Below are 57,671 nucleotides of genomic sequence, written 5' to 3'. Positions count from 1 at the left end.
TCATCCTGAACTGCTGTCATTGCTCGATAATGTTGAAATCCATTAAATAACATAAATATGCTTACAAATATTAAAGCAAAAATGACAGGCTTTCTTTTATTAAAAACAACAGTACAAACAACCCCTAAACATAAGGGGATCGTTACAAAGGGATCTATAATGGAAACAATATCCCAACTTACTCGGGTTGTAGAAAAAGGCCAAAATAAGACGGTTCCATAATTGGTACATGCATCGAGCAAACCATGGGTTGCATAACCAATCAATGCAGCTAAAAAAGTAAGTTTCCAATTGGTTCGGAAGCGTTTAAAAACTAACAACGCTAAGGTAACAATCAAAGCACCTAGGGGAATAAAAAGCAAAGAGTGTGAGAAGTGACGATGATAAAGAAAAAAGAGCATAGGGTTGTCTGATTGCTGAATTAATACGTCTAAATCAGGTGCCATTGCTGCCAGACCACCAACAATCCAGGCATTATTTTTGTCTTTCTTGTATAAAATTGACTGAGAACAGGCAGCTCCCAAAACCGCGTGCGTGACTGGATCCATTTTTTATCCCGGTGATATTTTGTTGCTCATATTTTAATCCAGTTTACAGTGAATCAAAGAGAGCATCATAGATTGTATAATAATCCTTAAAATAAAGAGAGCTCTCTTTGTTATTTTTTTTGAAACTGCCCCTCCTAAAAAGTGGGCGGGGTTGTGCGAAATTTAATATTCAACGCTCCTCTTTAAATTTTGGGGCACATGCCAACTCAGTGAAAGAATGGAGGTATTGAAGTATTCATGATTGTTCCATGAGATGACTCATATTGAGTCATAAGAAGTTCTTTGATTTTCTCGGGTGTCGGTCTATTCTCAGGACTTGGCGATATCATAGGTAAAAGATGATGAGTGATGGTATCTTTTTCTACTTCATCAAGAAAAATAAGATCGTTATCAAATGTACCTTTCTGATTTAAATGGTATATTTCTTTTAATCCCCATCTCGGGGGAGGTGTGATTCTTTGTCCTCCAAAAAGTTCTCCAAGAATATGTCCCAAAGCAAATACATCACTTGCTGTGCTGGTGCCTTCTCCTACAAATCGTTCCGGAGCCATATATAAAGGAGTACCTCTTATATTTGGACCTGCATCATTTTTATATATTTTCTTAGCAAATGCATAATCAATAAATGTGACAATTGGTTTCTTGGGGTTAGAAACATCAATCATTATATTTTTAAGTGAAATATCATTATGTACCAATTCCCTGTTTTCCACTTGTTCTATATAAGCGTCAAGAATGGCAATAGAGATTGTTTTACGAGTTGCGTTATCGAGTTCTATTTTAGAGTTGCCATATAAAATATCATGTAGTGTGGTGCCCGGAGCTTTTCTAATGAATATATAGGCACAAAGTTTTTCCGAGTTGTCTCTAAAAAACACAGGTTTTCTTACATTTAAATGTCCTGCTTGCTTTGTTCGTTTGTATTCTTTTTCAATACTCTCACGCCATTGTGCTTCTTCTTTATCTTGTTTAAAGAACATGAATTTCCTCACCCGCTCTTTGTGAGGTTTTATATGGGCAGGTACAAACTCAAGTGCTTCACTAAAAGAAATTAACTTTCCTTCGATGTTGTCTACTGTAGCGTATTTTCCGATACCTGCGCGGCTATTTTTCATCACCTCAAAACAATCACTGATATCATCTTTCCCTAGACGCCAATTCAACTCATGCGTTAATTTAAAATGCACTTCTTTATGTATATAAATATTATCCGGTAAAAATACTTCGGGTTGATTATCCCCCTCTAAGAATTCTTTTAGGAATATGCTCTGTTCTTTAGTTAAGGCTGTCGGGTTAATAAGTGTAATTGATTCGTTAGCATCGTCTGTCGAAATTTTAGTCATTGAAAATATTTAAAATAGTAAAATGAACACAATTGTACATTTTAATTATTAACGGAACATTATATAGAAAAATTGGAAAGACAAGCGGTTTTGATCGGATGCTTTTCTTGGACGAGAGTTAAGGTAAAAGAACATTTCCAGAATCAGAAGATGTTTATAATATTTTAAATGACCAAGAAATGCCCTATAATGTCAAATTAAGATCTCATAGAGGTAATTTATGACACTTGAGAATACTGTTGATTCACAAATTGATCAATCAATTAAGGTTGATACAGAAAGTGAATTTTTTATAGCTATTGCGAAACACGATGTTCATAGCTTTATAATGTTAGGTGTCGTGGTGGATGGCAAACCTAAGCTCTTAGCGAAGGTAGGCAAGGGAAATATTATTGATAAAAGCTTTGGAACTAGCTGTGTTCAGCATTGCACCTTGTTTGGAAAAATGCTTGGAAGTCATTCAGATGCTGTATTACTTGATGAGGGGCTTGAGAGTACTATCTATTTTTCAGAAATTAGTTATCAAGCTTATGCGATTTCCTTTAATCAATATTTGGAATTTTTAGAGATAACACGAGATATTCATAAGGAGCAATTGGAATTCTATAAACATAGAGCAGATCCAGTTGGGGATTATAAAAATCTGTCCTTTCCAGAACGGGGAGTGTACAAACTCAGAAAGGGGATACATTGTTATATTCCTGAGGAAGAAAAGGCTCCTGGAGCAATCACATTCAATTATCAAGAGATTGGGACTTATAAAAAGGAAAGTACTCACGATGATAAGCGAGTTCGCCAAAATATAATTGATGAGTCAAAGGAAATTCATAGCTCTAATACCTGTCGTACAACAGCACGTTCTCTCCTTAATTATACCTTGCATTATCCTGCCAATGTTTCTAGATTATTTACCATTGGATTGGATTACAAAACAATACTATTAAATGGAAACACCTTAAGCCCAAATACATTTTATATTTTGCCCAAGCCACCAAATTGTTTTCAGGTCAATTCTACTCAAACGAAAGTACTAGATGAATTATATAAAAAGCTTGAAGATCTACCTAAAAAAGAGCCTGAATCAGACGTAACACGCCGAAAATTTAAGAAATTGAAAAAATTATATCTAGAGGTAAGCGGTGGGCCTGAATTATCTTTGAACCAACTCTTAGGGAAAATTATGGTTCATCGTGCAAAAAATACAAAATTATTCGATACGCGCAGAGGTCAAAGTATGTTTAGCAGTTTGGCTGAAATGCTTGGGTTTAAATTTAAAACAGGAACTCAGCAAGCCTATGACCGAATGGAGCAGACCCTAAATAAAGAAATCGAACGAGCAAAAAAGATTGAGGCTGAAGGTGAAGAAGTTGAAGATGATCAAGTCTGCCGACTGAGTACAAATTATCCTGGATCTTGATAGTTCGTATAATTAATCTTTAAGTCCATTTCCATTTGTAAAAGCTCAATACACGGGGTTAGAAAACCCCGCTGATCTTTGTCTTACCTGGGAGGTGCAGCAATCCCTATGAATACCACCATCCCATCACCACCAGGATTAAAGTAATTATTACTATAAGGAAGAGGTTTCCAATTATTTGCAGCCCAAATGTTTCCTGCTTGATCTGAAATTGCATGGGTAAGACGCATTAAAGGATTAAAACTGGGAGGTCCGCCCGCGCCATTAAGCGGGGTCCCGTCTGCCAGCAATACTTGGCTCCCGGCACTAGGTAAGGTATATCCAGTAGAGGGAGATATTGCGTCCCCTGTATTTAGACCCACCGGACACTTGGCTGTGTTAACACCGCAAAGCTTAGAAATTGAATATTTTGGAGGTAAGCCATTGCCCTCAAAATTAGCGACCCAAATATTATTATCACCATCAACAGTAACTCCCCATGGGCCAGATATACCTCCTCGATTATTATAGGCAACAACATTTTTATTCGGAGCAATTTTATAGATTGTGGAGTCTCCTGTAGAGGCCACCCATGCATTACCGTGTGAGTCCAGAGAAATTTCTCGTGTCGAGCTACCAGCCGGTAACTCAACTTCCAATGTTTTGATGAGTTTTGTTCCAGAAATCACATATTTATTAATTATGGAACCTGTATGGCCAGTTGTGGTTTTACTGTTACTCACCCACGCAGATCCATCTTTAGCAATGGCTATATCAAAAGGTCCACTATTTGCAGGTTCTTGATAATAAATTGCAGAATTTGGATCTCCGTTTAAGTAAACGACAATCCTATCATTGCCATAACTGGCCATCCAAATATTGTTATCTGGATCGGAAATGGTACCTTGAGTCCTATATAAAGATGAAATGTAGCCAAGAGGACCTGAAATCGGAATTCCCGTTGGCGAAAACTGAGAAACACTACCTTCACCTCCTGGAGGCAAACATGTATCGCAACTTCCCCATCCAAAATTTCCTGTCCATATCGATCCTCTAGTATCAATAGTAATCCCAAAAGCATTACCTAAAAGACCGCCGCCAAATAGGGGAGATGTTGGGGTGCCATTCGCTCCATCCGCAGGTTGACCATTCGGCTTTAAAACGATAAGCCAATTCGATGAGTTGGGAGTACCTTGAATCACATTATTAGTGATCCAAGCATAACCGTTCTTATCAAAAACGGTTTTAGCGGGTCCACCAAAAAGAGCGGTTAAACTGCCTGAATTATTAAACTTTACAGCTAAAGTCCAAGCATCGGGTTTATTTTTTAGAGAAGGCTGATAAAGCGAAAATTTATTCGATTGGATGTAAATACCTAAGACATTATTCGCTGGATTATGCGCGATATTTAACAACGCATCCAAGGTATTAGTGGGTGCAAAACCATTGATTGTTGTTAATGTAAAAAGAGAAGTACAAGCACCTTGGGAATTGCGTACACAAGAGGCAATTAAATTAGATAAATTATTAAGGGACCGCATTGTATTCGTTTGATTCGCATTTGGTGATGTTGTAATCACATTTGATAAGGTACCTTGAACTGGTGAAACTAAATTATCATTCATGCCTGAAGCAATTTTTAAACCTAATGACGTACCCTTAATTTGTCCATTGTAAAAAAACTGCGCCATCGAAAAAGCTGCACCTACGGTCGTCAATTCGTTAATCGTAATCACTGGAAGAAGCCGTTCGCCTATTATTGTCACAAGTTTTGTATTGTTTCCCTGGCGCGCGACTGCATAAAATGAGGCTGCTTTAGGTATTTGTTCAGGAGGAATGTACATATAAAATTGTCCAGAATTATTGGTTGTTGCGTTACCAATAGGTATGGAGGAGGTCGAGTTAGCTCTGTATATTGTAACACTTGCATTCACGAGGGGCGTTGCAGAAACATTGCCAGATTGCACTACACCTTTTACTGTAGGTTTTAATGCCTTTACATTCAAGGGTTCATTTGTTCCCGCACAGGCTGGAACATTTGGACTACAAACAAAAAGATGATGATGAGGATCCGGATCCTGTGGATTAACAGCCCCAGAAACAGTAAGTTCTAATGTGCAGCTAGCACCGGGTAATAAAGTAAATTTTGCGCCACATAAATCAGGATAATTTGCATCCGCTGGTACTTGGCTCACGTTAGGTGGCAAATATTTAACAAATCCAGCGGGAAGAGTACGGCGAGTATTATTAGTTACTGTGTACAATGCTGTTGCTGTAGTTCCTAAAACCAGTTGAGTAGGTAATATAGTACCCGCTTTGGGTACGACATTATAGGCAACTCCATAGCTCATAGTGCTTAACGAAGTGGCACTAATAAATAGAAATAAAGAGGACATCCATTTGTTTTTTTTCATGTTCCTAGTTCCTAAATTAAATAGCTTATTTGTACTATACCCTCTTGCATATAAAGATGGGGTAGCGTTAAAGTCTGAGTGAACGTCATCCCATCAAGTATTCCATCACCCAAGTTCGCTTCACCTAAGCCGACATAACGATACCCCAGTCCTAAGCGCCAGTTTTTACATAGGTCTAAATCGATGCCTAGGCCAAGACTATAAGCAAAGTTCGTTGTTTTATGATCCTCAAATTCTGGGGTGAAGGTTAAAAAAGGTGGGACACTTGTTTGATAATTTGAAGTCTTATTGAAAGCCGCTCCAAGGCCTAGAGATACATAGGGATGAAAAATATTTTTAACAGAGCGCAGTAACTTCCCTTCAAAAAAAAGTTGACTGCTTTTTATTTTATAATGATATGTGAACTCATCAGCTGATTGCTCATCAACACCTTGTATTAAGATACCGCTGCCTGAAAAATTATTAGGTCTATAAAAGCTTATACCAAGCTGCAAAGCCCATTGTGGATCAACAAGAACCTCACTTCCAATTGTTCCCCCCCATAACATCCTATTTGAATGTGAATGTCTAGACGTATATTGGTATGTTGTGAAATCACCGTCCCTATTTATGGTTTGAGAATGTCCTGTCTTGGCTTCGGCTACGCCACCTGAGAGGGTTAAAAAGGGATGAAACCCATTTGAGTATTGTTGCTTCGCTTGGTGACTTATTGCAGCAGATTCTGTATGGCCTGCATTCGAAGTTATCATCACTGAACTAAAAATTATAAAAAAAGAACGTATGGAAAAAAATGGTGAAAAAAAATCCGTAATTTTTTGTTTAAGCATAAATATTCCCTCCTCGCTCCCCATAAATGGGGTATTGAAATCCTTTGCAAATGAGTCAACTAAGTTATCACTTTCAAATTTAGGTTTCTGTGTGACAGTAGATTCATTTCTATTATTTGTTCACCAAGATAGCTGATTCTGTTTTTTTTCACAATGAACATCGAATGCTTATGAATCTATTGGAAATTTTAAATGAAGATAAGCCATAAGAAACTGATCTAGTGTTGCAGACAAAAAAGGTCAGAAGCTCCTGAAATGAAAAAAATTAAAAATTATCTCGTCAAGACTGTTTTTAAATTATTTTTTTAGATATGATAGTCGACCATCTTTCTAGATGTATCTCAATGTTTCCCTTGTGGATATCTTTCAACCTACTCACTTTATACGCTACCTATAGCAGGTGTAATTTTTGAATGATCCTTATCTAATAAGACTTCTAGGGTTTATATTGTTTCATTGCTCAATAACTTATCCCCATTTTCTGTGGATAAGTCTGTGCATACCCACTGGAATTCATTAAAATCCAGCAGTAGCTAAGGTAATTGTTTCGAGTGGGCATTCAACGTAAGTTTTTTAATCATCGTAGGCTTCGGAGCTCTGTCATGACTATTATTCCGGATCCTGAAGGGGATTGTTAAGCGGATATTTTGGCCAAGTAAAATAAAACGTTGTCCCTTTTCCAAGGGTTGATTGCACCACAATCGTTCCTCTTTGTGATTCCACAATTTTTTTTACGATACTCAAACCAATTCCGGACGATTCTAATTCATTGTTTGATTTTAACGTTTGAAACATCTGAAAAATTTTATCAAAATAAATGGACTCTATACCAGGGCCATCATCTGCAACGTAAAATTTATAAAAATGAAGTTCAGTTTCTTGCACACCTATTTCTATATTTCCTGTCGCCTGATTATGATGTTTTATGCTGTTACTAATTAAATTGGATAAAACCTGGCTTAGAGAAAGACGGGGAGTATAAAAAGTAGGGAAATCGCCATTTAAAATGATTTTAAATTGATTATCTGGCTGAAGACTATCGAGGATTTCTTCCAATAAAATTTTAGTATCAACTAAACTGGTAGATAGGTCGGTGTGACCCGTTCGTGAATAGAGCAATATGCCATCAATTAGATTTTTCATACGTGCAATACGTTTTCGCAATAAAGCAAAATTTAGTTTTGACTGGGCATCGAATTTACGATTATTGTCTTCCTCAATCCAAATTGAAAGTTTTTCAATCGCTCGTAATGGTGCTTTTAAGTCATGAGAAGCAATGTAGGCAAAGGATTCCAGTTCCTGATTTTTTTTTTTAACTCATCTTCCCTACGTTCCAATTGACGAATGCGAGCACTCAGTTGTTTATTGATTTTTTTCTGTGAGGCTAATGCTTCCCGCAAGCTCTGATAGTTATTGTCCATTTCCCATATTTAAAGATCCTATTTCTTTAATTATAGACGTAAATAAACGGGTTTTCTTTCTCAACCCGGAAAAGTTCATTTTTTTGTAAAAAAAACATTTTGTTACTATATTTATCATATTATCTCTTAAATGGAATTAAGAATGTCGCGGCAAAAAGAAAGGCAAGAAGTTGAGATGAATGAACGACCGTTCGATCTTCCCAAAAGTAAGACCTTAATGGAGAGTCGATTGCGCGATATTCTCGAGGCGATTGAGTCTGTGAGACGAGGTGATTTGTCCAAGCGACTAAAAAAAGATCAATATGATATTTTTGGGGAAATAGCTGATTCTTATAATAGTATGATGGAAGGATTAAGTAGCTTTACTTCAGAAGTGACTCGTGTTGCCCGTGAAGTCGGTACCGAGGGCAAATTAGGTGGTCAAGCGCAGGTTCCTGGTGTTACAGGTACCTGGAAAGAATTAACCGATAACGTCAATGCGATGGCTGCAAATTTAACCAGCCAAGTGCGTAATATCGCACAAGTAACTACTGCGGTTGCCAGCGGGGACCTCAATCAAAAGATCACGGTTGAAGTAAAAGGCGAAGTGTTGGAGTTGAAAAATACGATCAACAAAATGGTCGATAATTTGAGATCATTCTCTGGTGAAGTAACTCGGGTTGCGAAAGAGGTGGGTACTGAAGGTAAATTAGGTGGTCAAGCACAGGTTCCTGGTCTTACAGGCACCTGGAAAGAGTTAACCGATAATGTCAACGCGATGGCTGCTAATTTAACGAACCAAGTGCGCAATATTGCCCAGGTTGCGACTGCTGTTGCGAAAGGTGATCTTAATCAAAAGATAACGGTGGAAGTTCAAGGAGAAATGCTGCAGCTTAAAGAAACACTTAATAAAATGGTGGATAGTCTAACCATCTTTGCTTCAGAAGTAACACGGGTGGCGAAGGAAGTGGGTACGGAAGGAAAACTTGGTGGTCAAGCACAAGTGCCAGGTGTTACAGGTACCTGGAAAGAATTAACGGATAACGTTAATGCGATGGCGGCTAATTTAACAAGTCAAGTACGTAATATTGCCCAAGTTGCTACAGCAGTTGCAAAAGGTGATTTGAATCAGAAGATTACTGTAGAAGTCCAAGGAGAGGTATTGCAGCTCAAAGAAACCATTAACAAGATGGTCGATAGCTTAACGATATTTGCCTCAGAAGTAACCCGTGTTGCAAAAGAAGTAGGTACCGAAGGAAAATTAGGTGGTCAGGCGCAAGTGCCTAATGTGACAGGTACATGGAAAGAATTAACCGATAATGTGAATGCAATGGCTGCAAATTTAACGAGCCAAGTGCGCAATATTGCCCAAGTTACGACAGCTGTAGCAAGCGGCAATCTTAATCAAAAAATTACCGTTGAAGTAAAAGGTGAAGTATCAGAGTTAAAAAATACCATTAACGACATGGTGGATAACTTACGATCCTTTTCAGGCGAGGTGACACGAGTCGCGAAAGAAGTGGGTACTGAAGGTAAATTAGGTGGACAGGCACAGGTTCCGGGGGTGACTGGAACATGGAAAGAATTAACCGATAACGTGAATGCAATGGCAGCAAATTTAACAAGCCAAGTGCGTAATATTGCTCAAGTCGCAACGGCAGTTGCTGATGGAGATCTTAATCAAAAAATCACTGTTGAGGTAAGCGGCGAAATTCTTCAGCTTAAAGAAACACTGAACAAGATGGTTGATAACTTAAATCTTTTTGCCGCTGAAGTAACCCGAGTTGCTAAAGAAGTGGGTACCGAAGGAAAATTAGGTGGTCAGGCATCAGTTCCAGAAGTAGGGGGAACGTGGAAAGAGTTAACCGCGAACGTTAATGCGATGGCATCTAACCTAACTGATCAAGTGCGTAATATTTCAAAAGTTGCTATTGCAATTAGCGCAGGGGATTTGACGCAAAAAATTACTGTTGAAGCCAAAGGGGAAGTATTACTTCTAAAAGAAACCATTAATAAAATGGTGGATGACCTCAATCGCTTAGCAAGCGAAGTATCTCGTGTTGCTCAAGTAGCGGGTAAAGAAGGCCGATTAAATGAGCGCGCGAATGTTGAGGGTGTGGGAGGCAGTTGGAAAGATATCGTAGATAAATTAAATAACCTTCTTAATTCAATTGCTACACCGGTGCAAGAGGTTATTCGTCTTGCGGTGGCACTTTCCATGGGAGATGTGTCGCAACGAGTCAGTATTGAAACTCAAGGTGATATTAGAACCTTATCCGATGCACTGAATAAGTCTTTTGATGATTTAGGTGCGTTGATTCGTTTTGCTATGGACAGCTCTACCAAAGTTTCAAGCGCGTCAGTACAGTTAGCGGATATTTCCAAGCAAGTCAGTACGACTTTACAACAAGCGGCGAGCACCACACAACAAATAGCTGTTGGGGCGAAAGAACAGGCGAAAAAACTAGAATCGAGTACGCGAATCGTAACGGAACTTTCTAAATCCATTCAACAAGGGGCTACCAATTCACGTACTGCAGCGGAAGTAACCCAAGAAGCAGCAAAACTTGCAAGCAGGGGAACCGATGCAGGAAAACAGGCGGCTACAAGGCTGAAGTCCATTGATGATATTGTGAAATCGAATACCGATACGGTAAAAGATCTAGATAAACGTGCCAAAGAAATTGGGGTTATCGTCGGTACGACAAAAGGTATTGCCGATCAAACGAACCTTCTCGCATTAAATGCGGCAATAGAAGCGGCGCGTGCAGGGGAAGCGGGTCGAGGATTTGCTGTTGTGGCTGATGAAATTAGAAAACTTGCGGAAGGTACTAAAAAAGCTGCGGTCCAAATTGAGGGAATGGTTAATACCATTCTTGAATCAACGACACAGGTGGTTGAAGGCATGACCACTGGTACACAAAAAGTTACGGAATCAATCGATATCGTCAATGAAGCATTAAGGATTCTTAGCCAAATCAGTTCAGGTACTCAAGAAATCACAGTTAAAGCGCAAGAAATTTCTACGGCTACATCAGAACAGGCCAAGGCAGCCCTAGCGGTTGCAAAAACAACAGAAGAAATATCGGCAACTTCAGAACAAGCTGCAGTTGGTGCAGAGCAGATGTCCTCGTCAATTCAGCAACAAACAGCCAGTATGCAACAAATGTCTGTGTCCGCTTCGAATTTATCAGTTCTTTCTGATGAGTTAAGAACAGCTTTGAAACGATTCAAAGTAGCATATATGGCTTCTGAAGCACTACTCAGGAGTGAATAATGCCGAATAAATCACCATTAATACTTCAATCAAAAGAACAGCAGGTAGTGCAACTTATAGTATTCCGAGCCGGGAATGAAGAATTTTGTATACCAATCAGTGACGCACAAGAAATTATTAAGGTGGTCCCTATCACTCCTCTTCCTGACTCTCCTTATTTTATGCGCGGTTTGATCAATGTACGTGGTGATATTGTCGCTATTATTGATATTAAAACACTTTTTTCTCTTCCCAGTCTCAATAACGAAAATCCGAAGCATATTATTATAACAAAACAAAAAAGTGGAATTTTTGGTCTCATTGTTGATGAAGTGGTAGAGGTTTTGCGGGTAAATAGTGCAGATATTAATCAAAATCCATCCAGTATTGTAAATATTCATGAAAAATATGTGGGTGGAATTGTTGTTTATGAAAATCGTTTAATCATTTTATTAAATTTATCTGGCATTTTAGCTCAAGAGGAACTTGTAAAGTTATCAGTCATAGAACGTGGTTAAAAGAATGGTTTCCCGGAAACTAAGAACGAGATGGGTAGATCTCTGTTGAGGAGAAAATAATGGGGAAGATGGTGATGATTGTAGATGATTCCAATTTCATGCGAATAATTTTAAAAGATATTTTAAATGGTAATTTCACTGACCTCGAAATCATAGAGGCTGATGGCAAACAAGCCGCTTTACTTCATCTCAAACAAAAATCCCCCGACCTCGTGTTATTAGACATAGTTATGAATGCAAGTGAAATAGAAGGAATAAAACTCTTAGAAAGTATCCATCATAAATATCCCCATTTGAACGTATTAATGATTACATCAGTTGGTCACGCATCGATTAAGGAGCAGTGTAAAACCTTAGGAGCAAAAGGATATATTCAAAAACCTTTTGAGATTGAACAAATTAAAAATGAACTTAAGAAATATTTATAACTCTCTATAGGTGTTGTAAATGAATGAAGACATAAATAAATATATGGAAGCTTTTCTTAGTGAAGCAAATGCTCATATTAAAAATATGAATTTGGCTCTTATTAATTGGGAAAAACATCCAGACAATAAGAAAAATCTACAAGATATTTTTCGCAATGCTCATACATTCAAAAGTATTTCTGCCACAATGGGATTTCAAAAAATAGCAAATTTAAATCATGCTATTGAAGATTTGTTAGATGCGATTCGCACGAAAAAAATTCCACTTAAAAAGTGTATTAATCTTTTATTTAATTGCTTTGATTTTTTAAAAGAAAACCTGAAAGAAATCTCTGGGGGACAGCCAGAGCTTGATACAGAAACAATAATTAAAAAAATTAGTTTGGTATTAACGAATAATGAGAAGCAAGCAGCGGATCTCTCTGCGATCGAATCATTTAGTAGTATGGAATCAATCACCAGCATCGAAGTGAACGTTGACCGTCTCGATAAATTGCTCAATTTAACGAAAGAATTACTTATTAACAAAATGAGGTTGGAAAGTTTAAGCGAAACCATTCAATCCTCTGAATTAACTGCCACCGTGGGTATTCTGAATCAAACACTCAATGAGTTACAGTATTACGTCATGCAAATACGACTAGTCCCTATAGGATTTGTTTTCGATCGATTTTCTCGTATGGTCAGAGATCTCGCTAAACAACAAAAAAAACAGGTGGCGTTTCACACGGAAGGCAGAGAAATCGAGGTGGACCGTTCATTAATCGACGGGATAAGTGAATCTCTTGCCCACTTAATCAAAAATGCGATTGATCATGGCTTAGAAGCTACCGATATTAGAAAGACGAAAAAAAAATCGGAAGAGGGAATTATCACGTTAAGAGCTAAACGCCAGAAAGAATCAGTAGTAATTGAAGTAAGTGATGATGGGGCTGGACTTGATCTGGAAGCGATTAAAAATATTGCTGTCCGCCACAATTTATTATCCACAACAGCTGCAAAAGCAGAAGTCACCAATGCAATCTTTTATGGGATTTCCACTGCGGAAAAAGTGACAGATATTTCAGGTAGAGGGCTAGGCTTATCTATTGTTAAGCAGACAATCGAATCCATTAATGGGTCGATAGAAGTTGCGACCGAAAAGGGAAAGGGGACTCAATTTTCGATAAAAATTCCTTTAACCTTAACAGTTATTCTTGTTTTATTGGTACGGCAAGGCAATCAGACTTATGCACTCCCCTTAAATGGTATAGAACGTTTAATAACGATACCATTTCATGAGACAGCACGTCTTTTGCACCAAGAAGCTTTTGTGTATGATGAAATGAATATTCCTCTTTTACGTTTGTCTGTTCTTTTTAAGGAAAAAAGAGCAGTAGAAGAAGAACGGCAATTTATAATTGTTTTAAGAAAAGAAGAAGAACTATTGGGTTTAATTGTAGATACACTGCTGACCACGGAAGAAATTATTACCCAACCCATCAATCCAAGTATTCGAGGTAGTAAATTATTTTCTGGCACAGCATTATTAGGCTCAGGTGAGACGATTTTAATTATAGATGTCGACGAACTTTTTCTAAGTTTAAAATCTAAACATGCGGGATGAACTATTATGAAGATAGGGAAACGATTTAATGAATTAATGAGCTTTGCAGCCTCAGAAGCAACCTTTGCACTTTCAGGGTTATTAGATCAACAGATGACGCTAGCTCATGTGGATGTGAGCGTTAAAGTATGTGAGGTGCAGAGCAGTATAAAAGATAATATCAAAGAAGAGGTAGCTCAAATTAATCCTAAAATGGGAGGCGCGATTATTATGACTACTCCCTTGATCGGTACTTTAGAGGGCATTGGTTCATTTATTTTACCAGTAACATCCGCTTTAAGATTATGTGATGTTCTTTTGCGGAGGAAGCTTGGATCGACAACGCAACTGGGAAGTCTTGAAGAATCTGCATTATTAGAGTCGGGAAACATAATTGTCAGCTGTTTTTTAAATGCATTAGGTTATATATCAGTACTTGATAACATTTTGCATAAAAAAATGACCCTTGTGGTTAGCACTAATAGTATGACTCCTGATTTAAGTTATATCGGTTCTCGTGGTGAATATATAGTTCGTACTAGTTTTTATATGAAACATATTGTTCAGGATGAGGATCAGCGTATAGATATTGATGGAATTTGTGTTTTCTTCTTTGAAAGTGCAAAAGTTACTGCATTGCTAAATATGCCCCATAATCCCGAAAAAAGCTGTTGAAAAGGTAGTAGTTTCAATAGTTTTTTCGAGATTTCGAGTTTCGTTAATTGATTAATCAACACCAACAATGCCTCATCTATTGTTCTTGTAAAATATTCGCTATCTTTTCTGCGATCAAATATGCCGTCGCCATAGTAGTACCATCTATTGGAACAGGAACAATTGAATTATCCGCTACAATAAGATTTTGTACTCCGTACACATGCCCGGTACCGTCAACAACACCTCCTTGGTTTAAGGGGGCCATTCGGCAATGACTTTGGAAAACCATGTTACTTCCCAATCCTTGCTTTATAAAATCTGTTAATTGAGGAACATCGTCAAGCACCGAGGGGTCGGGGTAAATCATTTGATAGGTAGGATCAATAATTTGTAATTGTGTATTGATATTTTTAATGTAATTTTGAAATGCATTAATATAAAGAGTGAGATCCGATTGTGCTTGAAACTCGCCTAAGTCCATGCTGGGCTCTACAAAAGGATTACTGCTGTTAATCACAATTGAACCGCGGCTTGCTGGTTGCACCAGATCCAATAAGACCACTGTGATGCCTGGAATCGGATTTATTGAGGCAAATCGTATAGAACGTACTCCAGGATTAGTTCCATTCGGATTCGGCAACATTGCAATTTGCGAAAATACACCATTGGGTGCATTTACCCGAGAGCCAATATATTTAATAAATTGTTGTCCAATAGGTGTATTTGCTAAAGCAGACATAATGTTGCCCGCAATCTGAAGCACTAGTGATGAAGGGGTGTCATTAGGATTAGAAGTATAGATCAGTATGACATGAGGTTGATCCGCCAATCCTTTTCCTACGTTGGGGTTATCATAGACTACAGGAATCTTAAGCGACCGTAATACAGCGGCTGGTCCTACTCCAGAGCGCATTAAAAACGAGCTGCTCTTAATTCCAGCACTTACAATAACTCCTTTTGCGGCATATAGTTTTTTGGGTGTGCCATTATGATAATAAGTCACTCCTACAGCCTTGTTGCCACTCCAAATCACATTATTTGCAGTAGCATGAAATAATACACGCAATTGACGTCCATTAACGCCATTGCCATCCTTATCCATTACCGTATTGTTTAAAAAAACCCGCGAACTACTGGCTCGTAACGCGCCATCTGTCCCCATTTGTGTGTATTGAAATTGAGATGAAGCTCCAATAGGGGTCATGGGATCATTATAATCAAGAACAAAACCTACATGAGTAGCATTCATGATTGCTTTCGTAAATTTAGTAGATACTAAAGTAGGGGTTTTTTCTTGTCTAATTGGGAGTGGACCGTTAAATCCTCGGCTGGCAGGATTTGTAGTTTTGCCCATGTATTTTTCTAATTCAACATAGGTATTCTGAATATTTGCCAAAGACCAGTTCGGTCCTGCTACTGCTTCCCATTGAGCGTAAACTTGATTTGTACCGCGACACCAAGCCCCCACATTTATCGATGATGCTCCACCCAGAGGTACTGCATAGACCCAGTTTAACATTCGATTTGCATCTAATTGTTGTGGAATCGTATTAGTGAGCACATATAACGGAGGACCAACTAATCCTGATAATAACGTAATCAGGGCATTTTTTGAGAGACTGATCAGGGGATCGTGATCCAAATTCGATCCGTTATGCAAGGCAATAACTGAAGTATTAAAGTCGTCGCTTAATTTTTTAGCGAGAAGAGCACCTGCGGTACCTGCACCAATAATAATGTAATCAGGAACTTTAATTTGAATAATGGCAGGTGAGGAGTTACTCACTGAAAACATACAAAATCCATTGCTTAAGGGAGTGCAACCTGCTGCTATTGAATAATAAGGAGAGTTAATCTTGATTCCAGCGAAGGGATAGGTATGGTTTGGCACAGTAGTTAGTAAGCTTAAATTGACAGTGGAAACATTATAATCTTGACAGCTCGCAGGTCCTTTTGCATTGGGACATAAGGTAACGTTAATATCCACAGGAGCTCCGTTACCTGTAATTTTAAAAATACGTCCAGGGGCTGCCCAAACCGCTTGATGGATGACAACAAGAAAAACAACGCCCCATATCTTTTTCGTCATTAGGCTTTTAATCATATAGAGTCCTGATTGAGTCAATTAGTTATATAGTTACCGCGCACACAAGTGCATTAGCATAGGTGTCACCAGTAGTTAAGTTATCAATGTATTGATCATTTACCCTATTTAAATGCCCTTTTCCTAAATAGAAGAAACGATAGCCACATTCAAATGGTATTGGGGCAATAATATTGTTTAAACGGATTCCTGCCCCGACCGTCGCAGTAAAAGTTGTTGTGGAAGTTCCTTTAAATGCATTATCAGGTATAGCAAAGTCAACTAATGGCATTTCATGATAGCCAGAGGTCCTCATAAAATTAGGACCTATTCCTGCATCGACAGTAATATTGTAAATGGGGTTATTTGTGTATATAAGCGCTTTAGCTGCCGCATAGAGGGGTACATTTTGAATGCTGTATTTATATGAAAGATTGGTGAATATATCCTCCTGAATAATGTCTCCTTGCACTTTAGTTTGACCTAAATAAAAGACATCAACCCCATAGGACAGCTGAAACCAATTATAAGAAGGACCGTTAAAATATAAGCCCGCACCAACAAGCCCACTAATTTGGGAATTGTTGTCCACGGTATATTGGTTACCTATTAAACTCTCAATATCAACATGCTGACTTTTACCTTGAGAGGCTCCAAAAAAGCCTCCTTGAATCGGGACAGACCAGATCTTAGAAGGATTTACATTACCCATCGTTCCTGCGGAACAAACAAGCGGTAATATAAGACCAGTAAAGAGTATTTTAGGTGAGCGCATAATTATCCTTAACTGTCCAATCGATTACATCATGTAACAAGCATACGCTATTATAAATCAATACAAACGTCAATTAATCCAAACCCTGCTTGGGATCACGGCGCTTTCCAGTAAAAGGAGTACTATTTAATAAATATCCAACTGTTTTATGAAAAGGCGGCTATCTCGTCTGAGACGGCCGCTATTTTTTACGAAGAATTATGCTACAAATTTAGGCTCAATTTAAATAATTAAAACTTTAGTCCCGGGGTTGGCTTTTACCCAATTAGCCACATACTCGATATAGTTATTTTTGCCAACTGCAATGCATCCACGGGTTGAACCAGGTAAGTTGCTGAACCAACTAAGCCGAGTAGATGACTGAGTTGGTCCATGGATTCCGACATCTCTCCCTGTATATCCTGCTGCTGCTTGCTTTGAAGTGGGATAGAGAATTGGGATAAAGACTTTAAATTGACTGGATTTTCTTGGATGTGCTAACCCATACAAACCAATTGGAGTTTTATTATCTCCTGCGTGTTTTTTACCCACGCCTTTATATCCAAGAGCTACTTTAAAGGTCTTAATTACAGTGCCGTGTTTACAAATATTTAAAGTTCGCTTTTTGGTATGAACATTGATCCCATTTGCTAAAGGACAAGTCCCAGTACTCGCGAATAAAGCGACAGGAAAAAAGATAGACGCCATTAAAATAAGTGCTTTTAATTTCATATAAGTATACTAATATTGTTGAGGTTGGCCAATAATTATTCCATAGTATTTCATTTATTCATAGGGGGGGCAGGTTAAATCGTTTACCTACTTTCATAGTGAGAATCTCTAATTGGAGCTAACTTTTTGATTTAAAAAGGCTCTCTAAGGAGCTCGTTTTACTTGATACCTCAGCTTGAAGACAGTGATATTTAGAGATATGCCAAAGTAAAGTCCTATAGGAGATGTTGTGCCATTAACTGAATTCATAATTTCTTTATCTGAACCTACCCCGGAGGAAATTGTTCGAACAGAAAACCCCACATTTAACAGGACGAGATGGGCTTCACCCCCGTAAGTGTGGGTGCCTTGGCTTGACCTAAAATGCGGTTGCCTCATCGCTTTCGATCTGTTTATAAATTACACATGCTATAATTATCAATGAGACATATACGCACGATATATTCTTACTAATTTTTCTTGTTAATAGAGTGCCGACCCATGACTCATATGTTGTTAATGAGCTTTGATGATAGTAATTTCATAACCCTAAATCGTACCCTCAATCGATTTATGGAGTATGCGTTCGGTTTAATTAAAAAGTCGGATATTCATTTTTGTTATATTGGCACTGCTGGTAACGATAGATTGATCGAACGCGTTTTCTTTTCTCGATTTGTACGTGCAAAATTTGGAAAAAGTGTCATTACCTCAGAATTAGTCCTAACAAAATCCCAGTCAACAAAGGAACAGCTTGAAAACTATCTTACGCAACAAGATATACTTTTTATTGGTGGTGGCAATACAGAAAAAATGTTGGAAATATGGGAAAAATCGGGATTTAGTTTTGTCTTAAATAAATTGAAATCCGAAAATCGATTACCGCTTTTAGCAGGTGTCAGTGCTGGTGGAATGTATCCCTTTCATTCAGGATTAAGTGATTCTATACCAGGACAATATAATGCAATGTCCTGCTTAGGTTGGTTTAAAGAAAGTTTTTGCCCTCATGCTAATTCGAAAAGAAAGTCCCTTTGTGTTTATAGTAATAATCAATATTTGGAGCGTATGGATGCTTACATCAACGCAGTGAGACAGGGATTATTACCATCGGGTTTTGCTGTGCCAGATGATTGTATGCTCCATTTCGAGAATTTCAATTTAGTGCATGTTATTTCATCATTAAAAGAGAATAAATGTTACTATGTCACTCATGCAACAGTTACTGATTTAGAAACAGTTTGCACAGTGAATGCGAGTGATCCAAATATTCGTCTAGAATGTTGGAGTACGTTATTCAAGTATATCGATTATTTCAAACAATACGCAGCAAAATTACAAATGAAGAATCAATAATCAAAACATCATTTCTTCGCAATGTCATATTGAACATGAGGCAAGTATTTCTAATAAATTGGAACCAATAACACCGCGAAATTCAGATCGTAAATTACCCGATATTATGAGATATGATTTACCATGGGCATCTCGATCAAACCAAATATTGAGTACATTTTTTTCAACCAGCTTATCACCGTGGTACGCTTTAACTGGCTTTTGCCTAAACCCAAACAATTTTGTTTCCGAGTTATCATAAATAAAATGATTCATGATGTTGATATTAACAAAAAAACTATGTTTTTTGCGTGCCAAAAATACTCGGCCAAACATCAGTAAAATTTTATAATTTAATTTATATTTATAAAAAATACGGGCATATATTTGAGCGAAAAGTTTTATAAAAAAGTTGCTCAGTTTTTTATTTTTCCAATCTTTTTGCAAAAGAAAAGCAAGTTTTATTATAGCGGGACATGATTGATAGTAAAAACTTTCAATTCGTGAATTCTGTACTTGCTTTGCTAATTTGAGTAACGTAGACGGTTGATTTAAGTCAATTTTAATCACATCATTTCGAACAAAAAGTCCTACCGCATTATCATACGTATCACTTTCACGAATGGATTTAACAAAATTAATGACCGCTATTTTGTTTTTTTCATTTAGGTATGGAGCCAAAATACAGCCAATTGCTGCTATCAAAGTATCTCCAATACCGATTCGATGTGTTTGGCAAAAGCGATGTAAGCCGTCCAAGGTTTTATTGGGGATCTCAAAATATGTAGTACATGACGAAGTAATGCTATTTAAAATTTGATTTTGGGGAAAAACCAATAAGGGAATATTTTTTAAATAATTATCCCAGAAATCGATTTTTTTTGATAAGTTTTTACAAAGATCTCTTTGTTCATGTTGAATGTAATCGAAAAAAACTAATTCTTGTTTTTTCCTGAAGGGCTCAGGCTGAACATATGCATTAGAGAGCTCATTCAGCACAATTTCCGCAGATAATTCATCACTGATAAAATGAGATAATGCGATTTGTATTTCACAAGAATTATTTCCGAGTCGAAATAATTTAAACGTGATCAATGGTAATCTATTTTTCCATCTTTGATTTTCTAATTCATCTAACGATACATGTAATTCGTGTTCTTGTTCTTCCAATTTCAAATCGCTAAGGTCCTTTTCAATTACTTTGAGTTGACGAATATTTTTTTGTGGACATTGCAAAGGCGAGAATCTTGCGATGCTGTAGCATAATATCGGATGATTTATACATAATAATTCAAAGACAGTGTCTAATTTTTTTTTATCCAAATTTCCTGTGATTCGTTTTCTAGTCACGATATTGGATATGTTCGACTTAGGATAAAATAATCTCATCAACCAGAATAAAAATTGCAATTCATTTAATGGCATTGCTTTTAAAAGCTGAGGATGCTCATTTCCATCTTCTTCATCTTCGGAAATATAGGCAGTATTATTGATAACATCAGCAAGGTGAGCAATCGTTTCTGTATTATAAATATCCTGTAATAAAATATTTTTATGAGTGATGTGTCGAATCTTGGTGAGCAATCGCGCTGCTGATAATGAATTTCCACCTAAATCAAAAAAATTATCTTCAATACTAATGTGTTTTAAATTTAATATTTCTAACCAAATTTTTTTCAGTATGATTTCAGTTTCGTTTCGTGGTTTTATAACTTGGTTCAATTCTTTAGTTTGCGGTTCAGGCAATTTGTGGAAATCTAATTTGCCACTTGCGGACAGGGGGAGCTCATCTATAATCACAAAAAATGCGGGTACCATGTAATTGGGCAATTGATTTTTTAGATAATCGCGCAATTCATTTATATCTAATTTTACGGATTGTTTTGGAATACAATAGGCAACCAATTGTTTCTCTTCAAGTGTCCCAGGTTCTGCTCTTGCTCGAATAATAACATTTTGAATACCCGTATATGATGTTAAACATTTCTCAATTTCACCAATTTCAACTCGAAAGCCTCTAATTTTAATTTGATGATCGGTTCTTTCGACAAAATCAATAGTCCCATCTTCTAAATAACGACATAAATCTCCGGTTCGATACAATCTACCTGAACTAAAAGGATTTTTAATAAATTTCTCCTCAGTTAATTTTTTTTTATTTAAGTATCCCTTAGCAATACCATCACCACCAATATATAATTCTCCCAAAACGCCAACAGAAACGGGGTGCATATTTTTATCTAATATAAACAACTTCGTATTTAAAGCGGGTTTTCCTATTGGAATTCGATGTGTATATTGATGGATATTATTTTTATCAATGATTATCCACGATGACGCAACGGTGGCTTCCGTGGGACCATATTCACAAAAGAGTTTGTGATTTGGAAATTTTTTTAACCAATCCTTAATATCTCCTGCTAACAAAGTTTCACCACCAAAGACAATGTATTTCAAATCCAGCATTTTATTCTCGTCCAATACAATGCCATTGATTTGTCTGAAGTGACTAGGTGTGATTTTAATAATAGAAACACGGGTATCTTGCAAATGCTTTAAATATAAATAGGGATCTCTTTTATCCTTTTCAGGACAAATTGCTATTTGTATTCCTTTTAATAAGGGGAATAAAGTACATGACACTGAAAAATCGAATGAGATAGAAGATGAAAAATCAAAAATATCTGCCGATGAAACTGAAATGGCTTTACCAAACCAATGCACAAAATGATTAACGTTACGATGGGTTATCATTACGCCTTTAGGTGTTCCTGTGGAGCCGGAAGAGTAGATTATATAAGCTAGGTCATTCGTTTTGTTAATATGTTTAGGATTGGTGGTAGGATAGGTGGCTAGCTTTGATTCGATTGAGTCCCAACAGATCACTTGCGATGTTGTCATTTCTTCAAATTGATGCGCTAGTTGCGAATGAGTTATTAGAATTTTTGCACATGAATCAAATAATATAGTTTTTTGGCGTTCAGCAGGGTTATTGGGATCCAATGGAATATAAGCACCTCCCGATTTTAAAATTCCCAAGATACCGATTAATAATTCAAAACATGGCTCCATGCAAATTGCGACCAAGGTATTTTGTTTAATTCCTATTTCTCTTAAATAATGGGCCAATTGATTGGCTCGATTATTAAAATCCCTGTAAGTAAGTGTATTTGATTGATAGATCAATCCTACCTGATCGAATATCTGCTCGATTTTTCCTTCGAACAATTCGGGTATGATTTTCTCATAAGGATATTTAGAGTTAGTTTGATTCCATTCTTCTAAAATTTTATGTTGTTCCTCAAAGCTCATATCCGTTGATGATGAGGTCATGCATAAGCTCCATAGTGATAGCTAATGTCTTAATTGTTAATTTTAGCACAAGAGTATGGCTCACTTGGAATAGGGAAAACATGTACTAAAAGACGGCCGCTCTGCATATGCGTCTCGGGGTAAACTTATTAAAAATCGTTGTATTCCAATATTCCGTAACTGAAAATTCAAATATATGTGCCTTTTTGATCAAGTATTGGCCTGGATTTGCTGGAATTAGATAAAAATAATACACATCCGGCTTATTTTAAGGTATTTTTATTTCAATAAAATATTTATTATTCGGTACTAATCAATGATCATCTATTTTTTGTTTGGGAAAACTGGTTCAGGAAAAAGTTATATAGGGAAGCTGCTCGAGAAGTTAAATATCATCCATATCGATGGCGATAAACACATTACCCCGAGGATGCTAGATTGTTTAATCGAAGATGAACAAATGACTCCCGAGATGATTGATGAATATGTTAATGTTTTGATTGATGTAATCAAAACTCAAAAAGAAAAAAATCCAGAGCAGGGATTTGTTGTCTCACAAGCGATGTATCTGGACAAATACCGACTTAAGTTATTACATGCCATACCAGAGCTGAAATTTGTATTGATTGATGTGGCACCAACGGTTCGAGCGCATTTCCTAACCAGAAGATTTCAAAATAAAGAAAGCAAAGTAAGTCCGAGGTACGCCAATGAGATGGATAAGTTTTTTGAGAATCCTTCTCATCAAATAATACCATTTGAAAATAATCAAGCAGCAGATGACGTTCTTATTGAGCAAATTCATGAAAAAATGCCAGCTCTTTTCAACATGGTAGCAAAAGAGGAAGAGTTTAACACCATTGATACAAATGCAATTTATTTAAATCCAGTTTTATAAGAAGGGTTGAGTAGGGAGCATTTTATGTAATTGCCGCAAATTTCTTTATTCTCTCCTCTTGCGCCTCAAGCTCAGTTCTTTTAATAGTCGCGGGTATATATGTCTTTGGGATAGAAAAAAAACTGGGCAATTTAAATGGTTTTTCTGTAGGTCGATTCCAGTTAAATATTTTTTGTTGGTCGCTATCATAATTAATATTATTAAATATTATGGTTGCCATTTTATTCAATGCGCTTCTAGCACACCAACTGGGGGTCATATAACCAATAATAGTAAACATAAGCTCGGGAGGTAACGCTAATAAACTCGCCTCCTGACCTCTTCCCTGAGCCAAAACACTCAAGGTTAGTGCTAGTTTGCTAATTTTCGCTTTATAATTTGCAGCTGTTTTTTGATCAAGACGTTTACGTGTAATGAACGTAAAAGCATTGCCTTGTACGTTTATAGCATCCAAGTCGTTATTTTCAATAAAGGCTTTTATTCCATTATCAGAAATATGATTGTGGCTTACATTTAATTCACTGACCCGAAGCGCTTTTGCCAGCAAGTAAGCTCCTTCATCGCCGAATAAATTATTTGCGAGATTTAATCGTACTAAATGGGTATTAGAAACCAGAGCCTCTAATAACATTTTTATATCAGCCCCAGTGAGTTGCTGATTACTCAGGTCTAAGGTGCTTAAGTTGCTCGCATTGCGAGTCAGATTTTGCAATATTTCATGATTAATGGGCATGCCAATCCTTTTTTCAAAATAGTAATAAACGGGTCAGATTATACAATATTTGCTCATAAGTTCTATAATTATCTATTATGTATTAAATGTGAAAATAATATGTTTAAGAAGCTATTCCAAAAGCCACCCCAAAAGGTCTCCCCAAAAAATACCAATCAGGATGTAGTGATTAAGCCTACTCTTATACAACAAAAAGAACTAATGGGTCAAAACTTACCCTTACTTAATGACATTCAAATCCAGATGATTATAAAAAATATAAAACAATGTTCCAGTCCACCACCCTTTTGCTTAAAAAGTACAGACGATGTGCCATTCAGAACATTATATGATGGTGCCAATATATATGTTTTATCGGAAATTGTTTTGGGTGAGGGCGGGGAAGGAGTCATGATGGCTGGGTTACAGATTGACGAAAAAGGTATGTCCAATTGGCTTGCCATTAAAGAATGTTTTCCTGGCCGCGATCTGCGGGACATGATTATACTATTTGTCACTGACGATGATAAGTTTTTGGAAAATTATGAACATATGATGCGTATTATGTATCTTGAAAAATATCCGGACGCAGATTACGACGAACTAAATCAAGATGAATTAGTTGAGTTTTTTAAAAAACGATTAGCAACAGAGATAATTCCTCAAACCAAAGAGCGCTCCTTACAAGATGCTTTGAAGAACCAAGCCATACTTGAACATTTGGGCATTCCGGCAACAGCTTTTGCTACGGATTTGTTAGTTTATTCCACTATGCCATTGCTGCGTGGTTCGGATTTAGTGATGCTCACTGGGGCAAAAGAGTCAAATCCAACTGCAATTTTTGAAGAAATTAAGAATTCGGTTGAGACAAATCCGGATGCTCCTCTCCAATGGGGATCTTTTGTAGCGGGTTATGCGCAGGTCATCGATAACATCATGGAGCAAGTAGCAGAACTCCATAGGAAAAATTATCTCCACCGCGACATTAAGCCACAAAATTTTATGCTTACGGATACTGCGAAGGTACAATTAATAGACTTTGGTTCGGCAGTTAAGATGCATGAAGGCGTCTACACTGCTAATGATGCAAAGTTTGGTACACCCGGCTATATTTCTCCTCAACAAGCAGAGGTTGTAGAATTCCATCCTACCGATGATTATAATTTTACTCGAGCAGATGATATTTACAGTCTAGGGGTCACCCTCCACGAATTGCATGCCCAACATCTGGTTGAAGCGATTTCGAACTTGTATCCAGATCTAAAGGAAAGGGTGGTTGGTATACAACACGCTCTAGCAGACTTAAAGGCACATGAACCTGAAACTCGCCTGCATGCAATGAGCTATTTAAATGAGCACTTCAAGCATCTTGTACAAGCCCTCGAAGTGAAACAAGGGTTGGTATTACAACATGATGATAATTATGAACGGTTAGTAGCGCACATTGACCGTTACCGGATCGCTTGTTATGAAAGTAACTGTCCAACGGATGATGTAAGTCTAATTATTGATGGTATAGAATTTTCGTCTAAGTTTGCCTATGATTTGTTAAGCGAGGATGTTAGCAGTGAAGATATTGCAAGTAATTTATTAACTATAAAACAAGAATGCCAAGCGAAGCCTGAAATTACGGTCACTGATGTTATCGCATCCATTACTCATCATAACCTAACCACATGATTTTAAAAGAACTATATTGAGCGAAGAGGTTTTCCCAATACCTTGGGTCGGAGCACAATTAGTCTAATTTAATACAATGATCATCATCCCAGAATACCTAGCCCAAACCCATTTGAGTAAGTGTTATAAATCTAATGTCTTTTAAACGTCAAACTCTGAAATTTAGTTTTGACTTAAGAGAAACTCAAAGAGGAAATACTTTCTGAACCATCTGATGATGAACAACGTAAAGAGTTTAATAAATCTATATAAAACGACATTAAAGTGTTCAGATCCGATTTAAAAAATTAAAAAAAGTTCATTTTCTTATTGTTAAATTATTCTTATTGTGCAATACTTCAACAAATTGTTCTCAAAAATGTTTTTTCTACATGAGTATTTTATTTTTTCAGGCTTTAAATCCAGCTTTTAACAACTTAGGAGTTAGTAGTGCTAATTCTGAGTTAGTTATTAGTAAAAAGCCACAAATTAAAACTCCAAATAGAAAAAATTATGAGCAGAACATAGATAACAGCATTATTCTTTCTTCTCGAGTAAGTCATTTATTTCAATTTCCATCTTCGGATGTTATTGATATTGTTAGAATAGCTACAACTCCTCCCGACCCACACACCTTCAAGTCTTTTCTCTAGTCTGAGATTAGTTGTTCTCAACTGGAATATATTCTGTTGAGAGTAACGTACATCACCTAAGACAGCATAGCTAGTGATCATTTTAAAGAGGTCGCTGTTTCTGCAAAGTCTCCGGCGTGTAACGTTCTCTCATATTGAAGATAAAAATAACAACTGTATCCATATCGTAGTAACAAGATTTAAATATACAGTAAGTTAGGTTGATAAGATGAAGATGCAATGTAATGTAAAAGGCGAACGATACCGTTATATGGGTCTCAATATTTTTTTAATATTCGATTAGTAATTCTTATTTATGCACCAAGCAATCAGAATTTTAACAAGTTCATTTGTTTGTAAACAGATTATTAACGGGTATTCATATGAAAGATAAAGAACAGAGAAATAAATTATTAAAGAAATGTATTGAGATTAAAAATTCAATTAATCAAAAAATTCCTTTGGCAGCGAATCGATATGAAGAGTTTGAACAGATTGATCGCAGCAAAATAAAAGCCTATGAACAGGACATAAGGGCAAGAACTCCTGAGGATCAGCAATTAGAATCATGTATGTACGAAATGGAATATCTTGAGGCTCATGATAAGAAGTACGAAGCGTATGAACGCTATGTAGAACAAAAGGAAATTGAGTGCCATATTTTTGAATTTATTAATGCGCGCTTCAGGGAGTTTTGTCTCGATGAGCAGGTAAAATCGCCGCACAATCTAAATAATAGTCAGAAGCAAAGTTTAAAACAAATTATCCTCAAACAATCTACGATTTTGTGTGAAAAAATTGCACGATCCCAAAAACTGCTTGGAAGAGGAAGCAGCACTGTTAACGTCACAGAAATGGATGACTACCTTGAACAACATGCTGATCAGTTCATCGAGATTTTATGCCAGGGCGAAGAATTAACGATTACCGATAAAGAATTAGCTTATCGGTTTAAAAAAATTGATGAACTTGTTGAACATCGAGATGCCTTTCAAAAGCAATTTAGACGGGAAAATGCTGTGCTTTTGCAAAAGGGGGGGGATAAAAAGGTAAGAGAAACAATTCAAAAATCAAAAATATTTGCAGAGGGTCAATATTTCGATAAACCGGGAATCAGTACGGGGTTTTGTGATGAACATACTTGCATTGCCCTTAAAAGATTATATGATGAATATTTAATTGATAGCGATACCATCGTTGAGAAAATTTCTATTTATTACTTTGATGATGATGGTAACCCTGCCGATGGCCACACGTTTTTGGTCATTGACCGAAATCCCGATAGTTCTCTCAATGACATCAGCCAATGGGGGGGGATCCTTTTAGACCCATGGAATGGACTAGCCTGTCTTACAGAGGATTATTCTTCCTTACCTTATTTTTATATTTCTTACCCAGAAGGGGCTACATGGGAGTCTATCCCTTTTACGGTTGAAGATTATCATCTGAGCTCTACGATCCATGATGCGAACAAATATTATCAGATGACAGGGAACGAAGACCTAGAAAAACGTAAACCACTGATGATGGAAGAACATCAATTGCATTCGTTGGATGAAGTTGGATTCGAAGAAACCAAAGCATTTCTTACTGAACTGATTAATAAATTACGTCCCCAGAATTTCGAAGATCCACTTGAAATTTTTATTACAACAACAGGCGATAAATTGGTAAATTCGCTGGCCGGATTTACTAAGCCCGCGATTGTCATTCACAGCGATTTTCTTAAGCAAATGCAAGATGGCGTTTATACTGTTGAAGAATTAGAGTTCGCTTTAGCCAACGAGTTACTTTACATTAAACATGAAGGTGTTGGAGTTTATTATGAGATTTCAGCCGATGAACAATTCAAACTCGATAAATTAACGATTGACCAATGCCATAATGTACAAGCAGCTATTAGTTACTTAAGAAAAAGCATTAACTTTCAGGAACAACATAAATGGGATGTGAGTGATGTCACACCTTTCTATTTGATTCATGATTATCGAGAAGTGGTATTAGCGGATTATCATCAACGTATTAAAAATTTGTTAACTTGGTTGGCTATCAAAGAAAATGAGCGCGATGAAAAAAAACAAACGTCTTTACCAGCTACCCTTTTAAATGCTGTTGCTCCGATTAGCCGAGATATTTTTTATAAAAAAGAATGTGATGCATGTGAAGATACCGTAGCAAAACTCAAATTTTTAAAGTCAAAATTAGCAGAGCTAACGGTTGAATTATTACCTTATGAGCTAACGTCTAAAATTGGAATTAAGGTCAGGGATTTCTGTTCGATTCTGTATGCGATGAATATTAATTTGAACGATGCAGAAGTGGAGAAAGCAGCGAACGAATTAATTGAACGGGCTTTTGAATTGCGAATCCCATCCTTTGAACGTGTTTATCTGGCTCTTGTTCATCAACATTTTACGAGTCGAACTTATTTAGCTGAGCACGTCCGGGTACCTCCATTTGGACTTTTTAAGGCCATAAACAATGCAATTGATGCGTTTGTCAAAGCAAAAAGTTTTAAAGAAGCAAAAGAGACGGCCGAGACCTTAAAAGCGTTACAAGAAAAATACATAGGTCATTTTAACCTGTCGCGTGGCCGGGCAAGAGCTCATACCTATCAATTTGAGCAAGTGCATCAGCGCATGCCTGTCGGAAATGAGCGATTTTTTGGTTCAATTATCGGCGAGCACATTAACTGGAATACTTTTGCACCACAGGATGATGTAACTGAGGTACCTTGGTCGAGTCATCTTGAATGGGCACAAAAAGATGAAAGCTCTATTATTGCTGAGACATTATGGCGCCTTGGTGTGACTAGCGATCAAAACTTATGGTCTTTATTACCTGAAAAAAAACTATTGTCTTTCGTCATTAATTATTCTGATTACAAACCAATGACTAAATTACCTCTACAGTATGCTGCATATGGTAGTAATGATTATTTTGAAACTGTATTGGAGTTTTTATCTGAGAATGTAATCCAGAAATTTAACGTCAACTTCGAAATGTTTTTTAGTGAAGAGTCTTTTGAAAATAAATTTAAGCAGTATTATGATTTGAATTGGCCTGTATTAATCAAACCTTCAGAATATCAGGCTCGCAATATTGACAACCTAGCCATTCAATTTTTGCTTTCTGAGTTTACCAATATAGCCATGACTGGGACACCAGAAGAGAAAGCCGTTGTGAAAAGCTTTTTCCTAGGACGAGAAGATAAGCGAGATCTGGAGCACCTACAACTGATTTCAAATGAAGTAAAATCAACGTTACATTATAACACTCCCTATGTTCAATTTTTTATTAATCAGCAATTTCAGGACAAAAAATTTGATTTATTTGCCACAGAAGAACAACTGAAATTACTGGATACCATCTCAATGTATCTTTATGAAATTCCGCCTCAGGCGTATATTCATATTTTTCGCTTGCCTTTTGATACACTTAGTCTTGATTGTTTGGAACAGCTACTCACTTTAGTTAAAGATCAAGAACGGCTCCTGTCCCATTCTATTGCAGTCGGCTTTTTTAAGGAACATCTAAAGCAATACGGAAATTATGAGGTGTTGACCAAAGAGACAATAACCTTACTAAAACTTGCTGGCCAGTTTATGCATAATCCTGTGGACCGTGCCGACCTATTTAAATCATTTCTCTGGAGTTTACCTCAAGAAGCCAGTGGAACAAGCCATTTAACACCTAATGATTTAATCCTTATCTATCGTACGTTTGATTCACAACTGATATTTCCCTCCCCCGAAGTACAAGAACATTTTTCTCGGCTGGTTATCGAGCGGATCAAAGGAATTTCAGAACGCGATGAGCGTATCCAAGCATTGGAAGAGCTTCTCTTCGTGGAGAATTCAATCAGTCTTCCGATTAGTGATATTACTTTGCGTAATGAAGCCATTGCACAGTTAGTTCAAGATCTAAGAGATAAATATGGACAGGATGACCAATCTCAGGAATATAAAGAAAAGATACTAGCCGTGATTAATCGTCTGTATAAAAATATGGCAAAACGAGATGTCACATTAATGCTTTCGAGATTGGCTAATGCCATTGAATCACAGTGGGAAGTGACTGAGCATTTAGGGATTTTGTTAGAGCCAGATAAATATTTATCGACGAATCAACAGGAAAAAATCGACTTTTCTATTAGTAGCCTGGCCGCAGCCTCTCGGAAACTAAGTGAAGACAAGAACGACATAAGGGAATTTTTGGAATTTATTTCTTCTCCGATTAGTCGTCAAACAACCGATAAATTTTCCAGTTATTTATTAACCCATCATAAAATAAACGGTCTGGCAAAACGGTTAGGCTACAGTGACAATTTAGCAGAAATTGAGAAGGACAAGCCAGGAACTATTGCGTTAATGTTAAGAACTCTTTACGCGCAGTTCTGGGATGTAAGTCTGGAAGAGCGAGCGGTTATTGTGGATCACTTGCTTATTCCTGCCAATAAAGTAAAAACTGCAGATGAGATGGAAGACGCATACGAAGAAGCCTTTTCCTACGTTGTTCATAAATTGTTCCCGCATGCCGAAACAGATAAAGAGGAAAATTTTGCTTACGCTTTGCTGAAAGCTTACCTAGAGACGGCGGATAAATACATTCGCAGCCATTTATTAGCAGGCATGTTAGTAGCCACCAACCAGTCGACTGGGACTGGGCAATCATCTAGCGCGGGTAAAAAGTTGGCCATGTTATGTGAACATATGGGTCCTGCCTATGTCAAACTGGCTCAGGCAGTTCATAGTCATCCGAATACCCCTGAACATATCCGCCGCGATCTGGATCACTTGAAGGGACGAGCGAATCCACCTCACCGTTGGCAATTATGGCGGCTCTTGCGCGAAGTGGTGTCTCGTGACGATCGCAAAATGATTAAACGTGTTGGAGCTCTTTTAGGCTCGGCCTCCTATAACTTAGCTCTGGAAGTAGAGCTAGAAGATGGACAGGACGTGGTGCTATTGATGTTGCGTGAGCATGCAGCAAAAAATGCGCAAGAAGGTTTTAGGCATTTGCAAAAGACCATTGAGGCTTGCTCGCACGCTGATATGAAACCTATTCGCGAGAGTATTTTATCGATCATCAGTGAGGCCCAAGAACTGTCGAAAATTGAAATGGACAGAAAGTTAAGTGAGCAGCAAAATCAAATTGCAGCCAAACTTTACGCTCGTTCCATCACTGTGAACGTTGATGATAAACCCTATACTTTTACCCTAAATCCGGCTCATTTGATTAAAAGTGGTGAAGGCTATCGATTCATTCAACGTGTTTATGGAACCGAATTTAATGAACTTCCTAACCAGACACCGGAAGACAAGGCAATTCGCCGAGCCATTGCTAAAGCAGTCATCACAGTAGAGCTCATTAACATTCTTCAGGGGGGGTGTTTTGATTCCGACCGACATGGTAATCAATTGCGCCATCAGAACCATCAGCTGGGGTTGTATGATTTTGGTGAAATGTCTTTGCAACCGCCAAGTGACGTGGAGTTAAAACAATTAGCGAACGTTCTATCGGATATTCCCAAAGCGGCTATAAAAAATAGGCTGTTTAATACCAACTTTGATCTGTTGTTAACAGAGCATATTCGAAAAGCGCTTAAAGCGGGTGAACCAACCAGTTATTTAATGCGAGTACGTAAAGGACTTTTGGCATTACGAGACTTCCAAAAAGAATTATCGTCTCAAGAACTAATGGATGTGTTAAAACAGGTTAATACCAGTGAAGCCATTCATAAAAAAATCAAATCACAGGTGGCCAATACCATTCGCATAGCTGGATACATGGAAGATATTAGTCAGACTTATCAGCATTTTGTTAACAAGGCAGTTTTTTTCAAGAGAAAGGTTGATTCAATATTTCACGGGTGTTCCTCTCATCAAGTGGCGCCTAAAGATAGAGGATCATCTGGCAATGATAATCAAAGTTTTTTTTGCCTTGGCAATTCAAAATAGAAACCGACTCCTTGAGGTGGAATGCAGAAATTCTACCTCAGCAATTCAATTCTTAAGGAGAATACCGCTGTGTATGCTACTCAAACTGTACGTGACATTTATTTAACTGCATTATCCAATAATGATACTAGCACTGTAGCTCATTGCTTAACTGTTAAGAGAGTTTCCCCTAATATCCGAGATAAAGATCTGAATACAGGCTTACATTATGCCGTAAAGGTGCAAAATAAAGATTTACTAAAATTATTATTAAAATATAACGCTGATGTTAGTCTTAAAAATAAAAAGGGCTTAACTGCTATCCAGGTAGCGGCATTTAATGAAAGTTACGAATGTTTATCCATAATTGCTGATTTTTGTTTGGTAAATAACAATCTGAAATTAGAGACCGCTGATAAGAATTTATTAGAAGCGTTCCGTTCTTCTCAAAACGAATCGGTGACACATCCATTCATCGAGGCTGTGAAGAGGGGGGAGCTTACCCAAGTAAGAAAATGTCTTGAATCAGGTACCTCTATCGACATGATCATTGATAGTGAGTCGAGCACCGCACTGCATCAGGCGGTAAAACAACAAGATAAAAAATTAATTGCGTTACTACTACAATATGGACCTAATCTAAATCTTGCTGATAAAAAGCAGAGAATACCACTTCAATTGGCAGCAGAAATAGAGGCTTGGGAGTGTTATCAACTCATTGCGGATTATGGGAGCAAGCAGGAAGTAGCTAATAACAACGTAATGGAGATAGATAAACCCGAGATCTCGAAAAAAGTATCTCCAAGAGGGGCATATCAACAGGCGGTTCAGCAGGGTAATATTGTGGAAATTGCTCAACTATTAGCGGCTAATGTATCTGTTAATACAGTCGTTGATGCCCAATTTAATACTCTCCTGCATGTTGGCGTAAAAACCCAAAATTTAGAATTAATTCTGCTTGCCCTGCAAAATGGAGCTGCTTTAAATCGTAAAAATAAGCAAGGTAAAACCCCTTTAGATTTGGCCTTGGAGAATAGAGCCTGGAGCTGTATTAAAACAATTGTCGAAAATTCTCCTGTACATAGTGCACCTCTTGATGCTGCGCTACTTGCTGCCTTACGTTTCCATCAGGTTGAGGTGGTTCAGGTTTTGGTGAATGCTGGTGCCTCAATGAGATATTTTACTACCCTTGTAGGTAAACTTTATTTTGAAAAACTTGTGGCCAACAAGCAGGATGAAATGCTCGCCGCTTTATCCGTATCTCCCGTGATTCAAGAATTAATGTACTTAGTTGCAATCAGTAATAACGACATTTTCGTTGTTGCAGGTGCTTTATCACGAAATGAATTTTCCGTGGATGCTTTATTGGGTCCCAATAAGGAGACCGGATTGCATATTGCCATTACTAAGAAAAGGGAGGATATGGTTAGATTATTTTTAGATAACCATATTCAGCTTAATACTCGAGACATTAATCAATTAACAGCCATTGAGTTAGCCTTGAAGTTACAATCCTGGGATCTTATTAAAATTATTTTGGAAAAACGACCACTTGATAAAAGTAACATGGCTCAATATCAATTAGTTCTTATGCACGCTTTAAAAACTAATCAACCAGTTATAGTGATGCTATTACTTCAACAAGGCATGGAAGTACTTCCCAGCTATTTTAATACCGATGAAGGCGTCCAAGATTACCAACGAATGGTTGTGAATCAATGGAATGACATGATTCAGGTTTTATTAATAGGGAGTAAAGAATTTCGAATGAAATATGGTGTTTTACCTAATCAGGTGAAAGACTATTTTGAAGAAATTATTATGGGTGAAGAGCTAACAAACCCCGTCATCACCCAGCAAGGAACCACCTATAACGCCCAAGATATTCAAAAGCTAGCTCATGATCCAATTACCAGAGCACCATTGCAGCAGGGTGAATTGGTTCCGAATCGAATCGTCTATGAGTTGTTGGCTTATTATAAACATCCTAATGTTAATTTAAGGGAAGTACCCCCTTGTTTAATATGCCCCGAAACCAAGGAGGTTTATAAAGAACCCGTTGTTACTGGGGATGGATTTACGTACGAAAAAGCATGGATTATTGATTATTTGCAAAAAAACAATAATAAAACTCCTGGTGGTTATCCCCAGTTTAATAGGCCTTTATATAAGAATCGCCTTGTTAAACAGTTAGTTGAGGAAAAGTATTCCCTTGAGAAAATGATGGAAGAAAAAAATAGGGAAAATTACAAAAAAGCATTTGCAGAGAGAAATTTAAAAGCAATGGAAGAATCTTTAAAGGCAAGAGTTTCTCCAAATACTCCCCTTGATGCCAATGCTAATACAGGATTACATAAAGCGGTGGAAGAGGGGAATATGGAGTTAATCCAACTTCTGCTCGATTATGGAGCCAGTTTGACGATGTTGAATAAATCGGGTTTGTCACCCATGAAATTGGCAGTTACTTGTAAAGCCTGGAACTGTATTAAGACAATTGCAGTTCTTCATCCCAATGATAAAACCATGCTTTCTCAATATGATATTCCCTTGATCCATGCATTACAGGCTGAGCAAATTGAAGTAGCTCGAGCTCTGTTAAAAGCTGGCGCGCCGATGTCTTATTTTACACTTGAAGAGGGGCAGGAGTATTTCAAAAAACTAATTGAGACGGAGCAAAAGGAAATTCTTACCCTTTTAATCACCGAAGGAAGACAGGACGTTATTAATCTTTTGCTATTTAAATGTGGTAAGTTGGCTTCTGAAGTTGAAGAACTGTTTGAAGACTCAATATCACTTACCTCCATTGAAGAGCCTATTATTGTTCCTACGGGTATTACTTACGATATACAAACAGCAACTACCTTAAAAATGGACCCTTTATCACGACTGCCATTAACAAAGGAAGATTTAATTCCCAATCTATTGGTGAAGGATTTATTAATCCATTACAAACGGCCGGGGGTGATTGTTTCTCAACTACCCCCATGTTTGATTTGTAAACAAACGAATGAACTATTTAAAAACCCTGTTGTTGCGGTGGATGGTATAACATATGAAGAGGAATGGATTAAAAAATATTTAGCTGATCATGATGGAATGACACCACCAGCAGAGGGGGCACCTATGGGGCTTAAACAAACAAAAAATCTTTACTCCAATATTTTAGTCAAAAAGTTGATTGAAGAGAATTATGAAAATGATATTCAAAAATCATCAGTAAAAAAGATGAGCTTCTCAGGAAAGTCTAATCTGGTCTTATTTGGTAATAGAGAAGAGAAAAAAGAGCCACCCCAATTAGATAATTATATGGAATATAATAATGGATTTTGATTAGTGCCCCGAAAATGGAGAAGAGCCAGAAAGTACCAGCTAATTATTTGATTTTAAAATGATAATTATGAAGCGCTCGGAGGGGGCTCCCTCTCCGAACACCTTGGTTCGAAGCCTGATGCTTCTTTTATAAATATCAATAAAATCAATATTAGTTGCATAAGACACGGGATTTCAGAAGAGCTTAAATCAACTCTATTGATGCTACTCCTAATAAGTTTGACGTAGACAATTAAATTGTTACAATTTAGTTCCGCCTGTGCTGTCTCTTAGCTGGGTTGATTAACTCATTCTAATAACTCCTTAATCAGTGCTGTATCTCTTTCTTTATTAGAGTTTTCTGATTTACAGAAAAGGGATAATACAAATGGCTCTATCCTACAAAAAAGCATTTCAATTATTTAGTGATTATTTTACCAAATCAGATCAAAAATTAGCAGCATGGCTTCTGCTTGGAGGCATTGTTTTTTCTATAATTACTCTTGTTGCATTGGCTGGCTGTATGCCCTGGGGATTTTTAGGATTTTGGACAGCACTAACAGCAAAAGAGCTCACCGGCTTACTTTTTTATAGTGGCATGATCGCTCTAGTTAGTGCAGCGATGGTTGGAGTAAACACTTTAATGGATTACTTAACCGATACATTGTCGATTAAATGGCGTTCTTGGTTAACAACAAAATATATTAATAAATACCTTTTTGGAGAAAAAAATTATTTGGACTTGTCACGTGTTTCATCTCACATTGACAGTCCTGAACAGCGTATTCAAGAAGACATTAAAAACTTTGTTGATCGTACACTTTCATTAAGCACCCAATTTCTCAGATCCACGCTAGCATTAACTCTCTTTATCGGCACCCTATGGCTCATTGGTGGCTCACTCACAGTGATAGTGTTTGGTACTAACATTATCATTCCTGGATACCTAGTATGGATCTCCTTATTTGTCGCATTCGCAAATAGTGTAATTACTCATATGCTAGGTAAATCTTTAGCAACGATTAATCAAAATGAAGAACGTTTAGAGGCTAAATTTAGAAAAGATTTAGAATTTATTCACAGCGAATCAGAAAATATTGCTCTTGAAACTGGAGAAAATTATCACCAAAAAATATTAGAAAAAGATTTAGAACAAATCTCAAAAAATGCGTTTCAGAAATTATGGGTTAAACTAAGAGTTAATATTTTTCAAATGAGTTATAACAACATTTCTGAGATACTACCTTATCTCTTTGCTGCACCGGCTTATTTCTCAGGATTAATTGATTTTAATCAAATCATGCAAATTGGGGTTGCCTTCACTGAAGTCAGTAGGGCTTTAAATTGGTTCGTTGATTCCTACACATCACTGAAAAAGTATCAAACGAGTATAGAGCGAATTATCAAATTAGAAGAGGAGCTCGATAATGAAGGTCATGAAATGAATCCAAAAGATATCCACATCTATGAATCTCAATCACAAAAATTAGCAGTTAAAAATTTAAATATTGCATATCCACGCTCTTCAAAGTCGGGTTACATGATGCGCAATTTAAATTTGGAATTTAAACCTGGAGAAAATACCTTAATCAAAGCTCCTTCAGGTTTTGGCAAAAGTACCTTTTTCAAGGCAGTTCGTAATACATGGGGGCATGGTAAAGGGGAAATTAGTATTCCCCAACATCAAAAAACTTATTTCTTACCTCAAAAACCATTAATTCCCCATGATTCATTAAAGGGCATACTTGCTTATCCCGATTCAGTCGACACCTATACTGAAAAGCAATATAAAAAGGTACTAATTGCTGTAGGTGGAAATATGGAACAATTTATTCCAGAGCTGGATAAAGAAGACACCTGGTCCAAAAGATTATCTCTTGGCCAGCAACAAAGAATTTCTTTTGCAAGAGCTCTATTAAAAAAACCGAATTGGCTCTTTTTAGATGAAGCCACCGCTTCACTGGATGAAAACAGTGAGGAGGATCTCTATACTCTTTTAAAGGATAAACTTCCTAAAACAACAGTAATCAGCATTGCACATCGCTCTACAGTAATGAAATTTCATCAGCGAGTCGTACAATTTGAAATACAGCCTAGAGAAACACAATCAGAAGAAACACAACAAAATAGCTTCGCGAGTTAAATGAATCATGCAACCTCTCTAGCCACCATAGATAAGGCTACTTGGTATAATAAGAGATGATTATCTACCTGTAAAAGTAAGTTGGGTAATTTTTACCCAACTTTGGGAAGTAAAATGCAAGTTCATGGATATAAGAGTTGTTGCGTTACAATTGCTGCAGCAGCTACAGCAGCAGCTTGCATAGTTTGACAGCTTGGAAGATGTTCATTAAAAAAATTATAATAACCACCATAATCAGCGGATAAAGTTTCTGTAACTTCATTATCATCTATCTCTAACGATTTGTCCTCATGCTGAGGAGATTCTGTGGCAAGGATAGAGTGATTTGGCGTTACAATGTTGTTCTTTTCTTGCGGTTGTAACTGTGTTTTCAACTGCTCCAATTTAAGTTGATTGAGTTGTTCTTTAGTGCGTTCAAATTCGACACTTATTTCAGTCAGTTGATTTTTTAATGTGATACGATAGACTTCAGCTGATTCACTGGGGAAAAATTCTTGATTCAGGGCCGCTTCTGCATCAATACATTGCTCTTTGGCCTGTCTTAAATTCTGGAGTTGAGGAACTGGATAAAACCAAGAAATTATCCAGTAACAGAATTGGGCAAGGACAGATGTATTGTTCCATTCGTTGTTTAGCTTAAGATAGTTTTGCGTAGCCAGATGGAACTCGGTAAGTTTTTTTGAGAAAGAATCAATCTTGTCATTTAATTGATCCTTTTGATTTTTAAATAAGTCAAATGAAAGTCCAAGCCTTTGTGTCTCATCAGTGGTCACTGACTCCTGAGGTTGTTGTGAGTCAATTACATTATTTGCTAATGGTTCTTGGTTAAAAGTTTTTGTTACTCTAGCAATGTACTCTTTAACTGATTCATCATTTGTTTTCAGTAATTGAGACTGATTAAGAGCAATATTATAACTTTGGCAATATGCTTTAATTTCCTTCAGCATTGCCTTTGATTGAAATCGTGTGGTAATTTTTTTGTCATTTACTCCACTAATCACCATATTTGAAAATGGCCAAATTATATTCCCTTCGTAAGTGACATTGTGATAATTGTGCAGATGTTGATAATAAATAATTGCGAAAATTAGACTTTCTGAGCTTGTTATCTTGGGCAAATAAAAGGTGTAGTTTTGTTTGGGGGCGTTAAATGATACCTGATATTCAAATAGCTTGGCTTTTTCATGCAATTGATTCACTACTTGTTTGATTTCGGTGGGGCCTAATTTCTCAATATCCACTCCGATTTCAATCAGTTTGTTCGCAGCAGCAAGTTGTTTTGAATACTCTTCATTTCCCGCTAATGTGGGAAGGCTATCAATACATTCTTTAAACGTTTCCCAATATTTTGTTATTGAAATCATATTAATCCCTAAAATGATTAGACTCTTTAACTGTAAATCGCTTACTTAAAAAAAGCCATCATGAGCCTCGAACGGATCAATGTGTATAATAAAAAGACGAAAGATAAGAGGACAAGTAGGTTATGTCGATATGTTATTAGACTAAATCTTTAATAATAAATGGCGCGCTCGGAGGGACTCGAACCCGACACTTTGGTTCGAAGCCAAGTTGATTGATAATTAACATTAATAAAATCAGTAAATTGCGGCCTTTTCATGCAAATTACCTTGTCTGGATTCCAGTTGAGCCGATTGCTTTTTCGAAAATGCCCTGTAGAATTCGATGGCTTACAAATGATGAAGTAAATCGATTGCTAAAACAATGCGGGCTGCTATCAGCCCAATTTTAGAATTTTATTTGTTAAATCCTGCAATATTTTAAATAATATAGGTTCAATTACGTCAGGTTTTGATTTTCGATCATGAATTTCATAATCAATATATCCTTGGATAATTTCTGGGGAAGATGCAAATTGATTCGCTTGTGAAGTTAAATTAACTAATGGACTATTTGAGGGAATCAATTGTCTGGTATTAAGGTATTCCAAGAACTGTTTATCTAACAATTTTTCATTTATAAGTGGGGTAAGGTGTTCCTGGATATCGTGTATATTTTGAATTAATAGGGAATGGGCTTGTTCTCGGGTTAACCCAAGTCGTGCATAATCGTCCACACCCTTACCATCATATAGACTCAATTTTTGAGAAGAACCAAAAAACGTTGACACTTGATTTACAACGCTAGATTGCTCCTCATTGTCAGACTCATCAGAAGGGAGAGCAAACAATTCTTGGTAAAAAGCGGACTCCAAAATATTTTTTTCTGGTCTGGTTTTTACTTTATCAAGATCTGCAAGAAGTAACTGCACCTGTTCTTCTTTTAATGGAATAATGAGTGAATCAGATGTTTCATCAGAAAAGTGGAAGGGGTTGATAATATCGGCGATTTCTGTATTAGTGAATCCTAATCGTTGTAATTTTACATCCACTTCAGCTCTCGCATTTACATCCCAGTACTTAGATTGACGCTGAATTTCTAAAGAGTTTGATGACCAATTATAGCTAAATACAATGTTACTATTGGCATTCAAATAAGGAAGAAGTTCTATGATTTTAAATTCAGGATAATAAGAGTGACTTAATGACCTGATTAGCCTTTCATGTTGTCCATGAATTGCAAGAAAATCAAACTCCTTTTGCCATTGGTTTACTACCAGCATCTTAACCAATTGTAGGTATGCATCATGATGTCGTTCATCATAAAATTTTAGTGCTTCAATTAGGCGACCTTTCTCATTATGAAGGCTAGCTTCACTCGATATATCTGTTCGCCTGGCTGGATTTTGTTTAAAAAAAGCCAGCATATAATAAGTTATGAGGTCCCTGTGAGGATCAATTAACTTAAATTCTTCTAAGGTCTTAATCAGATGTTCTACATCTTCAAAATTAGACCAATTCTTTATAGCCCAAAAAACTAATTCCTCTAATCTGTTGTGCACTTCTTTGGGAGTATCTAAACTGATATTTTTTACAAGTTTAATAAGATTTCGATAAGCATCTTCAAAATCTCGGTTATAAAATTTTAAAGATTCGATGACTCTGTCTTCTCTATTTTTGGTAGATGAGATTGTTTTGCAGATAAGGCCAGAGTCATAAATTCTCGGCTGGTTCTGGTCTTGTTTAGATGCGTTTAAAAGATAATATAATTCCGGCTCAGTAATGCGATTAATTAGATTCAAGTTCTCTAATATGTGAATTATTAATGCAAAATTAGAAGAATTCATTTCATTTACGGCTGAATTAACTAACTCATCCCTTTTTTGAGGTGATGTATTATGAAATTTTTCATTCTTTATATGTTCTAGAACCTTTGTATTATCAAATACCCAATTTCCAAACCCAAATAGATTAGATAAATGAATTAAATTGTGTAAAACAGAACCTTCGTTTTTACTGTTTAACAGTAAATTTTTAATATAAAAATCGGAAAATTTTGACGACATAAAATGACCGGATAAATCAGAAAGATCAGGTTCAAAGGTGGAGTTCAACCACCTTGATGTCCCAAGAAAATGCTCATCTATTGTATAATACAACGATTTAATGTTTTCTTCTGGAAATAGATCATAAAAGTCTTGAAGCTTTTGAATTTGATTATGCCAAAATACCAGCCTAACCTTAGGCCTCTCTTTAATAATAAATTGTATGGTGTTTATTAATTCAGGTGTTAATGTTGTAAATGAAAGATCGATAATGCTGTCATCAGCAAGGTGTTTTACTAATTGTTGATTAAGGAGCAATGCATTAGGATTGTGGTATAAGGACAAATCAAGCGTATTATATTGTTTAAGTTTTTTTAACTTTTGTTTAATAAATTCTTCCTGAGTCATTCTTTTACATGAAAATAATTCACTCGCAGTAGTTGTCGAGAGCTCCATCCGGTATCCGACTTGCTTGGCAATATGTCTGTTAATTAACGGTTCACCAACACCACAACCCACTAAATAATCAGCAAAATCACTATTTGCAAAACCCTGTAATACCTTCAGTGCTTGAAAACCATCGGTTAATACAAGGCGTGTTAGCGAGCCCGATAACACCATAAAGGTTGGAGCATTCTTATCCAACACATGGACGCATTGATCAAGAACCTCTTGGAATTTCAGCAAATCTCCTTTAATAAATGTTCCTTTATCTGGATATTTAGATTGTGCTTGCTCAATATTAGACTCGTTAAAATCAAAGCCAACTAAGTGCACATCTGTTTCGTTAAATGCACTTGCTGCCGCATTAATGTACTTCCCATTGCCACAACCACCATCGATAATATTAATCGATTTCGGTGCTGTTTCTTTTGCTAGTATTCGTCTAATTTCGTTATTAATTTTTATATGTTCGGCATCATAGAATTCATCAACTTTATCAAGACGGGAAGCGTCTGAATTGTAAACAGTATCTACATTCGATTTAATCCAATCCACAGCAGGTGAAGATTTTCTTGAGTAAATACGATCCAGGTTGCATCCCTGAGCTTTGAATAACTCTTTAAGGGATAAACAATGTGCGGAATTAAGCGGTATGGGTAATTTGGTTTTATCCTTAAAGCTCAGTACAAGATATCCTTTAACACTTGGAATATCACTATCTTCAAATTCTAGCAAACGCATTTTTAGGAGAGATTTTTTTGTTCCATCAACCAGGAGTTCACATGGTTTATCTGAATCAGCTGAACATTTAGCTTGTGGTAAAATATACATATTGAAATTCAGGTAATAGGGAAATGAATATCTCCCTTTGGAAAACGAATTAATAAGGGACTGAACTTCAAACAATAGATTAGCTGATTCTTTTGATGAAGGCTCTATAGAGCTTTTAAGTGAATGTTCTTGTCCCATAATCAGTATCTCTTGCATTCCCGTTGAAATTTTATGAACAACTGGCAGAAAGCATTTATTAATAGGACCAAATAGGGTGCATATATTCAGAGCATTTACACCAATTTAGTTTGGAGTTTCTCATTAAAAAGTATAGAACAAACTCTGAATTTAAACGTACTGAGAGAAAGTATGGCGTGTTTGAGGAGTCCAATCTCCGACCCTTGGGTCGAAGCCAAGTGTAAGCCCTATATTGGGTAGAATACCTTCACGATATATTTATGGAAAATTGAATAAGACTCTTGCTAAATCCAATTTTCATTTGCAGTAAAGGCGATGGTTAGCCAACGTCTAGGCGTATCCTCTCCAATAGCCAACGCAATTTCATTACGAATTTCATCTAGGGTTTCAATGCTTGAAATTGGAAAATTCCTGGGTAGTACTATATGTATTTCAATAAATTGAGCACGTCCTATTTTTGCAACGTAGCTTGTATAGGTTTTGAAATTATGCTGTTTGATAAGCTCATCTAAAAAATCTCTTATTTTTTCGTCAAGATCCAGGGGAGCCATGCGAAATATGTCTCGCATGGCATCACGAACCGTAGCCATAGGCACAAAAATCAAACAAGCAGTAAGGATCGCTAAAATAAGTGGGTCAATGTAGGGAGTAAAATATCCATAGACCCCATTATGCAACAAAGCAGCGATGCCAAATGCCACTAGAAGAGAAGAGGAGATTAAAGCAGACATTAACCAACTTTGTATGTCTAATCGTAAGAATTCAGACTTAATTTTGCGGTTTTTTGTAACCAAATACAAATACATGCCCGTTGATAAAAAAAATACCAAAAGAGCAAACGCAAATGCTAAATCAAAATTAAGCTCATGCCCACCTGACATTAAGCTTCCAATTGCATTTATCATCGCATAAGCACAAAGCAGTATCAGGATGCTCCCATTGAAAACAAGTACCATGGGTTCGATATGCCAGTAACCATATTGAAAACTACGATTCCCCTTACTTGTTAAAAGACGGGCAACAAACAAGGCCAAGATTGACATAATGGTATCAACCATATTAAACATACCGTCAAAGACGATAGCCAATGAACCGGACAATAGCCCAAATAAAATACCTACTACGGCCAGAAGAAAGGTAACAGCTATTGATATTTTAAGTGCTCGGAGTTCATGAAGCTCCTCTTGTATTTTCATTGTGTGATTTTCTCGTATAAATTATATGATTTATCTCTGAATTATTACTTCAATAGAGCCTAATAAAGCCATCTTATAATATTAGTCCCTTAAAATGATAAATGCTTCTTTTCAATAATTGCGATGCTTGGCTGTGGTGGATGGCAACATAGGAATACATGATGCTGATATTAATTTTACCAATAAAGTTGCGTGTTAATCCAGTATCTTTGGAGTATGTGATTCCTGTTCGCCTTCTGACGATTTATCATAAATTTTATTTTCTTTAGTGAATACTTGTAATTTATGGCGCTCACGCACTGCTTCTGGTTCAGTGTTACATAATTTTGTTTCACTTACAAAAACAGTCTTGAATAATCCGTGCAATCTTAAACAATTACTAAGTTTCGGTAATACAGCAACTTTTCTGAAAACGACATAACTTTCACGATCACTTGGAATCTGCTCGTTATCGATTTGAATAAACCTGGGATCTTTTCTTATTTTTTTATTAAGGCTTGATCTATCGGAATCTCTTTGAATAATTGAACCCTGAAACTCTAGAGGATAGGACAAGGTACTTGGGTCAATATTATGTCTATTAGTGGCTATATTTATATTCATAGCATCATATAAGTTTACGGTCTCCTCTCTTTCTACTGCTTCTAAAGGAAGTGTTTCCACTAGCCTTGAAAGTGCTACGTTAACTACATCACCCGTTAAAAAATAACATTTTTTAAGGTAGATCATATTGGCGAGATTCAAAGCAATTAGACCTCCATCAGCAACATACAATGATAATACCCACATACAATGGGCCAGGAAGTTGTGCCAATTATCATCATTAGCATATTGTTGTTCTTCGTATGAGCCATCTGCTTTTTTATTATAGAGCTCAAAATTTCGATAGGGAGGAGAAGTAATTGCTAAATTAAACGATCCAATTTTATCAGGGTCGATTACGACTTCCTCGATTTTTTTAGGAATATGCTCTGATTTAAATTGCTCTTTACCCGATAATGGTTTAAATAATTGAGTCATTCGTTCATAAGGCTCAATCAAAGCTGGATTAGGATCAATACTTAAGTAGGAGTCAATTGATGGATGTGCTAAAGCCGCTATTTTACGTGCTCCCCATCCTCCACAGAGATCAAGAAATTGAATTCGTTCTGCTTTAAATTGATAATGTGTTTTTAACACTTCAATTACCTGCATTAAAACAGTTGGTGAATATTGAGAGCTTACAAATTGCCGAGTAAGTACTTGGTTAATTTCTTTAACTCCAATTGATCCAGCTTTAGAAACAGGTACCTTAGTGATATCAACTTTACCACAACGTTTACGAAATACTTCGCGTAATTTATAGGTCACCGGGGAAGAATTGGTCTCCCATACGCTATAAGCGGATTCTTTTTTACCACCGTATGTCGCTTTGTAACGTTCTATTTGGGTAAAATAATCAACTGCAAGTTTACCTGCTTTGTCATGTATTGAGCGTTGTACTGTAGAGTAAAGAGGGTAAGGACTATCATCAATATATCCTCTACTCACAAAATCTGCACCCTCTTGCATGAGTTGCTTGAAATCAAAAATTGCCTCTTCCTTACTAATAGGTACTTGAGGAAACCGCATCGGATTATCAGGATCAGCATAAATCTCTTTAACACATCTAAGAGCTAATATCTGGGAGTATAAATTATGAATAATTTCAGTAACATTACCAGCCGATTTAGACCCCGAATTAGCTTTTGCTTTATCTTTAGGTGAATTTATATCATTACCTTCTTGCACCTTAAAATAAGGTATTAAATCGTGATAAATTTCTTCTAACCCTTTTAGAAAAAAAGAGTAATTAATATTAAGCATCTCATCGCGTACAAATTGAGAATGGTCTGCTTCGAAGATATAATAATGAGCATGTCTGGATATTATATCTTTCACCTTAGCTTTATTTATTTCTACATTTATAACTAATTCCCAGGTGTTGCCAAGGTTTTTTATTTTTGCATCATAATATTCAAGGGCAGGTATTTCCTTGAGTAAACTAATGACATTTTCATTTAAAAATGACTCCAATGAAAGGCCAGGCCGGTTGTCCTGTTTGGGGCGCTTTTTAGCAGGAGTCAATGCTCGGCTACCAGGGGTGTGATTAGCTTGTAGTGGTTTTTGTCGCTTTCGAGCGCTACTCGTAGTTGTGGTATGAGCCGTACTGATTCCTGGTAATTGTGTATTGGTCAATGCCGGAAGAGTGAGCTCTTGTCTTTTACGCTTTCTGGTGGCTGAAGAATATGCTAAAGGGGGAAGAGCATCACTAATAGAGTCTCTTTCTTTTCTACTGTTTTGCGACTGGTAAGAGTTAGTTTGAAATATCTCTCCCTTTTGGAGGGGACGAATAGGACTGATTTCATTATCTGGAGGGCTTTGAACAGTATCCTCATTTTCTCCAGGATAAATCTTATCTCGCTCATCAAATTGCACGGTATAATGATCATCATCTTCAAATCGTTCTTCTTCCGATTCATCTATAATTAACATCCCCAAAGTATCTTCCTCTTCCTCTTCCTCCTGGTTCGTATGGTAGGATGAACTATTAATTATGGAGCCTGTTGACGATGGAATATATGCTGTCGCTCTTTTTTCCTCATCGAGCAATGGTTCAATTATTGGCAAATCGAAGGTGGGATGATAAGGAACGGTTTTTGGAACATATGGTTCTATTCTTGGTAAATAAGGTGCGGGTGGTTGTACTGAATGAGTATGAGAAACTAATCTTGTTGAGGCAGCATTTTGTTTTTCTAATTGGTTCAGGAGGTGTTTTTTAAAACATAAACCTCTCCAATAATTAAGAATAATTAAATTATGTATTCCATCAAATGTGTTCTCTGCAAACGGATATCTATAACGCGAGTTGCTATCAGATAATGGTTCCAATTGATGCTTTTGCTCAAAACTCAATCGTTCTATAACAGCTTTATTTCTAACAAAAAAATTATCTAAAGCACTCACAGCTCCAGCGTAATAATCACTATTTATTTCTTTACATTGAAATTTAATTGTATAAGGATCATTTTTTATTCTTGTTTTCTTAAAATGAGGCAGAAGTTGATAAGCCATTGCATCTCGTCCCTTCTTTAAGGCAAGTTCTCTCTCTTTTTTTTCGTTCATAATTTGATTCTTACGTTACTATTTTAAAACCTAATAAGTAATTAATTTTTATAAATATTAGTTTTTTTTTACTTTATTTGCGTTCATTTTATTCATAGTGCTCGTTTTGGAGAATCACTAATTTTGGAAATATTTTATTTCCAAAAAATAAACACACACTTTACGTTGTGTTCATATCTGCATCAATTAAAGCGGAGATCATTACAGAATGGTTATGATTAATAAATTATGACTCATCGATAGAAGCCTTCAATTCTATTTTTTAATATTTATTTATCAATAGATTGCGATGAATCAAAATTGCTAAAACGGTCATTCACTGCCACCGTTATGCCACATTGTATGTCAAAGATTTTAACAGATAGTATGCTTTCAGGATCGGAAGTTTTCTCGGGTTTCATCTTGTTCTACAAAAGATTTAAATAACCCGTGTATTGCATTAATGGACTATGAAACGAATGACTACTGCACTTAAAGAGCAGTTGAGAATGCTGGGTACCAATTTTGGTACCCTATTTAAAATGTAATCTTTGTAATCGCTTTATTCTATGAATTAGTTACTCACTACTTCTATTTACCCCCGGCTAAAAACTGCTTTAACCGGACAGTTTTGTCGTTTCTTGTTGATGTTGTTGTTCTTCTTGTTTTTTCTTTCTTATTTGTTTAAATAGATTGGTCTTATCTACAAATACTGGTACCACTTCTGTTTTCATCTTTGAGGCAACCCTAGTCGATTCTTGCTCCGGTGCTGCGAAAAATGTAATCCCTTTTTTAATGAACTCTTCACATCTAGTTGAGAACAGATTAAGAAAATTCTGGTTTTTTTCTCGTGTTGCTATCTGTCGGGCATTATTTCCATCATTATCGACAGTCTCAGTTTGGACCTGACGTCCTTTGAGTAATTTCATTATTTCCAGTGCTGCCGGGTCGCTTCGTTGGGCCAGTAAATGTAATGTTGTTTCTCCCTTAGTATTTTTAGCATTAATATCTGCACCTTTTTCAATTAGAAACTTAGCCATGTGTAAACTTGTCTCTTGCTCTTCTTGAGAATCGCTAGATTTTGCGTAGAGTATCGCTAAATGTAAAGGGGGATAACCGCCACTCATTTTATTAATATTTTCCGCTAACGCTTCTGCGTTACGTCTTTGACTCCAGATATCAATTTCGCCTCGTTTAATGTCTTGATGTAAAGGGGTGTCCTGTTCACTGGAGTGCCATTGGTATTTCTCAGCATCTCTGCGGGATTTTAATTGAACTTCCATAGACGCTATATCTTCCTTTAATATCTCAATTAATCCCATCATCTCTAGTTGTAGTTTAACTACTTCCTGAGATGTTAGGGGGCGTATAATCCTATTCTCCGTTTTGTGTTTAGTCTCCTGCATCTCATTAAAAACTTTATCGGCGTTTTCTCGAACTCTTTTGTTGATCAGCTCCAGTTTACCTATCTCTACTTTTTTTATTTTAAGCGCTAATATTAGAGACTTATGTTTTGGTAATAATTGTTGTATTACTAAGCGCATTTCAAACATTATTTTCAGTGACTTGAGTTGGACTGAATCTTGTTTACGTGCTTTTTCTTCTACGGCTTTATAAATTTTTGCCTCTTTAACGTCGTCATTTCTTTTACCTGCCAGACTCCCTAAAACCCCCATAAGAGAACCATTTTCTTCTTGAAAAGACTCTGTGGCTAATGTGAGTGCAGATTTATTGCTTCTGTCTTTAATATAGACATCTGCATATTGACAAACCTCTTTAACTGCTTTTTCTTCCTTATTATTAATTAAAACATGTAAAAGATTATTCCCATTTTTATCTTTGGCATTGGCTAAGCGCGATTTAACCTGTAATGGGGCTGATTTTATTTCTCCTATCAATGCATCTCTTACTCTTTTATCATTAAAATCCATTGAACCAATATCTTTTATTTTGTTTTGAACGCTTACTTCCCTTTCTCTTGCTAACCTTTCCTTTTCTAATCTTTCTTTTGCTAATATTTCTTGCGTGTTAGGTTCATCATTATCTTCTGCCAACTCCGCATTGCCATCTACTGTCGAAGTTTTCTCTGCCAATTCTGATGAGCCTAGCGCCTTCTGGGTTGGAGAGGTTATTAATCCCTCTTTGACGAATATGGGATATATTTCCTTATTCTCTATAGACGATATTTCCGCCAGAAACTGTTTTCCTTTTTCTGTTGCAAAAGTTTGTTTGTCAACATTGGCTCCAGAAAGAATCAGTAATCGAACTGCATGAAGATGATCATTCTCTAATGCTAATTGCAGTGGTGTCTTACCCTCGGCATTTTCCTTATTAATCGGGTTACTTACAAAAAAATCAATTGGATTACTCACAAATTGGCTCAATAAGCTTTTATCCTGGTTGGTTAATTCTTTAATTCGATGAATATCTCCATTCTTCGCAGCCAGGTGAAAAATATTATTTCCAGCATGATCCTGTTTACTTAAATCAAATCGAGCTCCTTCTTCCTTTAACCTTTGAATAATGAGTTCAAAACTGTTTCTTTTCTCTCTTTTATTAGGTTCTTCAGCCTCGGAGTATTTTTTATAGGCGATGAACAACAGATTATTAAATTGAACAGTAGCTTGAGTGTGAGCATTTCTACGTATTAAATCATCTATTAATAAATTCACAACCATTACTTTTCCCTGGAAAACGGCTGAGTCTAAAGGGGTATACCCGGAAGTGTTAGGAAGATTCCACTCCAAATTTTTAGTTTTTAAATCACTGAGTAATAGGTCAACTATCCCAAGATTTCCTTTTGAAACAGCTATATGTAAAGGGGTATTCCCTTTATGATTTTTAAAATTACTATTCTGATCCTTAAGATTATCCAACAACAACTTAACTATTTCAGGTTTGTTCCCTAAAGCGGCAAAATGTAAGGGGGTATTACCGTCTTTATTTTTAGAGTGCCATAGCTCGTTGTTGCTTAACAACAATTTTGCAGTTCCAACTTCCCCTTTATGAGCGGCAAAATGTAGCGCATTATTACCGTTAGAGTTGGGGGCATTAAGATGAGTACAGTGTTCTATAATTAGTTTAATTTGGTCTAGATTACCTGTTTCAGCACTTGATTGGAGGTGTAGAAGAAATTTCTTGTTTCCCATTTGAGTAAGATCAATACCTTCTTTTTCCTTCCCATGTGCTTCAATGAGCAGCTCTGTGAATGTTCTTACTTTGTCACTTTCTAACAAGACTATTTTTTTCTGAGTTTCACTTACTCTCCTGGTAAAATCTTCTACAACGGTTTCTGTTCTTTCTAACTCATCTCCAAGTGTTTCCCTTTCCTTTGTATGCTCAGATATTTGCTCAAGAACTTTCACATATTGAGTTTCTTCTATAAAAATAAGATCAGGAATATACTGGCGCAATGAATCATTTTGCTGCTGCAAATTTTTCAACCCACTATATGCACCTTGCAGAGAAATAAAATCTGTGATTGGAGCTTCACTAGAGGCAATTTCTTTTGCTTCTTTTTTTATTGCTTGCAAACTAGATTCTAGATTGCCTAGTTTTTTATTTGTATCTAAAAGAGTTTCTCTTTCCGTTTGACAGGCTTTTAACCGATCACCAAAAAACCAGCGGATAATGGGTAATCCATACCAAAAGATAGAAGTACCCAGACTATCTATCTTCTCCCTATTACTCTTGGAAACTAACTGGATAGTGCTCGCTTTACTGTCTATTGCAGAGATTTGATTTTGTAGAGATGATTTTAAATCCTTCCAATTTTCATCTTGCTTCGTTGATAAACGCTTTATCTCTTCCTCACAAGTTTCCACTTTTTTTTCTATTTCTTGTTGTTCACTTTTTGCAGATTCGCTCTCTTTAAGTAAACTAGCCTGAGCTACTTTGGTTTTCTCAATGCTTGAATTGACTTGTTGACTCAAATTCTCCAAATGTTTTCTTAAATGCAGTAAAGTATCTTGCATCTGGAATCTCTGAGAGAGCTTAAGCAGTTCCTCTGAAAGCTTTGCTATTTTTTCCCTTTTTTCAGCTAGGTCCTTTGATGGGTCAAAAGAACGTAATACTTCTTTAAATTTACGCGCAGCTTCTTCAAAAGCTGCATTGACACCGTCTAACTCATCAAATATTTTTATAGCATCGTCTAAATCTTGCGAATTATCGAGTAAATTATTTTCTTTTAAAAAGTTAAGTCTTTCCTTGTGTTGTGCTTTTACAATTTCTAATTGGGCTAAGGCGTTTTCCTGAGCAGAATAAAATTCTCTATAATTTTGTTCAATTTCTTCATGTTTTTTATTTACTACCTTATTTTCGTTCTCTGCCTGCGAACTCAGGTGTGCAACTCGTTGAGAAAATTCTACAATGCGGCTATTTATCTGTTGATATCTTGACTGACTTAATTTCACCGCCTCTAAACTCTTATCGAGCAAGATTTCGCCTAATTTTTTAAAATTACTTAAGTCCTCTCCAGAATATATCTTCTCTGCTTCCTCAAAATATTTAAGGTGGACTTGCTCTTTTTGTTTTTCCTCTAATAAAAGTTTTTCAATATTTTTTAATTCTGCTTCAAGTTCCTGCACCTCTTTACCGTATTTTTTAAGGTTCTCTAAATTTATTCTGATATCCGCCGGTATTTCTATGTTTCTTATTTCCTTTTCAATTGCACTTATATTTTTATTATTACTTTCAACTTGTTCCTGGACTATATCTCCAATTTGCATCAACACTACGGGACGAGCTAATTTTTCCAAGCTGGAAAGATGATTGGCTGAATTTGCTTTTTTTAATTCCTTGATTAAAATCAGATAATTTTGTCGTAGAACAAGGGTTTTTTTTAAATCTATAGGTGAGACATTTTTTAATTTTTCAATCATTAAATCAAGGTAGTCGCCTTTTAAAGATTTATTTTTTGCCAGCAAACCCCGAGTAATGAGCGCACACGCACTCAGACTCATATTTATCAAAAGCGTAGATTTGAATTCCGATGTATCCCTTAGTTTTATTTGTTGGGACAAATTCCTCCTCATCTGTTGCAGTTGCTCAGTGTAAGCGGGACTATTACCAACATTCGATTGATAACCTTTCAATATCGTGTTTAATTTTTGGCAATATTCTCTGGAGGGATTGTTAAAGATTAAATAGCTACTCAAGAGCTCACCCATGAGTTTTACAATTGCATTTTTTTTATCCTCTCCCATCATTCCATTTAGATAAGCCAGGAGGAATTGAAGTTCCTCTTCTGGTGTTTCAAGTTTAGAGGAGTCTGCAATAACAGCATTAAACTCTTCTCGATTAGAATCATTTAAGACGCTTTGAAGTCGTTGTTCTACTATTTTACTAAACATAAATATAATCTCTAAATTGAGTCAATGAGGATAATTATTGTTCTAATTAAGGTGTAATTATACATTCAGTTTATTAAGTTAACATTAATAGGAAGTTTTTCTGATTTAAGGAGTGTGTCGGAAGTTTCTTGTTACCTAATGAAAGTACTTTCCTTTTTTTCGTTCATACATAGTTATGATTAATAATTTATGACTTATTCGTAGAAGCCTTCAGTTCTTATTGTCCAGTTCTGACTCGGTGCAGCGTTGATTCATATGGGTGGAATTTTGAAAATTACAGAGTTCGTGTTGAGGTCCTCTGCGGCTGATTATAGCTTCCTCCTTAAATGGAAATGAGCTAAATAGTCAGTGTCCCCGTAATTGGGAAAGAGCCATTAAATGGCGCGCTCGGAGGGACTCGAACCCTCGACACCTTGGTTCAGTTTTAAATTTGTTATAGAGCAATATCTTGTGATGCGTCAAATTCACAAATTACTTTACAGCGTAGTCTAGTCACAATTGAGATACGTTTGATTAAGCAGTTCTGAGTTGGTCGAATGGGTTCTAAAATCAAAAGTAATTCATTGATAATATTATTAAACATAGCAAACATTACACCAATGAATGTTAAAAAATTATCATTATTTCGAGCGTTGACTGTGCTTCTAATGCGTTGCAAAATATTTTCGAAATAAAAAAATGCCCATTCATTTAAAAGAGCTAAGATAAATATCTTCGAAATCCTCAGGGATTTCTTTTTTTGATTTTTTTTCTTTGTCTTTTCAATGCGGGTTTGCTAGAGCGCTAAGTCTTAATCTAATTGGTGGAGATATATCGATGGCAAAACAACGGTTTATATATTTTATTTTACACTTTATTTTGGTCTTCCCAGGATATAGTTTAAATCTAGACTCTCTTCTCCCTGATGAACAAAATACAGTACAAGTTTTTCATGATGCATCACCTAAAGTAGTTTATGTTCACAGATGGGCGACGGTAACTAACCCTTCACTTGAAAAAATGGAAGTTAAAGATGGAGCCGGTTCTGGAATTATTTGGGATAACAACGGGTATATTGTTACGAATTATCACGTTATTAAGGGAGCGGATAAGCTAGCAATTACGCTGGGAAAAATGACAGTCCCTGCAAAAGTGGTTGGAGCAGAGCCTCGTAAAGACATTGCTGTTTTAAAGATTGACTCACCGCAAGCCCTGGTTTTATTAAAGCAATTTACGCCATTTCAAATAGTGCATCTTAATGATCTCATTGTGGGCCAAAAAGCGATTGCAATTGGTAATCCTTATGGCTTGGATCATAGCTTATCTAAAGGAGTTATTTCTGCTTTGGGTAGGAAAGTTCCTGGGATCGGTGGGGTTACGATTCGGAACATGATTCAAACAGATACTCCAATTAATCCTGGTAACTCTGGCGGCCCGTTATTGAACAGTGCTGGGCAGTTAGTTGGCATGAACACAATGATTTACTCTACATCGGGTTCATCTGCTGGTATTGGTTTTGCTGTGCCAGCTGATGATATTGAACGTATCGTAACGCAAATTATTAAAAACGGGCGAGTGGTATTGTCTGGCATAGGTATTCAAAGTGCTCCATCTACGATTGCACGTCAATTGGGTATAAATAAAGGGATTTTGATTGCAGATGTTTTACCTAATACCCCTGCTGCTGAGGCACATTTAAGAGGTACTTATCGAGATGATTGGGGACGAATCGTAGTAGGTGATATTATCGTAGCACTTAATGGTCACCCAGTTCGTAACTATGATGCGTTATATAATATGCTTACGGAAATAAAAGTAGGGGATCAAGTCACTGTATCCATTGTGCGTGGTACTAAGCAAATGGACGTACAAATGAATACTATAGATATAGCGGGAGTTTAGGTGCTATAAAGTATCCATTTTTTACAGCTTGTTCACTCTCTTTTTCGTGTTATGCAGGGTATGATCGTTGGTGGGAAGCAAGAAAACTATGGGGCGAGGTTGGTTTCCCATACATGCTCTCTGTTATTAGCTGCTTATCGAATCTTTACGGGAATAACAGTTTTGTGCCAATTCAAAATTTAAGCAAGCCTTGATGCAACTTAGCGTAAATCAAGGCTCCGCTTGCTAATCTTAAGTCCAAAAATTACTTTGGATTAAGTCAAAATGACTCGGAGGACAGCTCATCCCTATTGCTCCCGAACTTGAAGGGTTAAAACTAGATAGAAATGAGAACAAACTCGATCGATTTTGAGCATTTGAAACTGGTTCACCCATTGCTTTATAGGGAGCAGGGTCAGGGTGGTACTCATCAATGTGCTGATAGAGCTCTTTTTTATCGTCAACATTAAAGATGTCTTGTAATTGTGATGGTCTAGGAAAAGCCCATAGTTTTTTCGGATAAGCCTGGTATTGTTCTTTAATCATTCGCGTCAGCTCATTTACACTATAGGACGAAATTAAGCCGTCCGCACGGAGTCCTTTCATTAACTCACGCATCATATGAAGCTCATGTCCCATAAATGGAGACCAATGATGTTGTCTTGGAATGAATATCAATTCAGGTTGTAAATCTTTATGAAACTTGGGAACCATTTGTGAGAAAAAGCCTGCATGCATTTTTTTCTGAATAAAATTTAATCCTTCATCTAATTGAGGAGCATAGGCAGCCAATATAATCGTCGCAGATTCAATATTTATTGCCTTGACACAATTAGAAGCATGCGCAACAACCGAACTTGGCAAAAGATTGGTATAATTTCCAGGAACTGGCTGCTCAGCAACAATTCGCACAGGAACTACTATGCCTGAAGACTGTTGCAATTTGTTTAATTCATTGCCAATTTCAAAGGTAGTAACTGCACCGCGGCTGTATCCAACCAAAGATATTTTATCAATTGGTTTCGTTGCGGATTCCTGAGTATTCCATTTAATCCCTACCTTAAGCTGCGTCAGATCTTTGGCACTTAAGAATAATTGCCCATTCTCGGTGCGAAAGACTGTTTTAGTAAATCGCGCAGCAAATTTGGAAAGATCAGGATCAGCTGTACTGTTGCAGACTTCAGGATGATCGCAACCATTTACAAAAACGGTTGTGACTTTATCGCTAACCTCTCTTAAGTAAGGAGCCGCGAGGTTTTCAAAGGAGGTTCCAGGGTTCCCTGTTCCGCAAAAATAGATTACGAGATGGGTAGTATCCGAACGAGTAGTATTATCAAAACGTGTTTGCATAAAATTGTCTCCAAATTATTAATTTGCATGAATAAGTTTGAAGGATAGACATGAAGGATAAATTAAAATCATTGTAAAAAAAGGAAATCACTCTATTCTTAGATGGAATAAGTCATATCTAAATAAGAAGAATTAAACTTACAAATTATAAGTCGATATTCCTTTTTTTATGATTTAAGTCAATTTAGGGTGTTGTATTAGGTTAAATAACTTAAATAATTTGTAACTTTATCGCTCATTTTTGTAGAACTGTTTTTTATTGATGCTAATATAATAAATTATTATATGCATCTATAGATGTTTTCTTAAGATGTTAGTTACACTAATAGCTTGAGCTCATATGAATAGCAACGAATTAAAATCTTTTTTAATGGTTTATGAGTATCGCTCTTTTTCACTTGCAGCAAAGCGTTTGTATGTTACTCAATCAGCGGTAAGCAAACGCATCAGTAATTTGGAGAATGAGTTCAAAGTCAAATTATTTGAAACGAGAGGGGGAATGATTTTTCCCACCATGGAAGGACAGTTACTCATACCGTATGCTCGGTTGCTTCTGCATACCATGTACAATGCTGCTGATAATTTAAGAAATCCCGAGCTTGAAGAAATACCGATATTTCTTGGTACTTCAACTTTTCCATCTTTAAAATTTTTGCCACTATTTATCGATTATTTGATTACAAATCAAATCAATTTCCCCAATTTGCACATTAAACAGATGACGAAGCAAGAGCTTATTCCGGGGTTACAAAATGGGTTGATTGATCTGGCTCTAACCACTGAAGATCTAATGGTTGATAGTGCAATTATAAGCAATCAACTTGATGAAGAGGATATTATCATTGTTGTATCACCTAAACATGAATTAGCAAATGAAAAAAACATTGATTTAAAGAAGCTTGCTCAATATCCGTGTATCTTGACTGAACGAGGGTTTTCCATTCGTGATAATTTAGAACGAATTTTTTCCAAGCATGAATTACCACTTCTAGTAGGTCATGAGCTATTTTCTTTAGATGCAATACAAAAATTGGTAAAAACAAGTTTAGGTTGGAGCGCATTGCCAAAGCAATATTGTGATGAGGGGTTGATAAATTTAGAAATAAACGATTACTCTGAAAAAATAAAATTGTGTTGGTACTGTCACAAGAATCGTGCCGACTCTAGAATAATACAGTATGTAGGAGAATTGTTGAAACAATCACTTCATTACATCCATTCTCAATAGGTCAGTTTATATTTTGCTTATTTGTTTGGTAATTTAGTCAAGTGCATGATGGCTTACATGATATAATATATGTTAGTAAAAAATAATAATAAATAACATTACTTACAAGTAAACTATTTTTGCACTAAAAACATCCGCTCATTTTTAAGGAGCCACTGTATATTGATTTAGACAAGACAATATTTGGCAAATATATTTTCCACTCAGTGTATTACACCTTTGCCTGCAGACGCTAATGCGAATCATTACAGGATGAATTTTAATGAAAATTATTAATCTTATTTTGCTTTGCTTTGTACTTGTATTTCGAGTACCACAAGCTTGTGGAACAACCGTACAGGAAGCAGCAAATATTACCCCACAGATACAGAATATTAAGGAAGGTAATTATATTATTCCTCAATACTTATTTAAAAATGGTCAAAGTTTAAAAAACCTTAAAATTCACTATGTTACTATGGGAACAGCAAAAAAGAATCGGCTAGGGGAGATTGAAAATGCAGTGTTATTCTTACATTGGACGGGGGGAAGTGGCAGCGAAATGTTTAAACGTTTCGAGAAAACACTTTTGGCTCCCGGACAGCCCTTTGATGCACAGAACTATTTTCTAATTTTTCCTGATAATATTGGCCAAGGACAATCAAGCAAACCAAGTGACGGCCTGCGCATGAAATTCCCGAATTATAGTTATCAAGACATGGTCGAATTACAACACCGATTAATCACGCAACATTTAAAAATATCACATCTAAAAATGATAGTTGGAACCTCAATGGGAGGTATGCACAGTTGGATGTGGAGTGAATTATATCCGCAATTAATGGATGGGATTATGGCGATAGTCTGTCTTCCTAAAGCAGTTGATGGACGAAATTTACTGTGGCGACAAATAGTGGTGGAAAGTATAAA

The 57,671-nt window shown here is 36.5% G+C and carries 34 protein-coding genes (2 of these 34 cut by a window edge); 16 read left to right on the top strand and 18 right to left on the bottom strand.

Translation table 11 applies throughout. The features are described 5' to 3' along the window. Both ACWTEW_RS30665 and ACWTEW_RS30660 read right to left on the bottom strand, forming a co-directional pair. Nucleotides 1-548, bottom strand: partial view of a metal-dependent hydrolase gene (locus tag ACWTEW_RS30665; protein WP_454781754.1) — the 5' portion only. The gene continues 421 nt to the left of window position 1, outside the view; only the first 548 of its 969 coding nucleotides appear in the window; it begins with the start codon at nucleotides 546-548; its stop codon lies beyond the left edge, outside the window. Between the two features lie 206 nt (nucleotides 549-754). Next, the gene (locus tag ACWTEW_RS30660) at nucleotides 755-1,891 is read right to left on the bottom strand and encodes a protein kinase domain-containing protein (protein ID WP_454781753.1); all 1,137 of its coding nucleotides are present in this window, start codon (nucleotides 1,889-1,891) and stop codon (nucleotides 755-757) included. A 220-nt stretch (nucleotides 1,892-2,111) separates the two neighbouring features. Here ACWTEW_RS30660 and ACWTEW_RS30655 point away from each other — a divergent pair, with 220 nt between their 5' ends. After that, nucleotides 2,112-3,308, top strand: coding sequence for a hypothetical protein (locus tag ACWTEW_RS30655; RefSeq protein WP_454781752.1), 1,197 nt, complete (start codon nucleotides 2,112-2,114; stop codon nucleotides 3,306-3,308). 83 nt (nucleotides 3,309-3,391) lie between these two features. On the opposite strand, the gene ACWTEW_RS30650 is transcribed toward ACWTEW_RS30655, so the two are convergent. The 4 genes from ACWTEW_RS30650 to ACWTEW_RS30635 form a co-directional block, all read right to left on the bottom strand. After that, on the bottom strand, nucleotides 3,392-5,701 hold the full coding sequence (locus tag ACWTEW_RS30650; RefSeq protein ID WP_454781751.1) for a Vgb family protein: 2,310 nt from the start codon (nucleotides 5,699-5,701) through the stop codon (nucleotides 3,392-3,394). An 11-nt stretch (nucleotides 5,702-5,712) separates the two neighbouring features. Next, on the bottom strand, nucleotides 5,713-6,528 hold the full coding sequence (locus ACWTEW_RS30645) for an outer membrane protein (protein WP_454781750.1): 816 nt from the start codon (nucleotides 6,526-6,528) through the stop codon (nucleotides 5,713-5,715). 609 nt (nucleotides 6,529-7,137) lie between these two features. Beyond that, nucleotides 7,138-7,671 carry a sensor histidine kinase gene (locus ACWTEW_RS30640; RefSeq protein WP_454781749.1) on the bottom strand — a complete coding sequence of 178 codons (534 nt, stop codon included), beginning with the start codon at nucleotides 7,669-7,671 and terminating at the stop codon, nucleotides 7,138-7,140. 116 nt (nucleotides 7,672-7,787) lie between these two features. After that, complete coding sequence (locus ACWTEW_RS30635; RefSeq protein WP_454781748.1) at nucleotides 7,788-7,949, bottom strand: hypothetical protein; 162 nt, start codon at nucleotides 7,947-7,949, stop codon at nucleotides 7,788-7,790. Between the two features lie 142 nt (nucleotides 7,950-8,091). On the opposite strand from ACWTEW_RS30635, the gene ACWTEW_RS30630 reads away from it, so the two are divergent. From ACWTEW_RS30630 to ACWTEW_RS30610, 5 genes are all read left to right on the top strand, one after another. Next, nucleotides 8,092-11,205 carry a HAMP domain-containing protein gene (locus ACWTEW_RS30630; RefSeq protein ID WP_454781747.1) on the top strand — a complete coding sequence of 1,038 codons (3,114 nt, stop codon included), beginning with the start codon at nucleotides 8,092-8,094 and terminating at the stop codon, nucleotides 11,203-11,205. Next, entirely contained in the window at nucleotides 11,205-11,702 is a 498-nt protein-coding gene (locus ACWTEW_RS30625; protein WP_454781746.1) for a chemotaxis protein CheW, read from the top strand. The genes ACWTEW_RS30630 and ACWTEW_RS30625 overlap by 1 nt, the downstream gene beginning before the upstream one ends. A 74-nt stretch (nucleotides 11,703-11,776) precedes the next feature. Continuing rightward, nucleotides 11,777-12,130, top strand: a complete 354-nt coding sequence (locus ACWTEW_RS30620; protein ID WP_454781745.1) for a response regulator — start codon at nucleotides 11,777-11,779, stop codon at nucleotides 12,128-12,130. A gap of 19 nt (nucleotides 12,131-12,149) precedes the next feature. Further along, nucleotides 12,150-13,736 carry a chemotaxis protein CheA gene (locus ACWTEW_RS30615; protein ID WP_454781744.1) on the top strand — a complete coding sequence of 529 codons (1,587 nt, stop codon included), beginning with the start codon at nucleotides 12,150-12,152 and terminating at the stop codon, nucleotides 13,734-13,736. Nucleotides 13,737-13,742: 6 nt separating this feature from the next. Next, the gene (locus ACWTEW_RS30610) at nucleotides 13,743-14,390 is read left to right on the top strand and encodes a hypothetical protein (RefSeq protein WP_454781743.1); all 648 of its coding nucleotides are present in this window, start codon (nucleotides 13,743-13,745) and stop codon (nucleotides 14,388-14,390) included. 76 nt (nucleotides 14,391-14,466) lie between these two features. Here ACWTEW_RS30610 and ACWTEW_RS30605 read toward each other — a convergent pair whose 3' ends face one another. The 3 genes from ACWTEW_RS30605 to ACWTEW_RS30595 all read right to left on the bottom strand — a co-directional run bounded on the left by ACWTEW_RS30605 (nucleotide 14,467) and on the right by ACWTEW_RS30595 (nucleotide 17,941). Beyond that, on the bottom strand, nucleotides 14,467-16,476 hold the full coding sequence (locus ACWTEW_RS30605) for a GMC family oxidoreductase (RefSeq protein WP_454781742.1): 2,010 nt from the start codon (nucleotides 16,474-16,476) through the stop codon (nucleotides 14,467-14,469). Between the two features lie 25 nt (nucleotides 16,477-16,501). Then, nucleotides 16,502-17,230 carry a hypothetical protein gene (locus tag ACWTEW_RS30600; protein ID WP_454781741.1) on the bottom strand — a complete coding sequence of 243 codons (729 nt, stop codon included), beginning with the start codon at nucleotides 17,228-17,230 and terminating at the stop codon, nucleotides 16,502-16,504. Between the two features lie 222 nt (nucleotides 17,231-17,452). After that, on the bottom strand, nucleotides 17,453-17,941 hold the full coding sequence (locus tag ACWTEW_RS30595; protein ID WP_454781740.1) for a L,D-transpeptidase family protein: 489 nt from the start codon (nucleotides 17,939-17,941) through the stop codon (nucleotides 17,453-17,455). Between the two features lie 480 nt (nucleotides 17,942-18,421). On the opposite strand from ACWTEW_RS30595, the gene ACWTEW_RS30590 reads away from it, so the two are divergent. Further along, the gene (locus tag ACWTEW_RS30590) at nucleotides 18,422-19,273 is read left to right on the top strand and encodes a Type 1 glutamine amidotransferase-like domain-containing protein (protein WP_454781739.1); all 852 of its coding nucleotides are present in this window, start codon (nucleotides 18,422-18,424) and stop codon (nucleotides 19,271-19,273) included. Nucleotides 19,274-19,297: 24 nt separating this feature from the next. Here ACWTEW_RS30590 and ACWTEW_RS30585 read toward each other — a convergent pair whose 3' ends face one another. Then, on the bottom strand, nucleotides 19,298-22,585 hold the full coding sequence (locus ACWTEW_RS30585; protein ID WP_454781738.1) for an amino acid adenylation domain-containing protein: 3,288 nt from the start codon (nucleotides 22,583-22,585) through the stop codon (nucleotides 19,298-19,300). A gap of 295 nt (nucleotides 22,586-22,880) precedes the next feature. On the opposite strand from ACWTEW_RS30585, the gene ACWTEW_RS30580 reads away from it, so the two are divergent. Beyond that, complete coding sequence (locus ACWTEW_RS30580) at nucleotides 22,881-23,462, top strand: hypothetical protein (RefSeq protein ID WP_454781737.1); 582 nt, start codon at nucleotides 22,881-22,883, stop codon at nucleotides 23,460-23,462. 22 nt (nucleotides 23,463-23,484) lie between these two features. Here ACWTEW_RS30580 and ACWTEW_RS30575 read toward each other — a convergent pair whose 3' ends face one another. Next, complete coding sequence (locus ACWTEW_RS30575) at nucleotides 23,485-24,195, bottom strand: leucine-rich repeat domain-containing protein (protein WP_454781736.1); 711 nt, start codon at nucleotides 24,193-24,195, stop codon at nucleotides 23,485-23,487. A 99-nt stretch (nucleotides 24,196-24,294) separates the two neighbouring features. Here ACWTEW_RS30575 and ACWTEW_RS30570 point away from each other — a divergent pair, with 99 nt between their 5' ends. From ACWTEW_RS30570 to ACWTEW_RS30550, 5 genes are all read left to right on the top strand, one after another. Further along, nucleotides 24,295-25,854, top strand: a complete 1,560-nt coding sequence (locus ACWTEW_RS30570) for a protein kinase domain-containing protein (RefSeq protein WP_454781735.1) — start codon at nucleotides 24,295-24,297, stop codon at nucleotides 25,852-25,854. Between the two features lie 371 nt (nucleotides 25,855-26,225). Next, nucleotides 26,226-26,486, top strand: a complete 261-nt coding sequence (locus ACWTEW_RS30565; RefSeq protein ID WP_454781734.1) for a hypothetical protein — start codon at nucleotides 26,226-26,228, stop codon at nucleotides 26,484-26,486. A 362-nt stretch (nucleotides 26,487-26,848) separates the two neighbouring features. Then, a complete protein-coding gene (locus ACWTEW_RS30560) occupies nucleotides 26,849-32,425 on the top strand; it encodes an ABC transporter (RefSeq protein ID WP_454781733.1) in 5,577 nt (1,858 codons plus the stop codon). A 69-nt stretch (nucleotides 32,426-32,494) separates the two neighbouring features. Further along, nucleotides 32,495-35,734, top strand: coding sequence for an ankyrin repeat domain-containing protein (locus ACWTEW_RS30555; protein ID WP_454781732.1), 3,240 nt, complete (start codon nucleotides 32,495-32,497; stop codon nucleotides 35,732-35,734). 367 nt (nucleotides 35,735-36,101) lie between these two features. Further along, the gene (locus ACWTEW_RS30550; protein ID WP_454781731.1) at nucleotides 36,102-37,856 is read left to right on the top strand and encodes an ABC transporter ATP-binding protein/permease; all 1,755 of its coding nucleotides are present in this window, start codon (nucleotides 36,102-36,104) and stop codon (nucleotides 37,854-37,856) included. 122 nt (nucleotides 37,857-37,978) lie between these two features. On the opposite strand, the gene ACWTEW_RS30545 is transcribed toward ACWTEW_RS30550, so the two are convergent. The 6 genes from ACWTEW_RS30545 to ACWTEW_RS30520 form a co-directional block, all read right to left on the bottom strand. Further along, on the bottom strand, nucleotides 37,979-39,220 hold the full coding sequence (locus tag ACWTEW_RS30545; protein ID WP_454781730.1) for a Dot/Icm T4SS effector Lem19: 1,242 nt from the start codon (nucleotides 39,218-39,220) through the stop codon (nucleotides 37,979-37,981). Nucleotides 39,221-39,594: 374 nt separating this feature from the next. Further along, nucleotides 39,595-42,654 carry a methyltransferase domain-containing protein gene (locus ACWTEW_RS30540; RefSeq protein ID WP_454781729.1) on the bottom strand — a complete coding sequence of 1,020 codons (3,060 nt, stop codon included), beginning with the start codon at nucleotides 42,652-42,654 and terminating at the stop codon, nucleotides 39,595-39,597. A gap of 284 nt (nucleotides 42,655-42,938) precedes the next feature. Continuing rightward, the gene (locus ACWTEW_RS30535) at nucleotides 42,939-43,850 is read right to left on the bottom strand and encodes a cation diffusion facilitator family transporter (protein WP_454781728.1); all 912 of its coding nucleotides are present in this window, start codon (nucleotides 43,848-43,850) and stop codon (nucleotides 42,939-42,941) included. 73 nt (nucleotides 43,851-43,923) lie between these two features. Then, nucleotides 43,924-44,013 carry a hypothetical protein gene (locus ACWTEW_RS30530; protein ID WP_454782058.1) on the bottom strand — a complete coding sequence of 30 codons (90 nt, stop codon included), beginning with the start codon at nucleotides 44,011-44,013 and terminating at the stop codon, nucleotides 43,924-43,926. A 32-nt stretch (nucleotides 44,014-44,045) separates the two neighbouring features. Beyond that, on the bottom strand, nucleotides 44,046-46,994 hold the full coding sequence (locus ACWTEW_RS30525; protein ID WP_454781727.1) for a hypothetical protein: 2,949 nt from the start codon (nucleotides 46,992-46,994) through the stop codon (nucleotides 44,046-44,048). Nucleotides 46,995-47,590: 596 nt separating this feature from the next. Continuing rightward, complete coding sequence (locus tag ACWTEW_RS30520; RefSeq protein ID WP_454781726.1) at nucleotides 47,591-52,324, bottom strand: ankyrin repeat domain-containing protein; 4,734 nt, start codon at nucleotides 52,322-52,324, stop codon at nucleotides 47,591-47,593. Nucleotides 52,325-53,140: 816 nt separating this feature from the next. On the opposite strand from ACWTEW_RS30520, the gene ACWTEW_RS30515 reads away from it, so the two are divergent. After that, nucleotides 53,141-54,205, top strand: a complete 1,065-nt coding sequence (locus tag ACWTEW_RS30515; protein ID WP_454781725.1) for a S1C family serine protease — start codon at nucleotides 53,141-53,143, stop codon at nucleotides 54,203-54,205. A 231-nt stretch (nucleotides 54,206-54,436) separates the two neighbouring features. Here ACWTEW_RS30515 and ACWTEW_RS30510 read toward each other — a convergent pair whose 3' ends face one another. Beyond that, nucleotides 54,437-55,534 (bottom strand): hypothetical protein, encoded by a 1,098-nt coding sequence (locus tag ACWTEW_RS30510; protein ID WP_454781724.1) that lies wholly within the window; start codon nucleotides 55,532-55,534, stop codon nucleotides 54,437-54,439. Between the two features lie 340 nt (nucleotides 55,535-55,874). Between ACWTEW_RS30510 and ACWTEW_RS30505 the strand changes: the two genes are divergently transcribed. Further along, nucleotides 55,875-56,762, top strand: coding sequence for a LysR family transcriptional regulator (locus ACWTEW_RS30505; RefSeq protein ID WP_454781723.1), 888 nt, complete (start codon nucleotides 55,875-55,877; stop codon nucleotides 56,760-56,762). Nucleotides 56,763-57,024: 262 nt separating this feature from the next. Further along, nucleotides 57,025-57,671, top strand: partial view of an alpha/beta fold hydrolase gene (locus tag ACWTEW_RS30500; protein ID WP_454781722.1) — the 5' portion only. Its footprint extends 478 nt past the window's final position; only the first 647 of its 1,125 coding nucleotides appear in the window; the start codon lies at nucleotides 57,025-57,027; its stop codon lies off the right edge, out of view.

Source organism: Legionella stuttgartensis, assembly GCF_977063405.2.
Note: the sequence above shows the minus strand (reverse complement) of the source record. Positions and strands in the feature narration are given on the sequence as shown.

Bases quoted from the DNA above. Each gene is read 5' to 3' on its own strand.
- ACWTEW_RS30620 (WP_454781745.1), top strand. From the start codon at position 11,777: ATGATTGTAGATGATTCCAATTTCATGCGAATAATTTTAAAAGATATT.
- ACWTEW_RS30615 (WP_454781744.1), top strand. From the start codon at position 12,150: ATGAATGAAGACATAAATAAATATATGGAAGCTTTTCTTAGTGAAGCA.
- ACWTEW_RS30565 (WP_454781734.1), top strand. From the start codon at position 26,226: ATGAGTATTTTATTTTTTCAGGCTTTAAATCCAGCTTTTAACAACTTA.
- ACWTEW_RS30640 (WP_454781749.1), bottom strand. From the start codon at position 7,671: ATGAAAAATCTAATTGATGGCATATTGCTCTATTCACGAACGGGTCAC.
- ACWTEW_RS30660 (WP_454781753.1), bottom strand. From the start codon at position 1,891: ATGACTAAAATTTCGACAGACGATGCTAACGAATCAATTACACTTATT.
- ACWTEW_RS30545 (WP_454781730.1), bottom strand. From the start codon at position 39,220: ATGATTTCAATAACAAAATATTGGGAAACGTTTAAAGAATGTATTGAT.
- ACWTEW_RS30625 (WP_454781746.1), top strand. From the start codon at position 11,205: ATGCCGAATAAATCACCATTAATACTTCAATCAAAAGAACAGCAGGTA.
- ACWTEW_RS30575 (WP_454781736.1), bottom strand. From the start codon at position 24,195: ATGCCCATTAATCATGAAATATTGCAAAATCTGACTCGCAATGCGAGC.
- ACWTEW_RS30520 (WP_454781726.1), bottom strand. From the start codon at position 52,324: ATGTTTAGTAAAATAGTAGAACAACGACTTCAAAGCGTCTTAAATGAT.
- ACWTEW_RS30655 (WP_454781752.1), top strand. From the start codon at position 2,112: ATGACACTTGAGAATACTGTTGATTCACAAATTGATCAATCAATTAAG.
- ACWTEW_RS30585 (WP_454781738.1), bottom strand. From the start codon at position 22,585: ATGACCTCATCATCAACGGATATGAGCTTTGAGGAACAACATAAAATT.
- ACWTEW_RS30510 (WP_454781724.1), bottom strand. From the start codon at position 55,534: ATGCAAACACGTTTTGATAATACTACTCGTTCGGATACTACCCATCTC.
- ACWTEW_RS30595 (WP_454781740.1), bottom strand. From the start codon at position 17,941: ATGAAATTAAAAGCACTTATTTTAATGGCGTCTATCTTTTTTCCTGTC.
- ACWTEW_RS30605 (WP_454781742.1), bottom strand. From the start codon at position 16,476: ATGATTAAAAGCCTAATGACGAAAAAGATATGGGGCGTTGTTTTTCTT.
- ACWTEW_RS30525 (WP_454781727.1), bottom strand. From the start codon at position 46,994: ATGAACGAAAAAAAAGAGAGAGAACTTGCCTTAAAGAAGGGACGAGAT.
- ACWTEW_RS30580 (WP_454781737.1), top strand. From the start codon at position 22,881: ATGATCATCTATTTTTTGTTTGGGAAAACTGGTTCAGGAAAAAGTTAT.
- ACWTEW_RS30630 (WP_454781747.1), top strand. From the start codon at position 8,092: ATGTCGCGGCAAAAAGAAAGGCAAGAAGTTGAGATGAATGAACGACCG.
- ACWTEW_RS30570 (WP_454781735.1), top strand. From the start codon at position 24,295: ATGTTTAAGAAGCTATTCCAAAAGCCACCCCAAAAGGTCTCCCCAAAA.
- ACWTEW_RS30540 (WP_454781729.1), bottom strand. From the start codon at position 42,654: ATGGGACAAGAACATTCACTTAAAAGCTCTATAGAGCCTTCATCAAAA.
- ACWTEW_RS30635 (WP_454781748.1), bottom strand. From the start codon at position 7,949: ATGGACAATAACTATCAGAGCTTGCGGGAAGCATTAGCCTCACAGAAA.
- ACWTEW_RS30590 (WP_454781739.1), top strand. From the start codon at position 18,422: ATGACTCATATGTTGTTAATGAGCTTTGATGATAGTAATTTCATAACC.
- ACWTEW_RS30515 (WP_454781725.1), top strand. From the start codon at position 53,141: ATGGCAAAACAACGGTTTATATATTTTATTTTACACTTTATTTTGGTC.
- ACWTEW_RS30600 (WP_454781741.1), bottom strand. From the start codon at position 17,230: ATGCGCTCACCTAAAATACTCTTTACTGGTCTTATATTACCGCTTGTT.
- ACWTEW_RS30610 (WP_454781743.1), top strand. From the start codon at position 13,743: ATGAAGATAGGGAAACGATTTAATGAATTAATGAGCTTTGCAGCCTCA.
- ACWTEW_RS30535 (WP_454781728.1), bottom strand. From the start codon at position 43,850: ATGAAAATACAAGAGGAGCTTCATGAACTCCGAGCACTTAAAATATCA.
- ACWTEW_RS30645 (WP_454781750.1), bottom strand. From the start codon at position 6,528: ATGCTTAAACAAAAAATTACGGATTTTTTTTCACCATTTTTTTCCATA.
- ACWTEW_RS30560 (WP_454781733.1), top strand. From the start codon at position 26,849: ATGAAAGATAAAGAACAGAGAAATAAATTATTAAAGAAATGTATTGAG.
- ACWTEW_RS30550 (WP_454781731.1), top strand. From the start codon at position 36,102: ATGGCTCTATCCTACAAAAAAGCATTTCAATTATTTAGTGATTATTTT.
- ACWTEW_RS30650 (WP_454781751.1), bottom strand. From the start codon at position 5,701: ATGAAAAAAAACAAATGGATGTCCTCTTTATTTCTATTTATTAGTGCC.
- ACWTEW_RS30505 (WP_454781723.1), top strand. From the start codon at position 55,875: ATGAATAGCAACGAATTAAAATCTTTTTTAATGGTTTATGAGTATCGC.